The organism is Segatella copri (assembly GCF_003465495.1).
GTDB classification, from domain to species: Bacteria; Bacteroidota; Bacteroidia; order Bacteroidales; family Bacteroidaceae; genus Prevotella; species Prevotella copri_G.
This window is the reverse complement of the sequence record NZ_QSAV01000033.1, coordinates 1-42,448: the sequence shown is the minus strand read 5'-3', so window position 1 is coordinate 42,448 and position 42,448 is coordinate 1. Positions and strand designations below refer to the sequence as shown.

At 47.3% G+C, this 42,448-nt stretch carries 28 protein-coding genes, 1 tRNA gene and 1 pseudogene; 18 read left to right on the top strand and 12 right to left on the bottom strand.

Going from position 1 to position 42,448, the window contains the following annotated elements:
- Positions 1-141 precede the first annotated feature (141 nt).
- Positions 142-2,460 (bottom strand): polyribonucleotide nucleotidyltransferase, encoded by a 2,319-nt coding sequence (gene pnp, locus DWV53_RS10515; RefSeq protein ID WP_118153569.1) that lies wholly within the window; start codon positions 2,458-2,460, stop codon positions 142-144.
- Between the two features lie 196 nt (positions 2,461-2,656).
- Here pnp and DWV53_RS10510 point away from each other — a divergent pair, with 196 nt between their 5' ends.
- The 9 genes from DWV53_RS10510 (at position 2,657) to DWV53_RS10470 (ending at position 13,021) form a co-directional block, all read left to right on the top strand.
- Complete coding sequence (locus DWV53_RS10510; RefSeq protein WP_118153566.1) at positions 2,657-3,835, top strand: TlpA disulfide reductase family protein; 1,179 nt, start codon at positions 2,657-2,659, stop codon at positions 3,833-3,835.
- Positions 3,836-4,016: 181 nt separating this feature from the next.
- Positions 4,017-5,471, top strand: coding sequence for a sialate O-acetylesterase (locus tag DWV53_RS10505; protein ID WP_118153563.1), 1,455 nt, complete (start codon positions 4,017-4,019; stop codon positions 5,469-5,471).
- 118 nt (positions 5,472-5,589) lie between these two features.
- A complete protein-coding gene (locus tag DWV53_RS10500; protein ID WP_118153560.1) occupies positions 5,590-6,117 on the top strand; it encodes an NUDIX hydrolase in 528 nt (175 codons plus the stop codon).
- Between the two features lie 125 nt (positions 6,118-6,242).
- The gene (gene topA / locus DWV53_RS10495; protein ID WP_117695295.1) at positions 6,243-8,573 is read left to right on the top strand and encodes a type I DNA topoisomerase; all 2,331 of its coding nucleotides are present in this window, start codon (positions 6,243-6,245) and stop codon (positions 8,571-8,573) included.
- 31 nt (positions 8,574-8,604) lie between these two features.
- Entirely contained in the window at positions 8,605-9,132 is a 528-nt protein-coding gene (locus DWV53_RS10490) for a shikimate kinase (protein WP_006849199.1), read from the top strand.
- A 70-nt stretch (positions 9,133-9,202) separates the two neighbouring features.
- Positions 9,203-11,095, top strand: a complete 1,893-nt coding sequence (speA, locus tag DWV53_RS10485) for a biosynthetic arginine decarboxylase (RefSeq protein WP_118153557.1) — start codon at positions 9,203-9,205, stop codon at positions 11,093-11,095.
- Between the two features lie 81 nt (positions 11,096-11,176).
- Positions 11,177-11,950, top strand: a complete 774-nt coding sequence (gene argB / locus DWV53_RS10480; protein WP_118153554.1) for an acetylglutamate kinase — start codon at positions 11,177-11,179, stop codon at positions 11,948-11,950.
- Between the two features lie 65 nt (positions 11,951-12,015).
- Entirely contained in the window at positions 12,016-12,531 is a 516-nt protein-coding gene (locus DWV53_RS10475) for an RNA polymerase sigma factor (protein WP_118153551.1), read from the top strand.
- Complete coding sequence (locus DWV53_RS10470; protein ID WP_118153548.1) at positions 12,521-13,021, top strand: pyruvate ferredoxin oxidoreductase; 501 nt, start codon at positions 12,521-12,523, stop codon at positions 13,019-13,021. The genes DWV53_RS10475 and DWV53_RS10470 overlap by 11 nt, the downstream gene beginning before the upstream one ends.
- A 656-nt stretch (positions 13,022-13,677) precedes the next feature.
- Here DWV53_RS10470 and DWV53_RS10455 read toward each other — a convergent pair.
- The 4 genes from DWV53_RS10455 to DWV53_RS10440 all read right to left on the bottom strand — a co-directional run bounded on the left by DWV53_RS10455 (position 13,678) and on the right by DWV53_RS10440 (position 19,144).
- Complete coding sequence (locus DWV53_RS10455; protein WP_118153542.1) at positions 13,678-14,556, bottom strand: hypothetical protein; 879 nt, start codon at positions 14,554-14,556, stop codon at positions 13,678-13,680.
- 80 nt (positions 14,557-14,636) lie between these two features.
- A complete protein-coding gene (locus tag DWV53_RS10450) occupies positions 14,637-15,470 on the bottom strand; it encodes a CPBP family intramembrane glutamic endopeptidase (protein WP_118153539.1) in 834 nt (277 codons plus the stop codon).
- A gap of 50 nt (positions 15,471-15,520) precedes the next feature.
- The gene (locus tag DWV53_RS10445; protein ID WP_118153536.1) at positions 15,521-16,459 is read right to left on the bottom strand and encodes a bifunctional riboflavin kinase/FAD synthetase; all 939 of its coding nucleotides are present in this window, start codon (positions 16,457-16,459) and stop codon (positions 15,521-15,523) included.
- A gap of 45 nt (positions 16,460-16,504) precedes the next feature.
- A complete protein-coding gene (locus tag DWV53_RS10440) occupies positions 16,505-19,144 on the bottom strand; it encodes a calcium-translocating P-type ATPase, PMCA-type (RefSeq protein WP_118153533.1) in 2,640 nt (879 codons plus the stop codon).
- A 179-nt stretch (positions 19,145-19,323) separates the two neighbouring features.
- On the opposite strand from DWV53_RS10440, the gene DWV53_RS10435 reads away from it, so the two are divergent.
- The 3 genes from DWV53_RS10435 to pafA all read left to right on the top strand — a co-directional run bounded on the left by DWV53_RS10435 (position 19,324) and on the right by pafA (position 23,418).
- A tRNA-Ile gene (locus DWV53_RS10435) sits at positions 19,324-19,397 on the top strand.
- A 358-nt stretch (positions 19,398-19,755) separates the two neighbouring features.
- Positions 19,756-21,726, top strand: coding sequence for a heavy metal translocating P-type ATPase (locus DWV53_RS10430; RefSeq protein WP_118153530.1), 1,971 nt, complete (start codon positions 19,756-19,758; stop codon positions 21,724-21,726).
- Positions 21,727-21,807: 81 nt separating this feature from the next.
- Positions 21,808-23,418 carry an alkaline phosphatase PafA gene (gene pafA, locus DWV53_RS10425; RefSeq protein WP_117729427.1) on the top strand — a complete coding sequence of 537 codons (1,611 nt, stop codon included), beginning with the start codon at positions 21,808-21,810 and terminating at the stop codon, positions 23,416-23,418.
- A gap of 110 nt (positions 23,419-23,528) precedes the next feature.
- On the opposite strand, the gene aat is transcribed toward pafA, so the two are convergent.
- The 4 genes from aat to DWV53_RS10405 form a co-directional block, all read right to left on the bottom strand.
- Positions 23,529-24,194, bottom strand: a complete 666-nt coding sequence (gene aat / locus DWV53_RS10420) for a leucyl/phenylalanyl-tRNA--protein transferase (RefSeq protein WP_117694924.1) — start codon at positions 24,192-24,194, stop codon at positions 23,529-23,531.
- Positions 24,195-24,237: 43 nt separating this feature from the next.
- Positions 24,238-26,472, bottom strand: coding sequence for an AAA family ATPase (locus tag DWV53_RS10415; RefSeq protein ID WP_437181746.1), 2,235 nt, complete (start codon positions 26,470-26,472; stop codon positions 24,238-24,240).
- A gap of 110 nt (positions 26,473-26,582) precedes the next feature.
- Positions 26,583-26,885, bottom strand: coding sequence for an ATP-dependent Clp protease adaptor ClpS (locus DWV53_RS10410; protein WP_006849241.1), 303 nt, complete (start codon positions 26,883-26,885; stop codon positions 26,583-26,585).
- Positions 26,886-26,895: 10 nt separating this feature from the next.
- Positions 26,896-27,402: a flavin reductase family protein gene (locus DWV53_RS10405; protein ID WP_118153525.1), complete on the bottom strand. Its 507-nt coding sequence runs from the start codon at positions 27,400-27,402 to the stop codon at positions 26,896-26,898.
- A 381-nt stretch (positions 27,403-27,783) separates the two neighbouring features.
- On the opposite strand from DWV53_RS10405, the gene DWV53_RS10400 reads away from it, so the two are divergent.
- Positions 27,784-29,841, top strand: coding sequence for a TonB-dependent receptor plug domain-containing protein (locus DWV53_RS10400; protein ID WP_118153522.1), 2,058 nt, complete (start codon positions 27,784-27,786; stop codon positions 29,839-29,841).
- Positions 29,842-29,986: 145 nt separating this feature from the next.
- On the opposite strand, the gene DWV53_RS10395 is transcribed toward DWV53_RS10400, so the two are convergent.
- Positions 29,987-30,934, bottom strand: coding sequence for a cation diffusion facilitator family transporter (locus tag DWV53_RS10395; protein WP_118153572.1), 948 nt, complete (start codon positions 30,932-30,934; stop codon positions 29,987-29,989).
- A 390-nt stretch (positions 30,935-31,324) separates the two neighbouring features.
- Between DWV53_RS10395 and DWV53_RS10390 the strand changes: the two genes are divergently transcribed.
- The 5 genes and pseudogenes from DWV53_RS10390 to DWV53_RS10365 all read left to right on the top strand — a co-directional run bounded on the left by DWV53_RS10390 (position 31,325) and on the right by DWV53_RS10365 (position 38,178).
- A complete protein-coding gene (locus DWV53_RS10390; RefSeq protein WP_118153519.1) occupies positions 31,325-32,554 on the top strand; it encodes a nucleoside recognition domain-containing protein in 1,230 nt (409 codons plus the stop codon).
- A 16-nt stretch (positions 32,555-32,570) separates the two neighbouring features.
- Positions 32,571-34,034, top strand: a complete 1,464-nt coding sequence (locus DWV53_RS10385) for an oligosaccharide flippase family protein (RefSeq protein WP_118153516.1) — start codon at positions 32,571-32,573, stop codon at positions 34,032-34,034.
- A 717-nt stretch (positions 34,035-34,751) separates the two neighbouring features.
- Positions 34,752-35,291, top strand: a complete 540-nt coding sequence (locus DWV53_RS10380; protein WP_118153513.1) for a hypothetical protein — start codon at positions 34,752-34,754, stop codon at positions 35,289-35,291.
- 436 nt (positions 35,292-35,727) lie between these two features.
- Positions 35,728-35,895 (top strand): annotated as a pseudogene (locus tag DWV53_RS16395) (Fic family protein); the annotation flags it as partial.
- 141 nt (positions 35,896-36,036) lie between these two features.
- Positions 36,037-38,178 carry a S46 family peptidase gene (locus DWV53_RS10365; RefSeq protein WP_118153504.1) on the top strand — a complete coding sequence of 714 codons (2,142 nt, stop codon included), beginning with the start codon at positions 36,037-36,039 and terminating at the stop codon, positions 38,176-38,178.
- A 216-nt stretch (positions 38,179-38,394) separates the two neighbouring features.
- Here the strand turns inward: DWV53_RS10365 and DWV53_RS10360 are convergent, their stop codons facing one another.
- Both DWV53_RS10360 and DWV53_RS10355 read right to left on the bottom strand, forming a co-directional pair.
- The gene (locus DWV53_RS10360) at positions 38,395-41,121 is read right to left on the bottom strand and encodes a beta-glycosidase (protein WP_118153501.1); all 2,727 of its coding nucleotides are present in this window, start codon (positions 41,119-41,121) and stop codon (positions 38,395-38,397) included.
- Between the two features lie 14 nt (positions 41,122-41,135).
- On the bottom strand, positions 41,136-42,308 hold the full coding sequence (locus DWV53_RS10355; RefSeq protein ID WP_117728475.1) for an ATP-binding protein: 1,173 nt from the start codon (positions 42,306-42,308) through the stop codon (positions 41,136-41,138).
- Between the last annotated feature and the right edge of the window lie 140 nt (positions 42,309-42,448).

Below are 42,448 nucleotides of genomic sequence, written 5' to 3'. Positions count from 1 at the left end.
CATTGGCTAGGTAATTCCCGCTATTAGGGCTTACTAGGGACTTGCACCCATTAGACAATGCTCATGCCGAGCATACTATCAAAAAAGGCACATTCCGATCGGAAAGTGCCTTTATATATAATAATGTGTCTAATACGCAGATTATTCTACATCATTGTTGTGATCCAAAGAGTCGTTGAACCCCTTAGGAGCCTGCTCATCATTACGATGCTCGTAACGACGTGGCTGACGAGCTGGACGCTCACCGCGACCTTCATGACGCTCATCACGACGACCGCGACGCTCACCGCGCTCAGGACGTGGACGACGCTCACGCTCTACATAGCCCTCTGGCTTCTCCATCAATACACGATGAGAAAGTTTGTACTTGCCAGTCTTAGGATCAATCTCCATCAACTTCACCTTGATCTTGTCGCCTTCCTTGATGCCAGCCTCTTCAACTGTCTCAAGACGCTTCCAATCAATCTCAGAGATGTGGAGCAAACCATCCTTACCAGGGAGAATCTCTACGAAGCAACCGTAAGGCATGATAGAGCGAACAGTACCCTCGTAAACCTCACCAACCTCAGGAACAGCTACGATAGCCTTAATCTTAGCCAAAGCTGCATCGATAGAATCCTTGTTAGGAGCAGATACCTGGACGTGGCCCTTACCATCAGTCTCCTCGATAGTGATTGTCGCACCAGTATCCTCCTGCATCTGCTGGATAATCTTACCACCAGGGCCGATAACAGCACCGATGAACTCCTTAGGGATATCGAATGCTACGATACGTGGAACCTGTGGCTTCATCTCAGCACGTGGCTCAGAGATTGTCTCCATCATGCAGTTGAGGATATGCTCACGACCAGCCTTAGCCTGCATCAAAGCCTCCTCAAGAATCTCGAAGCTCAAACCATCACACTTGATATCCATCTGTGTAGCAGTCAAGCCATCACGGGTACCAGTGGTTTTGAAGTCCATATCACCCAAGTGGTCCTCATCACCGAGGATATCACTGAGGATAGCGTACTTGTCCTCACCTGGGTTCTTGATAAGACCCATAGCAATACCAGAAACTGGCTTCTTCATAGGAACACCTGCATCCATCAGGGCGAGAGTACCGGCACAAACAGTAGCCATAGAAGAAGAACCGTTAGACTCCAAGATCTGGCTTACCAAACGTACTGTGTAAGGGAAGTCTGTAGGAATCTGACCCTTCAAACCACGCCATGCCAAGTGACCGTGACCAATCTCACGACGGCCTACACCGCGCTGAGCCTTAGCCTCACCTGTTGAAAATGGAGGGAAGTTATAGTGAAGGAGGAAGCGCTGGTAGCTCTTCTCGAGCACACCGTCGATAAGCTTCTCGTCCATCTTAGTACCGAGCGTACATGTAGAGAGAGACATAGTCTCACCACGCTGGAAGATAGCGCTTCCATGAGGCATTGGGAGTGGAGATACCTCGCACCAGATAGGACGGATATCTGTAGTAGCACGACCATCAAGACGCAAGCCCTCATCGAGGATGCAACGGCGCATAGCATCGCGCATTACGTCATCATAGTAACGGGTAGCCTCAGCGTGCTTCTCCTCCAAGTCTTCCTCAGAAAGATCGGTATGAGCAGCGTCATACTTCTCGAGGAAATCAGCCAAGACCTTGTCGAAAGCATCCTGACGTGCATGCTTCTCCAAAGCCTGATGATTGATATCATAAGCTGGCTTGTAAAGCTCAGACTTGATCTGCTCACGGAGTTCCTCATCGTTGATCTCATGGTCGTACTCACGCTTCACGTCAGTACCCTTCTCCTTAGCCAACTCATACTGGAGTTCGCACATAGGCTTGATAGCCTCAGCAGCCACCTTGAGGGCACCAATGAGATCCTGCTCAGAAACTTCCTTCATCTCACCTTCTACCATCATGATATTGTCCTTGGTAGCACCAACCATGATATCCATGTCAGCCTCTTCCATCTGCTGGAATGTAGGATTTACAACATACTCACCATTGATACGAGCTACACGAACCTCAGAGATATAGTACTCGAAAGGAATATCTGAACAAGCCATGGCAGCTGAAGCAGCGAAACCTGCGAGGGCATCTGGCTGGTCAACACCATCGGCTGAGAGCAACATTACCTGTACGTAAACTTCTGCATGGTAGTTAGAAGGGAAAAGTGGACGCAAAGCACGGTCCACAAGACGAGAGGTAAGGATTTCCTCATCGCTGGCTTTGCCTTCGCGCTTGGTGAAACCACCAGGAAAACGACCTGCAGCACTGTACTGCTCACGATAATCTACTTGCAAAGGCATAAAATCTGTACCCGGAACTGCATCCTTTGCTGCACAAACAGTTGCGAGAAGCACTGTGTTACCCATGCGGAGAACCGCAGCACCATCAGCCTGTTTTGCAACTTTTCCGGTCTCAATTGTGATGGTTCTTCCATCAGGCAACTGAACACTTTTTGTAATTACGTTCATCTAAATTAAAAAACTTATTGTTTTGTCTAACATCTAAAATATCTAAAACGCTGCAAAGATACCTCTTTAATTATTAATAAACAAATAAATCAGCAATTATTTTCCACTTTTTTTAATAATTTATCTATAGAAGGTGCATTATTCGCAATTTTATTACTATCTTTGCACTCGATAATTTTGCAAAATAATAAAATTCATGAAGATAACTAGACTCTTTTCAGTGGCAGCGATTATGGTAGCTGCACTGGCTTTGACTTCTTGTAACAACAAGAAATTCCACATCAACGGCAATATCACAGAGGCTCAGGACTCTATGCTCTATCTGGAGAACATCAGCCTGAACGGTCCTGTGAAAATCGACTCTGTGAAACTGGGCGAGGATGGTGCCTTTGCCTTCGACGAGGCTGCCATGGACTCTGTTACCCCAGAGTTCTACCGCTTACGTATCGCCAACCAAACCATCAACCTTTCCATTGATTCTACAGAAACCGTCAAGGTAAAGGCGGCTTATCCGCAGATGAGCTTCAAATACGAAGTGGAAGGTTCTGAAAACTGCAACAAGATCAAGGAGTTGTCTCTTAAGCAGATGACTCTCCAGAGCAATATCAACGGGCTCGTGAAAGATCCTAACATCGGCAACGATTCTATCGAATCCATCGTAGGCCGCATGCTCCAGGCTTACAAACAGGACATCAAGACCAACTACATCTTCAAGGAGCCAATGAAGGCATACGCTTACTATGCGCTCTTCCAAACTGTACAGTTGGGCAATGTGAATACGCTTATCTTCAACCCTCGCAACAACAAAGACGACGTGAAGGTATTTGCTGCCGTAGCAACCAGTTGGGATACCTACTATCCTGGCGCTGAGCGTGGCAAGAACCTCCACAATATCGCCATTGAGGGAATGAAGGACATCCGCATCATCGAGAACCAGATGGCACAGCAGCAGATTGAGGCCAGCAAGGTGAGCGTAAACGGATGCATCGAACTTGCACTTCAGGACAACAAGGGACAGGTACGCCGCCTCTCCGACCTCAAGGGCAAGGTGGTACTGCTCGACTTCCATCTCTTCGCCAGCAAAGAGAGCACCAAGCGCATCATGATGTTGCGTGAACTCTACAACAAGTATCATGCAGCCGGACTAGAGATTTATCAGGTATCAGTAGACCCTGACGAGCACTTCTGGAAGACCTCTACCGCTGCCATCCCTTGGATTTGCGTACGCGATGAAGATGGCATTCAGGGCAAGAGTCTGACTCTCTACAATGTCCAGAGCATTCCTACCTTCTTCCTGATCGACCGCACCAACACCCTGCAGGCACGTGATGCACAGATTAAGGACATAGAGGCAGCCATCAAGAACCTTCTTTAAGATAACCAGGAGTTAGAAGTTTGGAGAGAACAGTTTCGGCTTTTCATCTTCCAGCTTCTAACTCTTATTCTTTAACGTCAGTTCTGTATCTGCTTTCATGATAACATAGATGGCAATATCAGAATACGAACTATACAAGGAACTTAAGAACAAAAAACGATAAACTTTTAAACCCTAAAAAATGAATAAGAAATTTTTAGCAATGGCAGCCTTGGGGCTTATCACAATAGGAGCGCAGGCTAAAGTAAAGTTGCCACACATCTTGGGTGACAACATGATTTTACAGCAAAACACAGAGGCTAGCCTCTGGGGATGGAACAAACCAGGAACCACCGTAGAGGTAACCACCTCATGGTCTGGGCAGAAATATTCTGCCAAGACCGGAAAGGATGGCAAATGGGCTATCAAAGTACAAACCCCGAAGGCGAGCTACACCCCACTCTCCATCACTTTCGATGATGGCGAAAAGACCACTCTCAACAATGTGCTGGCAGGAGAAGTATGGGTTTGTGCAGGTCAGAGCAACATGGAGATGCCTGTAAAAGGATTCGGCAACTGCCCTGTAGAAGGTTACAACAAGGCAGTGCTCGAAGCAAACCAGTACAAAGGCGTACATTACGTAAAGATTCCTAGCGTAATGAGCAGTAAGCCGTTAGATGATGCCAACTGCGAATGGAAGGAGGTTAACCCGGAAACCGTAGGCGATGCATCTGCTACAGGATACTTCTTTGCACAGGTAATAAACAAGACTCTTGATATTCCGGTAGGTCTGGTCATGGCAAACAAGGGTGGAAGCCGTGTAGAAAGCTGGCTCGACCGCGACTACCTGAAGAAGAACACCAAGGAAGATCTCGACTCTGTAAAGATGACCAAGAACCCTAAGTTTAAGTGGGATTTCCTCTACCCTCTTCTCTGGGGTAACGGAACTTTCCACCCTATCCTCAACTATAGCGTAAAGGGTATCCTCTTCTATCAGGGATGTTCTAACGTGGGCGACCCGGACGGCCAGTATACCAAACGTCTTGCCGACCTCGTTGCCCAGTGGCGCAGAGACTTCAAGCAGGGCGAACTGCCATTCTATTTCGTACAGATTGCACCTTATCATAATGGCGACGTAAATGGCGATTGGGGGCCTAAGCTCCGTGAACAGCAGTTCAATGCTGCCAAGGTGATTCCAAACAGCGGCATCGTCTGTACCGAAGACCTGGTTTACCCATACGAGGTTGAGCAGATTCATCCATGTCAGAAACAGCCTGTAGGCGAACGTCTTGCGCTCCAGGCACTCAGCAAGACCTATGGCATGAAGGGCCTCTTCAGCGAGAGCATGACCTTCAAGGAGATGAAGATTGTAGGTGATACTGTTAAGGTGCATTTCGACAATACCTACGGAGCCTACAACCGCTTTGAAGGTATCGAAGGTTTCGAAGTTGCAGGCGAAGATAAGGTATTCCATAAGGCTACAGCCAAGCACTTCTGGCAGGAAGGCAACGATCCTTGGAATGAGTGCGTCATCGTAACCAGTCCTGAGGTAAAGAAACCAGTAGCCCTTCGCTACTGTTTCCGCAACTTCCAGCTCGGCAATATGGCAAATGCAGGCAATCTGCCTCTCTTCCCATTCCGTACAGATAATTGGTAAATATCAGATAACCAGCGGCCGATCTTTGTTCAGCAGTCAAAGACCGGCCGCTTTTCAATTATAACATGAAGATAAATTCTTTTCCATTAAACATCAATCATTATACATTAATCATAATATGAGTCACGTATTAGATAAGTTTCAGTTTTGCCCGGTTTGCGGCTCTAATCATTTCGAAATCAACAACATCAAGAGCAAGAAGTGTAAGGACTGCGGATTTTCTTATTACCTCAATCCAAGCAGTGCTACGGTAGCTCTCATACTCAACAGTAAGGAAGAGCTCCTGGCAGTAAGGCGCAAGAAAGACCCAGCCAAGGGGGCACTCGATTTGCCAGGCGGTTTTGTTGACATGGATGAAACAGGTGAAGAAGGTATGGCAAGAGAGGTAAAAGAGGAAACCGGACTGGATGCAACTGAGGTTAAGTATCAGTTCAGCTACCCAAATCTCTACCTTTACTCAGGTTTCATGGTTCATACCCTCGATATGTTCTATGAAGTGAAGGTGAAAGACGACACTCATATAGAAGCAATGGACGATGCAGAAGAATCATTCTGGATATCATTGAGCAGACTCAATCCTGATGAGTTTGCATTCGATTCCATACGCAAGGGGCTCCATCGTTATTTGGAAACAAAATTGGGGTAAAAAGGGTTCAATACAGCCAAATATGGCTCCCAAACATTAAAAAAAACAAAAAAAACACCATATAATAAGGTATAAGCAAAAAGTTTACTTACTTTTGCCAACCGAAAAAAATTGTGTATAAGCTTATGCAAGAGAATTTAGTAATCGTCGAGAGCCCTGCGAAGGCTAAAAAGATTGAAGAGTTTTTAGGTAAGGACTATAAGGTTATGTCTTCTTACGGTCATATCCGTGACCTGAAGAAGAAGGAACTTAGTATAAACGAGAAAACCATGGAACCTGATTATGAGATTCCAGAGGAAAAGAAAAAACTCGTTACAGAATTGAAAACGAATGCGAAGAAAGCCAAGAAAATCTGGTTAGCATCCGATGAGGACCGCGAGGGAGAAGCCATCAGCTGGCACCTTTGCGAAGTACTGGGATTGGATGAGGAGAAGACAAACCGTATTGTCTTCCACGAGATTACCAAACAGGCTATTCTTGACGCAATCAAGAACCCACGCCATCTGGACATGAACCTGGTGAATGCCCAGCAGGCACGTCGTGTACTCGACCGACTGGTAGGTTTCAAGCTTTCTCCTATCTTGTGGAGAAAGGTTAAGCCAGCCCTTTCTGCAGGTCGTGTACAGAGTGTTGCTGTCCGTCTGATTGTTGAACGTGAGCGTGAAATCCAGAAGTTCCAGAGTGTTCCATACTATCGCGTTACCGCTATTTTCGCCCTGATCAGCGACAGCGGCAATGCAACAGAGGTAAAGGCAGAACTGGACCAGCGTTTCAATACCCACGAAGAGGTTGAAGCTTTCCTTGAGAAGTGTAAAGACGCTAAGTTTATGGTTGAATCTGTAACCAAAAAGCCTTTAAAGCGTTCTCCTGCACCACCTTTTACTACTTCTACTCTGCAACAGGAGGCAGCACGCAAGCTTGGTTTCACCGTTGTACAGACCATGATGATAGCCCAGAAACTTTACGAAAGCGGACGCATCACTTACATGCGAACCGATAGCGTAAACCTCTCTACGCTCTGTTCCAACGCCAGCAAAGATGAGATTATCAGAGAATATGGCAAGGAATACAGCCAGACTCGTGCCTACCACACCAGTTCAAAGGGTGCACAGGAAGCGCACGAGGCTATCCGTCCTACATATATGAATGAACCAACCATCGAAGGAACCGCTCAGGAGAAGCGCCTTTACGAACTCATCTGGAAGCGTACCATCGCATCTCAGATGGCTGACGCACAACTCGAAAAGACAACTATCAACATCAATATCGGCAACACAAGCGAAAAGTTTGTTGCTACCGGCGAGGTTGTTTCATTCGATGGTTTCCTCAAGGTTTATCTCGAGTCAACCGACGATGAAGAGCATGCTGAGGATTCTTCCCACATTCTTCCAGCCTTGAAAGAAGGCGATGAATTGCAGCGCAGAGAAATCCTTGCTACAGAGAAGTATTCTCTGGCTCCTGCAAGATACACCGAGGCCAGTCTGGTGAAGAAACTGGAAGATCTCGGCATCGGCCGTCCATCTACTTATGCTCCAACCATCAGTACCATCCAGCAGCGTCAATACGTGGTAAAGGGTGACAAGACGGGTGAAGAGCGCACATTTACCATAGATTCTCTGAAGGGCATCAAGATAACACAGAAGTTGAAGAAAGAGATGGCAGGCTCTGAAAAGGGCAAGCTTCTGCCTACTGATATTGGCATCGTAGTAAACGACTTCCTGATGGAGAACTTCCCGAACATCATGAACTACAACTTTACGGCAGACGTAGAGAAGAAGTTTGATGATATTGCAGAAGGAAAGACCGAATGGACCAACTGGATGAAGGATTTCGACAAGGGCTTTGAGCCTGAAGTGAAGGAAGTCCTGGAAGCACGCAACCAGCACAAAGCCGGCGAGCGCAATCTCGGAAATGATCCAAAGACCGGAAAGCCAGTATTCGTCAAGATTGGCCGTTTTGGACCAGTGGTACAGATTGGTTCTGCAGAAGACAAAGACAAGCCTCAGTTTGCCCAATTGCCATCAGACAAGAGCATCGAAACCATCACCCTGGAAGAGGCTTTGGAACTCTTCAAGCTACCAAGAGAACTCGGTGATTATGAAGGCATTACTGTAACAGTTGGCTCTGGCCGATACGGCCCTTACATCCTCCATAACCGCAAGTATGTTTCTATTCCAAAGGAGGATGATCCGCTGACCATCACACTGGATAGAGCCATCGAACTGATTAAGGAAAAGCGCGAAGCCGAAGAGAAGCGCCATCTCAAAGTTTTCGATGAGGACGATAAGATGGAAATTCTCAATGGCAAGTATGGTCCATACATTGCTTACGACGGCAAGAATTACCGCATTCCAAAGGCAAAACATGAGAGTGCAGAGGAGCTTACATACGAGGAGTGTATGGAAATTATCAAAGCTGCTCCAGAACCAAAGGCTAGAGGCAGAAAGAAATCATAAACATGCCTCATTGACATAGAAACAGAAGAAAATGAAGTCAATCATCATCATAGGATACATGGGCGCCGGCAAGACAACGGTCGGCAAAGCCCTCGCCAAAGACCTTGGCGTTATGTTCTACGATCTCGACTGGTATATCGAGAGCCGAATGCGCAAGACCGTTAAACAGATCTTCGACGAAGTTGGAGAAGAGGGATTTCGCAAGATAGAGCACAATATGCTACACGAAGTGGCAGAGTTTGAAAATGTAGTGGTAAGTTGCGGAGGAGGAACACCATGTTTCTTCGACAACATGGACTACATGAACCAACTTGGCGAAACGTTTTACCTGAAGGCATCTCCAGAAACCCTTCACGCTCATCTGAAGATGGGCAAAGGCGTACGCCCTCTGCTGCTCAACAAAACACCGGAAGAGGTAGACAAGTTTATCCATGAACAGTTGAAACTTCGCGAGCCTTACTACGAGAAGGCAAAACACATCATCGATATCAACGTGATGGACAATTATGATAAAATCAACGCTATTGTTCAGCAGATCAGAGACCTGCTGAACATATAGCCGTATCTAATAAAGTAATATATAATAAAGGTAACAAACAAAACTGATTTCCAGCAAGCAAGATTAGAAAATGAAGAAATGGACTATTGAAGACTCGAAGGAGCTCTACAACATCTGTGGTTGGGGTACTTCTTACTTTGGCATCAACGACAAGGGTGATGTCTATGTAACTCCATGCAAGGACAACACGCAGATAGACCTGCGCGACATCATGGACGAGTTGGCATTACGCGACATCAACGCTCCCGTACTGCTCCGTTTCCCAGACATCCTCGACAACCGCATCGAGAAGACAGCCAGCTGTTTTCAAAAGGCAAAGGAAGAGTATGGATACAAGGGAGAAAACTTTGTCATCTATCCTATTAAGGTGAACCAGATGCAGCCGGTCGTTGAGGAGATTATCTCTCACGGCAAGAAGTTCAACCTCGGACTGGAGGCTGGCTCTAAGCCTGAACTCCACGCCGTCATCGCCGTACAGGCACAGAGCGACTCGCTCATCATCTGTAACGGCTACAAGGACGAGAGCTACATCGAACTTGCCTTGCTGGCTCAGAAGATGGGCAAGCGCATCTTTATCGTAGTAGAAAAGCTCAATGAGCTGGATATCATCGAAAAGGTAGCCAAAAAGCTCAACGTAAAGCCAAACATCGGTATCCGCATCAAACTGGCTTCTTCAGGCTCAGGCAAATGGGCTGAAAGCGGCGGCGATGCATCTAAGTTCGGCTTGACCAGCGCAGAACTGCTCACAGCCCTCAAGAAGATAGACGAGATGGGATTCCACGACTGTCTGCGCCTTATCCACTTCCACATCGGAAGTCAGATTACCAAGATTCGCCGCATTCAGACTGCTCTCCGTGAGGCTGCCCAGTTCTATATTAGCCTCCACAAGATGGGCTACAATGTAGATTTCGTAGATTGCGGTGGCGGACTCGGTGTAGATTACGACGGCACCCGCTCTTCAAGCAGCGAGAGTTCCGTAAACTACTCTATCCAGGAGTATGTGAACGACTGTGTCTATACATTCGTAGATGCAGCCAACAAGAGCAATATCGAGCACCCTAACCTCATCACCGAGAGCGGCCGCTCGCTCTCTGCCCATCACTCAGTCTTGGTTATCGATGTCTTGGAGACAGCTTCCCTGCCAGAAATGCCAGAGGAGTTTGAGGCGAAGGAGACTGACCACCAGCTGGTGAAGGATCTTTATGAAATATGGGACAACCTGAATCCTCGCAACATGCTGGAAGACTGGCATGATGCCGAGCAGATTCGCGAAGAGGCATTGCAGCTTTTCTCTCACGGCATCGTAGATCTGAAGACCCGTGCAGAGATTGAGGCAATGTACTGGAGCGTGTGCCACGAGATCAACAATCTTGCCAAGCACATGAAGCATGTACCAGAAGAACTCAGAGGATTGGATAAGATTCTTGCCGACAAGTATTTCTGCAACTTCTCTCTGTTCCAGAGCCTGCCAGACAGTTGGGCTATCGACCAGCTCTTCCCTATCATGCCTATCCAGCGTCTGAACGAGCGTCCTACCCGCAACGCTACCTTGCAGGACATCACCTGCGACAGCGATGGAAAGATTGCCAACTTCGTTACCGACGGACATATCGGCAACGTTCTTCCTCTTCATCCATTGAAGAAGAACGAACCATATTATCTCGGTGTATTCCTCGTTGGTGCCTACCAGGAGATTCTAGGCGACATGCACAATCTCTTCGGCGACACCAATGCTGCCCACATCTCTGTAAAGGACGGCAAATATAGCATCGACCAGATATTCGACGGCGAGACCGTAGAGGAGGTATTGGATTACGTACAGTACAATCCGAAGAAGCTCGTCCGCCAGTTGGAGCAGTGGGTAACCAAGAGTGTGAAGGAAGGCAAGATTTCGCTCGATGAAGGAAAGGAATTCCTGGGCACCTATAGAAATGGTCTCTTCGGATACACATATCTTCAGTAAGAATTAACAGTTGATAGTTAATAGTTTACAGCAAGATTGCCCTATAAACTATTAACTATAAACTATAAACTAAACTTAAAGATGGAAAAAGTAACAGTAGTAAAGGTAGGCGGTGCCATCGTTGAAGACAGCGAGCAGCTGGCACAGCTCTTGAAGGATTTCGCAGCCATTCCTGGCAAGAAAGTATTGGTACATGGCGGTGGCCGCCGTGCCACTAAGGTAGCCGCAGCCCTCGGCATAGAGAGCAAGATGGTGAACGGACGCCGTATCACCGATGCAGACATGCTGGAAGTGGTAACAATGGTTTATGGCGGTCTGGTCAACAAGAACCTGGTTGCCAAGCTCCAGGCTAACGGCGTGAATGCTCTCGGTCTGACCGGTGCTGATATGGACGTAATCCACAGTCACAAGCGTCCGTTGAAGGACGGTATCGACTTCGGATTCGTGGGCGATGTAGAGCGTGCCAACGGCAAGATGCTCCAGACCCTTATTAATGAAGGCATTACTCCAGTGATGGCCCCATTGACCCATGACGGCAAGGGCAACATCCTCAACACCAATGCCGACACCATAGCCAGCGAGACTGCCAAGGCTCTGGCTCCTTACTACGATGTGACATTGATATATAGTTTTGAAAAGAAAGGCGTGCTCAGTAATCCTGAGGATGACGACAGCGTGATTCCAGTGATTACCCATGCCGATTTTGAGAGATATAAAGCAGATGGTACCGTGGCAGGCGGCATGATTCCTAAGTTGGAGAATGCGCTTGCAGCCATCGATGCTGGTGTGAAAGAGGTGATTATCACCCTTGCTACCGCCATCGACGGAAAGCACGGAACTGTTATTAAGAGTTAAAAATAGAAATAATTCATAGTTGCCTGTAACTTTATGGCAGGTGAGTCGTCATTAATTATAGAGGGATGAAAGAAATCAGTTTCCAAAACGATGTTTTGCCGCTGAAGAACAAACTCTTCAGGCTGGCCCTTCGCATTACTCTCAACCGGGAGGAAGCGGAAGACGTTGTGCAGGATACGCTGATTAAAGTCTGGAACGCCCGCGACAGATGGCAGGAGCTTGACTCCATCGAGGCATACAGCCTCACCATCGCTCGCAACCTCTCGCTCGACCGCATCAAGAAGATGGAAAATCAGAATGATTCGCTGGAAGAGCAGAATACAGAAAGGTTAGACGAAAACACTTCTACCCCCTCAGAAAGGATGATTCAGAAAGACAAACTGAACATCGTAAGGAATATTATCGACGAGTTGCCTGAAAAGCAGCGCAGCTGTCTGCAGCTTCGAGACATCGAAGGAAAGTCCTACAAGGAAATAGCAGACATCCTCTGCATCACGGAAGACCAAGTAAAGGTGAACATCTTCAGGGCTCGTCAAACAGTCAAACAAAGATTTCAACAATTCGACAGATATGGATTATAAGTACATCAACCAACTTTTGGATCGCTACTGGAAGGGCGAGACTTCTCTCGAAGAAGAGGAGATTCTCCGCGCATTCTTCAGCCAGGACGAGTTGCCTGCCGAGCTGAAGCCATACCAAGCGCTCTTCTCTTACGAGATGGGCGAGGCTAAGCAAGAGGCGCTGGGTGATGACTTCGACCAGAAGATGATGGCGATGATTGAAGATGAATATACCAAGAAGCCTAACAAGGCAAAGGTGATTTCTTTGACAGAGCGCCTGAAGCCTCTCTTCAAGGCTGCTGCCGTGGTAGCTATCATCCTGACATTGGGCAATGCTGCTCAGGTACCTTTCCAGAGCAATGACATTGATTCTGTTGAAAACGTAGGATACATCAAGAGTGGCAAGGGCGTGTCCGTAGCCATGGGAGATTCTGCTTCGGTTGATTCTATGCAACGCACAGGCATCGATCAGGTAAGCACTCCAACAACGTCTCCAACGTTATTAAAGTAGATTATTTCTATACTTTCTCTATAAAAAATCATGTTTAGTAAAACAATTCTGAAGCTGTGAAGTTTCAATTCTCTCAAATTTTTCATAACATACTAACGTAATAGGGCTGCCAGGATGTACTGGCAGCCCTTACTTATTTTATATATTTTGCACGCAAGCGTATGATAAAGGATACACAAGTGGCTCAATTTATTGCTACTGCGAAGCTTCATTTAAGTCTCCTTCCGGTCATCATTGATGACTCTTACTTACCTCAATATAAGACACTTAACCTGTTTAAGAAGGAGCGTTTGAGAGGTTATTTTTCCAGATGGGGGTTAACAGAGTTAACAGTTAACAGCCCAGAATGTATACTTCCCCCCACTCACATATAATAATAAGTATATATATTTATATATAATATAAGGTATGGGAGAGGGGGAGGATGCAAAAAACAGCTGTTAACTGTTAACCTGTTAACCCTTGCCCCTTTGTTAAACTTCCTAACTCATAGTTTTCTCCTCCAGAACTCACCGTTTCTCGGTGCAGAAGTCATCGTTTTCTTTTTGGGAATACATCGCTTGCCGGATAGAAATCCTTGCCATTACTTGTTATTTTTTTCTGGCGAAATCAGCCATTTTTGTTTATTGCCAATAAATAAATCTGCGGTTTTTTATTTACTGGCAATAAACAAATCGAATATAAGTTCTATCATCAAAGCTCTTATTGCCCTCTACGATGCCCTTGGTGGCGATAAAGGAATGGATGTTCTGAGGGTCGTTGGCAATCTGCTCTGCCAATGTCGCCTCGCTCGCTGCCAAGGTTGGCTTCAGGAACGGATAGCCATCACTCGCCAATACAATCTCGGAGGAAGAAGATGGAATTGTATCTGATGCAGAAGCGGAGTCAGAGCAAGGGACTGAATCTGATGCTGGAACAGAATCCTGAACAGAACTAGAATCTGAAACAGAGACAACCTTCACTCCCTCCCGATAGATAGGAAATCCATCGATAACCGTATAGGTCTGGTTCTGCCCCGAAAGCATCGCCTTGATAAGCAATGGCTCTATCTGCTTTCTAGCCTCAGCAGGCGAAAGGCCCTGCTCTATCAGTTCTACCCTCTTTCTGGCAATCTCCTGCTCATAAGGCTTGCCGTTCTCATAAAGCTTGCCATCGATGATTGCCTGGCAATCGCCCACCATCCATACTTCATTCCTTGTTCGGCTATAAAGGATAGCCGAGGCGGTAAGCCGCTCTTCCGGATGCTCCTTCAACCGCTCTTCCACCCCAAGCTTTTCATACACCTTATTATATATATACGTCGTTACGCCCTGACAGAAATCATCTACCGAGGCATCCGCCTTCAGTTCCTCCCGGATATACTCCGAGATAAGCATCATGGCATATCTTCCGTTCTTCATATCAGGATTGAGATGCTTCGGCGTCTTGCTCGTACTGCCATCAATCACAGCGATGAAATCATCGGTAACTACCATTCCATCCTCACAAGCCTCAGGGCTCTTCTTTCCTATGATACAACTTTCTATAATCTTCATAAAATCTACTTATCTATCAGGTTATATATCTGAAAAAAGGTTACCCATCCAGGTAACCTTTTTACTCGTTTATTTATCTCTTAAGCCTTCACCTTCTTTAATCTGATAATCAGCTGTATGAAACTTGGAATCATGATGCAGAGAGAGAAGCCTACGGCATAATACATGATTTTCTCATCGCCATGGAAGAGGTCGATGAGCTTGCCATCGCTCTGAGGCATGATATTGGACAGGACATACGCCATCGTATTATTCACCCAGTGGAGCAGGATGCCCGGAACAAGACTCTTGGTGCGATAATACATCCAACCCAGGAGTAAGCCCAGCAGGAGGGCATTGACAAACTGCGCTACGTTGGCGTGAGCCAGACCGAAGATGGCAGCCGAAATCATAATGGCTACCCAATGGTTCTTCTTGCTCATAAGACCCAGCAGGGTGCGGAGAACGGCTCCACGGAACACAACCTCCTCAGCAAAAGGCGCCAAAACGCCGATAGCCACATAGCCCCAAGGTTCCTTCATGAGCGATGCGAATTTCTGCTCGGTATTCTCGTCCATCTCGATGCCTATCTGCTCATATATGAACTCCAGAGGAATGATGGTTCCCAGGGCGAACAATGCCACCCAGAGAAGCGTTGCCCAAGGCTTGGAAAGCAGATAATCGCGGGTCAGCGGTGTCCACTTCGTCTTCAGGAAGATGACGAGGGTGATAACGTTGCTGAACGCTGAGGTAAGCGCCATCAGGATAGGATTGCTGCCCGAACTGACAGCCAGGAGCGTTGCCTGGTAACCTTCGCCCTTAATGCCCGCCCAGATTCCTGCGCCAGCATACATCACGATAATCTGTACTACTATAAATATAATCAGGTAGAGGACGATATCCGTCAAACCTCTCTTTAAATTAATCTTTGCCATTGCTTTTACTGTTTATAATTAATCGTTTATAGTTAATAGCATTCTCGCTATCATTCCGCTTCTTTTTCAAAGAGATCCAGCACGGTCTGCTCATCCTCTTTCAGCTGCGCCGCCAACTCCTCGGGACTGTCAAACTTCTGTTCGCCCCTTATTCGCTTCACGAAGCTTACGAGCAAGAGCTGGTCATAAATATCCCCGTCGAAATTGAAGATGTGCGTCTCTAGCGTCAGTTGTCTGCCATTGAAGGTTGGGCGATTGCCCACATTCATCATTCCCCGTTTCCATACCACCGTATTCTCCAGTCTTACCCTTACGGCATAGACACCAGGGGCAGGAATCAGCTGTCCGAAGTGAGAGATGTCGAGATTGGCAGTAGGGAAACCGAGCTTTCTGCCTTCATGGAATCCATTCACCACCTTTCCGATGAGGGTGTAAGGGAAACCGAGGCACTGGGCAGCCATCTCCACTTCTCCCTCTTTCAGGAAAGAGCGGATTACGGAAGAAGAGATGTTGATGCCGTCTATCTGGAAGGCTTCGTTCCTGATTACCTCGATGCCCATCTCCTTGCCGTAGCGCACGTAATCTTCGAAAGTCTCCTCGCGATTGTGACCGAAGCGATGGTCGTAGCCGATGAAGAGTTTCCTTACATTGAGATGGTCGTGGAGCACCTGCTGCATAAACTCCCTTGCCGACATCGCAGCCATCGCCTTGTCGAAATGCAGCACCACAGCATTATCCACTTCCGTCTTCGAAAGCAGCAGCAGCTTGGAATCAAGCGTACTCAGCATCTCCGGCTGATAATCTGCCTGCAATACCTTGCGGGGATGCGCATCAAAGGTGATGACGGTGGATTGCAAGCCATCCTTTCGTGCCGTCTCTACGAGATGATGAATCAGGAACTGATGTCCCCGATGCACCCCGTCGAAGAAACCGATGGTTGCCACACAAGGCGGCAACTGCACGATATCGTTATAATGTATTGTATTCATAAGGACTGTCTTTAACATTCATATCAGAAGAAGAACTCCGATGGATTATCTTCTCTTTGCTATCATTCTCTTAAAAGTTCTCCACAGCTCGCCCGCCCAAAGTACAACGGAGGTTGAGCCGATGATGAGCAGCCACTCGTGGAGCGACAATGGTGTGGTACGGAACATTTCGCCACCAAAGGTTACGATAATCCACTGACCCACCAATACCAGTACAAGCACCAGAATCATTCCTTTATCCTTCAGGAAATGGCGGAAGGCGGTGTGATGACTCATCAGCGCCTTGGCATTGAAGAGGTTCCAGAACTGTATCATCACGAAGGTGGTGAAGAACATGGTCAGTTCATGCACATCTACTCCACCCTTGCCTCTGCGCTCGCAGTAAACCAGCAGGGCAAACATCACGAGGAAGAAGACGATGCCGCAGAACAGAATGCCGAAACCGATGCTCTTGTTGATGATGAAATCGGATGCCTTGCGTGGTTTATCCTTCATCACCTCGTGAGATGGAGGCAATGAGGCAAGTGCCAAGGCTGCGAAGGTATCCATGATAAGGTTCACCCAGAGAATCTGAGTAACCGTCAGAGGCATCTCAGTTCCGATAACTGAGCCGCCAAGCACCAGCAGGAGGGCTGCCACGTTTACTACCAACTGGAAGAAGAGGAAGCGCTGCAGGTTGCGATAGAGCGAGCGTCCCCACATCACGGCGTTGGCGATAGACTTGAAGGAATCATCGAGCAGGGTCATATCCGAAGCCTCCTTAGCTACGGAAGTTCCCGAACCCAGCGACAAACCCACGTGAGCATAGTGAAGCGCCGGAGCATCGTTGGTACCGTCGCCTGTTACTGCAACCACCTCGCCACGCTTCTGGAGCATGGCCACCAGTCGCTGCTTATCGGTAGGACGGGCACGGCTCATCACACGGATATCCTTTGCCCGTTCGTAAGCCTCTTCATCAGAAAGAGCCTCCCACTGTTCACCCGTAATCATCTGCTGGTCGAGCGAGGTCAGAGAGCCATCTGCTCCGATATTCTCAGGTTCATCTTCGAAGACACCTATCTGCTTGCCTATCTCCAAGGCGGTGGCAGCCGTATCACCCGTAACCACCTTCACCTCGATACCCGCATGGCGGCACTCCTGCACGGCAGCAGGAACATCCGGACGGATAGGATCGGCAATGGCTGCAATGGCCTGCAACTGAAGGTCGTTGGCATCGAGAAGTGCTACCACTTCGGCAGTAGAGGTTCTGGAAGTTCTCATGATAGAAGCTTCTATCTTCTTATAGGCGAACGCCAGGGTTCTCATAGCCTTATGCTGCCACTCATCGAGTTCTTCGACTGACTGTCTCTGCATTCTATCTTCGATGATGCATTTCTTCATCACGATTTCAGGCGCACCCTTCACGAAGAGATAGGTCTCGCCATCAACTTCTGCCAAGGTTGCCATCATCTTTCTCTCGGTAGAAAAAGGCAACTGCTTGAGCACATTCACCTGCTTGCGGAGTTCTTCATAATCCTTGCCCTGGGCATCGAGCCAGAGCAGAAGAGCCGACTCGGTAGGGTTTCCGATAGGTTTGCCGTCATTCAACTCGGCTGTAGAGTTGAGGGCAATGGCAGTATCGAGCAGCGCCTCATCGCCCTGCTTGAGTTCCAGGGCACTCACCTGCATCTTGTTTTGGGTAAGCGTACCGGTTTTATCGGTACAGATCATGGTAACGGCACCCATGGTTTCGCAGGCATGGAGCTTGCGCACCAGATTGTTCGACTTCAGCATTCTTCGCATGTTGAGCGCCAGAGAAAGGGTAATCGCCATCGGCAATCCCTCCGGCACCGCCATCACAATCAGGGTAACAGCCATCATGAAGTATTTCAGCACGATTTCTGCCATATAGAAATAATCCTTGCCGCCCCATGCCGGGTTGGTGAGGATATCGTGAATCAAGAAGATGAAGAAGGCTGCCACAGATACCACGGAGCCCACCTTGGAAATCATCTTCGCCAACTTATCGAGCTGCATGTGAAGCGGTGTCTCCACCGAAGTCTGCTCAGTAGATTTCTTCGCCACCTTACCAATCTCGGTAGCATCGCCCACGGCAGTAACCACGAACTCGCCCCTGCCATTCATCACCATGGTAGAACGGAGGATGACGTCGCGAGGATAGGCTCCATCGCCACCGCCTTCCAGAGATTTCTCGGTAACGGGTTCGCCCGTAAGGGTAGATTCATTAATCTGCAGGTCGTTGCAGACGATGAGTTCTCCATCGGCAGGCACCTCGTCGCCCACTTCCACGAGCACAACATCTCCCACCACCACATCGTGGCGTGGAATCTCCATCACCTTACCATTGCGGCGCACCTTAACCGGCTGCTCTTCGCTGAGCGCCGTGAGCAGATTAAACTTCTTGGCTGCATCGCGCTCAAAGTAGAAGCCCACGGTAGTAGCAAGGAAAACTGCCACGAAGATACCGATGGTCTCCATGAAATTCTTTTCGATAAAAGCAAGGATGAGGGATACGAAAGCCGCCACAAGAAGTATCTGGATAATCGGGTCGCGATATTTATCCAAATACAGTTTCCATAATGAAGTACGTTGAGGAGGGGTGAGCACGTTCTTGCCATGCTGTTCCCTACTCTGTTTAACTTGTTCATCGGTAAGACCGATTCTTTTATTTTTGTCTATGTCCATTTCTGAATAGAAATACTTTTTCTTTTTTGTACGATTAATAAGTACATACGCACGTGTGCGCACATAAATTTGGTGCAAAGATACGGTATTTTTCTGATTCTAAGAAAATTTTTAAGATTTTATTTGGTTATTTGCCCAAAATCTAGTATCTTTGCACTCGAATTTGATAAAAATTCAACGGACTTGTAGCTCAGTTGGTTAGAGCAACAGACTCATAATCTGGAGGTCCTAGGTTCAAGCCCTAGCTGGTCCACGCTTCTATTACAGCGACTTACGAGCAATCGTGGGCCGCTGTTTTTCTTTTTTCACAAAACGTATCCGACAGAAAAAAAGAGGGCAACTGGAGCTTTTGCAACCAAGTTGCAGAAACCTTTTCGTAATTTTGCAACCGAAATAGAAAAAGGAACTGAATGTTCCTGGTTATATAGAACTAAAAGTATTGCAAAATTATGGAAGAAATGAAACATTCTCACGAACATCATCATGAATGCCATTGTGAAAATTCTCACGAACATCATCATGAGCACAATCATGACTGCTCATGCAGCACAGAAGGACATGAGCACCAGGGGTGCGGTTGCCACCACCATCATCACCATAAAGAAGGCGGTTTGAAATCCAAACTCTTTCTGATAGGAGCAACCATCATCCTCCTGATTATCGCTGTTTTCATCGAAAAGGAATACAGTCTGGCTACCTGGCAGTTACTCCTCGTCTATCTCATTCCTTATTTATTAATAGGACATGAGACGCTGGGCGAAGCTGCAGAAGGTATTGCCAAGGGCGATATGTTTAACGAAAACTTTCTGATGGCTATTGCAACCATCGGAGCACTTTGCATCGGATTCTTCCCTGGATCAGATACAGAATTCCCGGAGGCAGTCTTTGTGATGCTCTTCTTTCAGGTGGGCGAACTCTTCGAAGGATATGCGGAAGGAAAGAGCCGCGACAGTATTTCGCATCTGATGAATATCCGACCGGATGTAGCGAATGTTGAAAGAAACGGAAAAGTAGAGGCAGTTTCGCCGGAAGACGTCAAGATAGGAGAAACTATCGTAATCCGTCCGGGAGAGAAAGTGCCTCTGGATGGCATTGTAGTTGAGGGAAGCTCAGCCTTGAATACCATTGCCCTGACAGGTGAGAGTATGCCACGGGATTTGAATGAAGGCGATACTATCATGTCCGGTTGCATCAACCTTTCAGGAGTAGTTCGTGTACGCACCACCAAGAGTTTTGGCGAAAGTACCGTATCCAAGATTATCTCTCTGGTAGAGAGTGCAGACAAGAACAAGTCGAAGAGCGAGGCTTTCATCACCCGTTTCGCCCGAGTCTATACTCCTATCGTTGTTTTCGCAGCCATTGCCCTGGCGGTTATTCCTCCATTCCTGGCAGCAACGGGAATCGTTGGCGAAGGAACCTTTGGCGAGAACTTCCCATTATGGCTTAACCGCGCCTTGATATTCCTGGTAGTTTCCTGTCCTTGCGCCCTGGTCATCAGCGTGCCCCTCACCTTCTTTGGCGGCATCGGTGGAGCATCCCGGAACGGTATTCTCATCAAGGGCAGCAACTATATGGATGCTTTAGCCAAGGTGGGAACCGTTGTGTTCGACAAAACCGGAACTCTGACCCACGGAGAGTTTGCCGTGGCAGCTGTTCATGCAGATGCTTCCTGCCCAGACCATTCATCCCACGATGCAGATAATGTACATATTGGCGAATATTCTGACAAGGAGAAGATTCTGCTGCATTTGGCGGCTCATGCAGAACATTTCACTACCCACCCTATCGGCGCAGCCCTGCGTACTGCCTTCCCGCAAGAAGCAACGGATGGCTGCGAGGTGACCGATGTAGAGGAGATTGCAGGACAGGGTATCCGTGCCAAAGTGAACGGCAAGGTGGTTTGCGTAGGCAACAAGAAGATGATGGAAAGCATCGGTGCCCAATGGCACGACTGCAACCAGGTGGGAACCATCATCCACGTCGCCATTGATGGCAAGTACGCAGGACATATTGTGATCAACGACACCCTTAAGGGAGGAAGCGCCCATGCCATCAGAGAGCTGAAAGAACTTGGAGTAGAGAAAACGGTAATGCTGACGGGTGACCGCAGAGAAGTAGGAGAAGATGTTGCCCACAAACTGGGACTGGACGAGTGCCGCGCAGAACTGCTGCCAACCGACAAAGTTTCGCATGTAGAACAACTGCTGAAGACAAAACCAGCAGGCAAGACGCTCGCTTATGTAGGCGACGGCATCAACGATGCCCCAGTATTGAAGCGTGCCGATGTGGGCATTGCCATGGGTGGACTGGGTAGCGATGCAGCCATCGAAGCTGCCGATGTAGTACTGATGGATGATGACCCTAGAAAGATAGCCCTTGCCGTAAAGATAGCCAGAAGAACAATTCATATCGCTCACGAGAACGTGATATTTGCCATCGGAGTGAAGGTTGCCGTACTGATTCTCGCCACCATCGGTCTCGGTACCATGTGGATGGCAGTCTTTGCCGATGTAGGTGTTACGGTACTGGCTGTATTGAACGCCATGAGAAGTTTGGGTAAAAATCGTCTTTTTTATCGTTAAATACCAAAATAAGTTGTATCTTTGCAACCGAATTGCAATATACAATACTGAATGGTTATGTATAAAAAAGACATTTTGACTATGAATAAGATTATCAAACTCATCTTCGTGCTCTGCTGCTTCTGCGGCATTGCACAGGCTCAGCCTCAACGCCCTAAGCTCGTTGTAGGCATCGTTATCGACCAGATGCGATGGGATTATCTCTATCGCTACTACGCCCGCTACGGCGAAGGCGGATTCAAGAGAATGCTCGGAGAAGGATTCAGCGTAGAAAACTGCAAGATTCCTTACATCCCTTCGGTTACAGCCATCGGCCACTCTTCTATCTGGACCGGTTCCGTTCCTTCCATCCACGGAATTGCAGGAAATAACTTCGTGAAGGATGGAAAGGTAGTGAATTGTACTGCCGACGATACCGTCAACCCGGTAGGTTCTGACAGCAAGGCTGGCAAGATGTCGCCTCGCAATCTGTGGGTAACCACCATCGGCGATGAACTCCGTCTAGCTACCAACAACCGCTCTAAGGTGATTGGTGTAGCCTTGAAAGACAGAGCATCCATCCTCCCTGCAGGCCATCACGCCAATGGCGCTTTCTGGTTTGATGACAAGTCGGGCAAGTTCATCACCAGTACTTTCTATATGGATAAGTTGCCTGAGTGGGTGAACAAGTTCAACAAGCAGAAACTCCCGAACAAGTATCTATCCAAGAAATGGGAGACGCTCTACCCTATCGATTCCTACAAGGAGAGCACCAGCGATGACAACAACTACGAGAATGGAATTGTTGAAGGAGAAAAGGCAGTATTGCCACTCGATCTGCCTACCTTATATAAAAAGCATGGTTATAAGATTCTCCGCAACACCCCATTCGGCTGCAACCTGACTTTCGATATTGCCAAGGCTGCCATTGAGGGAGAAAATCTGGGTAGAAACACAGATACTGATTTGCTGACCATCAGCTGCTCCAGCACCGACTACATCGGACATCAGGTGGGCGTGAACGCCATCGAAACAGAAGATTGCTATCTCAGATTAGATAAGGCATTGGCAGATTTCTTCGCTTATCTCGACCAGACCGTGGGCAAGGGAAATTATCTCACCTTTCTCACCGCCGACCATGGAGGCGTAAACAACGCCACCTTCCTACAAGACCAGCGAATCCCTGCCGGCATTTGGAACAAGAAGGGACTGGTAGATGAATTGAACAAGAGTCTGAAGACAAAGTTCAACACCGACAAGGACCTAGTAAAGACCATTATGAACTATCAGGTATTCTTCAATACAGACATCATCGAAGAACTCGGTTTGGATTATACAGCCATCAAGCAGGTGGTAGTAGACAGACTGAAGAAAGACAAGGACGTGCACTATGCCTTCGACATGGAGAAGACCTCTATCGAGAGCATCCCTGAAGAGCTGAAGTTCCGCGCCATTAACGGTTATAACCGCGAGCGCAGCGGAGGTGTTCAGATTGTACTGAAACCAGGTCACTACGATTATTACAGCAGCAAGGGAACTACCCACGGAGCATGGAATCCATACGATATCCATATTCCTTGCCTGTTTATGGGTTGGGGCATCCAGCACGGCGAGAGTGCCCAGCCTCACTATATGACAGATATTGCCGCTACCGTTTGTGCGATGCTGCATATTCAGGCACCTAACGGCTGCATCGGCACACCGATATTCTAATAAAAAGCAAAAAGACAGATAATAACAAAGGCTAGGTTCACGATTCCGGGAACCTAGCCTTTATTTTTTATTCAAAAGAAGATGTTCTTCTATTCCGAGAAGAACATCTCTTATTCTTCGTTCATAATCTTCATATATTCCTCGTAAGAAATATATCTGCCACCCATCGATTTGAGATGAGGAGTCTCCAACTGACAATCTATCATCTTGCCACCGTGCTCCTGCAAGTATCTGGCAAGGAAGATGAGGGCAATCTTAGAAGCTGACGGAACCCTGGAGAACATGCTTTCTCCTATAAAAACCTTGCCGATGGTGACACCATAAAGTCCCCCTACCAGTTCATCAGTTTCATTATCCCATACCTCTACGCTCGCCGCAAAGCCCTGCTTATGGAGGGCAGTAAATGCCTGGATGATGTTCTCGCCCAGCCATGCGCCATCTTCCCAATACCGTCCGTTGGTCTTACTGCATCCCCGTATCACGCCATCGAAATCTTCGTTGATCCCTACGCTGTATCGGTTCTTTCTCATCAGGGTACGCATGGAATGACTGATGTGGATTTCATCAGGGAAGATGACGAAACGCTTCATCGGACAGAACCAGAGTATTTCAGGCTGGTCACGGAAACTATACCAGGGAAAGATGCCATTGCTATAAGCCAGCAACAGGCGGTCGATACTCAAATCGCCACCAATCGCAAAGCATCCATCCTCATCGCCATAATGCGGATCGGGAAAGTAAATCTCGTCCGCAGTATCATCTATCTGTAATATCATACGCTTATCTTTTATCAAGAATATTCTTGACTAGACTTTCATTCTAATAATTAATCACCAGTTCCTTTCCGTCAAAGTCGACATGCGCCTTGCCACTCTTCTTGAGTTTGCCGAAGAGCAGCGCCTTCATCAGGATCGGTTTCAGGCGGTTACCGATGACACGGTCCATCTCGCGGGCACCATATTCCTTGGTAAAGCCCCATTTCAGCAACTGTTCGCGCGCAGCTTCGGTTAACGTTACGGTAACTCCCTTTGCTGCCAGTTTTGCATCGAGTTGACGAAGTTTCTTGGCAAGAATCAACTCTGCCATGTGCTTATCCATATCATTGAACACCACCATGTCGGAAAGTCGGTTGATAAACTCAGGCTTGAAAGTCTTCTTCACCTGTGCCAGCATCGCTTCGCCACGACTTACGTTTCCATTGAAACCTACGCTAGCCCGTGAAGCATATTGTGCTCCGGCATTTGAGGTCATGATGAGAATCACGTTACGGAAATCAGCCTTCTGGCCCTTGTTATCAGTCAGACGGGCATAGTCCATTACCTGGAGCAGGATGTTGTAGATATCGCTATGCGCCTTCTCTATCTCATCGAGCAGGAGTACACAGTTTGGCGTCTTGCGGATGGCATCGGTCAGGAGACCGCCATCTTCATAACCCACATATCCGGCTGGAGAACCGATAAGTTTTGCCACGGTATGCTTCTCGGTATATTCACTCATATCGAAGCGTACCAGTTCGATGCCGAGTTCCTTGGCCAACTGCCGTGCCACCTCGGTTTTTCCTACTCCGGTAGGTCCCACGAAGAGAAGCGAAGCCAATGGTTTGTCATCATCTGTCAATCCCGCCTTTGCCATCATCACAGCCTCAACCACCTTGTCTACAGCCTTGTCCTGACCGTAAATCTTGTCGAGTATGCGCTGGCGGAGCGTAGCCAGAGCATCGTTATTCTCATCTTTCATCGCGGCCGCATCAATCTTGCAGACTTTAATCAGAATCTGCTGGATGATTGACTTGGTAACGTAAGAGCGCTGGCGAGATTCTACCGGATGCACCTCCAGATAAGCACCCGCCTCATCCATCAGGTCGATGGCCTTGTCTGGCAGACAGCGGTTGCTGATATATTTGGCGCTGGCACGGACGGCATATTCCAGGGCGTCCTTGCGATAGGTTACATTGTGGAACTTGTTGTATTTATACTGCAAGCCCTCCAATATCTTGATAGCCTCCTCCTCGGTAGGTTCCTTGATGTCAATCTGCTGGAACCGGCGCACGATGCCCTTGCTCTGAGCCATGTAACGGTTATATTCCTCGTAGGTGGTAGAACCGATGAAACGGATATCACCTGCCTCCAGATATTGCTTCAGCATATTGGATGCATCAGGTCCGCCATCTGAGCCACGACCGGCACCTATCATATTATGAATCTCATCGATGTAAATAATGGTATTGCCTTCCTTCACGGCTCCCTCCATCACCATCTTGATGCGTTTCTCAAAGTCGCCGCGATATTGGGCACCGGCAAGCATCTGTCCCATATCCATGCCGTAGATGCGAGCCCCCTTGAGGCGTTCAGGAACCAGGTTTTCGTTGATGAGTTTGGCAAGACCATAGACCAGAGCAGTCTTGCCGACTCCGGCTTCTCCGATGTGGAGCGGATTGTTCTTCTCGGCACGGCAGAGCACCTGGATGGTTCTGTCCAGTTCCTGTTCTCTTCCGATGAGCGGATTGTGCTCTTCTACCTTGTCAGAAATACAGGTAACCAGCTGATGCCAATCCTGTACAACCTGTCTTCTGCCTTCTTCCTCGTCGTCGTCATACTCGTTGGCATAATCGTCATCATCAAAGTCTGCTCCCATGCCCATGCCAGCCTCTCCAGTATCATCTCCAATAGGATAATAACTGTCAACGCTCGCCAGGAACTCGCCCTGCCGGTCGCCCACATTCTTGCACAGCAGGAAGGCGGCTTCTGAATTCTGCAAGCCAAACATCGCCTGCACAAAATGGGGTACATTCACTAGCTGTCTGTCGGCAGCAGCAGCCAGGGCGCACGCCGTTCCAAACATGGTTTTGAAGAGCGATGACGGCTCTGGCAGATACTTGATGGTTTCAGGCACACGCTCCTGCTTGGCGAGCCATTCCACCAAGTCTTCGTGCATTTTGAGGCTGTCTACGCCTTCTTCCTGCAGCGCCTGACAGAATGCATACTGCCTGAGCAACGCCAGCAGCATGTGCTCGGGCATCACGAACTCGTGGTCGAAGAACCGGGCTTGCTTCATGGCATCGTCCATCAGAACACTCATATATCGGGTCAATCCCATACTGTCCATTCTATTTTTTCCTTTCTTTTTCTTAGCATATATTGGGGATATTTCCCCGAAATCAACGCCTATTCCGGCATATAAGTGAGTTTAAGCGGAAACTTCTGCGTACGGGCTTTCTCCATCGCTTTCTCCACTTTACTCTTGGCGATGTCGTAGCTGTAGGTGCCCACCACGGCTTTCTCTTCGTGATGAACCTTGAGCATGATTGCTTCAGCCTCAGCCTGCGACTTGAAGAAGATGGATTCGAGGATTTCTACCACGAAGTCCATCGGCGTGAAGTCGTCGTTGAACATCATTACCACGTAACGCCCCGGCTCCTTGAGCCTGGTTTTCTGGCGTTCACGAATTGCTGTTTGTTCTTGAGCCATATTTTAATTCTTACTTTTTATAAGCATTGGTAATCTCCACAACATAAACATCGTGGAATCCACCCTTGGCACCATACCACTGGAGCAGGTCCTTGTCGAGGAACTTCTCGGCGGTCATACTGTCCTTATAAAGTTTGCGGCATTCCAGGGTGAGTCGTGACTGCTCGAAGCCAATGCAGCCGTTATCGGTTTCCACAGGAGTCAATCCTGTTTCCTTCGCCTTATCCAAATCGCGTCCGCTCTTAGAGCCGCAGAAGCTATAAATCTTTCGAGCCTCCTCGCTGTTGCCGAGGAAAGAGAGGGTCATGAATTCATTCTCCTCGATGATGCCGTGGGTGAAACGCTCCGGACGGATAAAGACCACAGCCACCGGCTTGTTCCAAAGCCATCCCAAACAGCCCCAAGAGGCGGTCATCATATTGAAATGATCCTTGTTGCCGGCACATACCAGCATCCACTCCTTACCAATAGTCTCGAAGACGTTGTCATTCAGTTCTTTTACGTTGATCTTTTCCATCTTATCTGTTCCTTTCTTTTTAATTTCTAATTACCATAAAATTGCGACAGCAGTATTCTGATTGCTGAATGCTGCCCATATCAACTGCAAAGATACAAGAATAATCTGAAAAAGCGAATGTTTCTTTAAGAAAATCGCATCACCCTATTGAGGATTATGCCTAATTAATACTTTTTTATGCCACAAGAAGGCTGAATTGAATACGATTTGTGAGGTAGGAAACCGACCTTGATTTACATTAACTTTGCATCGGCAGTTGAAAAAATAATTCACATTTTATTTTGTCAGTTGCCCAAAAGGCAGTACCTTTGCACCCCGAATGCCGAAAGCCGGGAAGGCGGAAGGCTTCGATTTATTATTCATTTATAAACATTTAATTTAATGTACAAAACAATTTTCAACAAGCGCAACAGCTTGAAGTTCAACCGATTCTCTAACAAGAATTACTCACTCTTCGCAGTTTTGGGAAGAGAGGTACTTGTTGGCGCACTCAGCGTTGCTACCCTGAGCCATGCTAAGGCAGCAGGCGTAAGCACAGAGGGAGCCAAGGTTGATTCTACCCTCTACAAGGGCGGAAAGGCTTACGAGCTGGATGCGGTGAGCGTTACCGGATCTCGTGCGCCGATGACTGTAGAGCAGTCACCTAAGATTGTGTCTGTCATTACCCGCGACGATATTCATCGTGCGGCTGCGCAGACTATCAACGATGTATTGAAATTAGCTACCGGCGTGGATGTCCGTCAGCGTGGTGGCTTTGGTGTTCAGACGGATATCTCCATCAATGGTGGAACCTTCGACCAGATTACCATTCTCTTGAATGGCGTCAACATTTCCAATCCTCAGACTGGTCACAATGCTTCTGATTTTCCTGTAGCTCTTGCTGACATCGACCACATCGAAGTGCTCGAGGGGGCGGCATCGCGCTTATTCGGAACTTCAGCCTTCAATGGTGCCATCAACATCGTAACCAAGAAGGCTAAGAGTGAGGGGGTATCTGCAAGTGTAGAAGGCGGAAGCTTTGGAAGCTTCGGAGCACAGGGACGCATTCAAACAGCTTTTGAAACGGGCAAGTGGGCCCAGGCTTATTCCGTAAGCGGAGGCTACAAGCGCTCGGATGGTGGCACAGACAACAGCGACTTCGAGAAGGGACAGGGCTACGGCAATCTCTCGCTCTCTTACGACCAGCGTTTCGACATCAACGCCCAGTTGGGTATTGCTAGCCAGAGCTATGGTGCCAATACTTTCTACAGCGCCAAATACAACAACCAATATGAGAAGACAGACCACGGTATGGCTTCGCTCAACCTGAGTCTGCACAACCAGGAGAAGACCTGGGAGATTGCGCCTCAATTCTATTATAACAAATTCAAGGATCACTATCAGCTGATTCGTGGAAAGGCTGGAGCTGCAGCGGGCGAGAACTATCACGACCTCGATGTTTATGGTGGTGGACTGAATGCCAACGTGGCTTGGGCTTTGGGTAAGACCGCTGTGGGTTTCGACATCAGCAAGGAGTGCATCTACTCTACTGCATTGGGCGAGGAACTCGCAGAAAAAAACTATAAGGATATCTCGGGTTCTGACCGTCAATATACCCGAAAGGGCAAGCGCACCAATACCAACATCATGCTGGAGCACAACTTCATCTTCGGCGGTTTCACCTTGTCGGCTGGTGTCTTGGCTAACAAGAATACAGGTCTTGACAACGACTTCCGTTTCTATCCTGGTGTGGATATGAGTTATCGTCCTAACGACAACTGGAAGTTCTACGCTTCCTGGAACAAGGCATTGAGAATGCCTACCTACACCGACTTATACATAAGTAATGCGGTGCAGCAGGGCGACATCAACCTAAACCCGGAGAAGAACTCAACCTTCAAGGTGGGAACTCAATATCGCCAGACTGGTTTTGCAGCAACCGTTAGCGGATTCTACGCACACGGCACCAACATGATTGACTGGGTTCAGACATCCGTGACCGAGCAGAACGACAGCAAGTATCACGTGATGAATATCGGAAAACTCAACAACATGGGCTACAACGTAGATGCTACTATCTACATGAGAGAATTGGTACCAAACAGTTTCATCACCCGCATCAAGTTGGGTTATGCTTACATTTATCAGGATCATAAGACCGAGACAAACATTCTGAAATCACTCTATGCATTGGAGTATCTCAAGCACAAGGCAGTATTCGGTCTGGATCATCAGATCTGGAGCAAGCTTTCAGCTTCGTGGAGCGTAAGATGGCAGCAGAGAATGAATGGCTATCATCCATATACCAAGGTAGACTGCAAACTGATGTGGGACGAGAAGAAATACAATATCTTCGTGAAAGCCGACAACATCACTTGCCACCGCTACTACGACCTCACAGCTGTTAAGCAGCCAGGTTTGTGGATTATGGCAGGAGCCAGCGTAAATCTCGGCCGATAATATAATCAGATAATAATCATCCCAAAAGATGATAAATATCCGAAACACGATTCGGATATCAAATAAAAAAACGAGCCTTGATGGAGGATTCTTCCTTCCGTCAAGGCTCGTTTCCTTTTATTCCGGCTATTTCCTTTTATTTCAGTTATTCCGGTTTCTGATATTTTCCGTTCACTTTTATCGGTTCGAGATGGATTCCCACATGGGTATCTGCGCCGAAGTGCTGCTTCAGTTTCGTTTCTATGTGAGTAGCATGCTCATGCGCCTCATAAAGCGAAAGAGAACCCGGCATGCGGACATGCATTTCTATCGCAATCTTGTTTCCGATGCGACGGGTACGCAGGTTATGAATCTCTCCCACTCCCTCTTCTTCATTTGCAATCTTCAGTATTTCATCTTCCTCAGTTTCCGGAAGACTGGCATCCGTCAGTTCTTTCACAGATTGCATCACCAGTCCCCAGGCAGCCTTGATGATGAAGGCACTCACGATGATGGCTGCAAGCGGATCGAGCACCGCCCACTTTTCTCCCAGGATGATGGCGCCGCCAATACCGAACATCGTTCCGATACTCGATAAAGCATCGCTGCGATGATGCCAGGCATTCGCCACTACAGCCTCGGAATGATATTTCTTTCCGGCTTTTACCGTAAACTGATAAGCCCACTCCTTCATCACGATACTTACGATGGCAGCAATCAAGGCTACAACGCCCGGCTGCTGCAATGTCTCGCCGCAGATGGCATGATAGGTCTTGGTAACGCCAGAATAACAGATCATCACACCCACCACGAAGAGCGAAATACCGATGATGGCTGTGGCAAGCGTCTCGTATTTGCCATGCCCATAATCATGGTCTTTATCCTTCGGCTTATTGCCTAGTTTTACGAATACCAGTACCACCACATCGGTGGCGAAATCGGTAAGCGAATGGATGGCATCCGCTATCATGGCTGCAGAATGTCCGAGAATACCTGCAGCAAACTTCAGTACGAGCAGCACCACATTGATGATGCTTCCCGCTATCGTCACCTTATATACTTCCTTTACTCTATCCGCATCTGCGGAATGATTCTTTTTCGTTTCTGCGGGCATCTCTTGCTCGTTATTTATTCTCTCATTCTTGTCCATACTATAAAATATAACAGAAGTCCTTTGCTTCCTTAATAATGTTTTTGTATAACCAAATTCCTGTCTTTCATGAATTGAGCGGCAAAAGTACATCTTTTTTCTGAAATCGGATAAAAAGAGAGATTAAAAAAGTATAACGAATAGGGAATAATGTGATAGCGAAGAGAGAAAAGCATGGAATTTTGTGATAAAACGCCTTAAAACAATAGGAATTTTGTGATTTTCAGTCCGAATTTCTTTGGAATTTTGTGATAAAGTTGTACTTTTGCACCCGATTATCAGGTATTATATTATTCTGTGACAAGAACATTATCACAATAAAAGCGGTTGAAAAAACCGCAAGATGAAACAATTATGGTTTTAAATTACATTTGGATAGCATTTTTCGTGATTGCGTTCATCTTCGCACTCATCGGATTGGCAATGGGAGATACGACTATCTTCCAGAAGATTGTAGATTCCACCTTCGACTCATCCAAGAATGCCTTCGAGATTTCTCTCGGACTGACGGGCGTGCTCGCCCTCTGGCTTGGCATCATGAAGATTGGAGAGAAGGCGGGAGTTGTGAATGTGTTGGCAAGAGCACTCAGCCCGGTTTTCACCCGTCTCTTCCCTGATATTCCGAAGAACCATCCGGTGATGGGAAGCATCTTCATGAATATCGCTTCGAATATGCTGGGACTCGATAATGCGGCGACGCCTACAGGATTGAAAGCGATGCAGCAGATGCAGGAACTCAACACGAAGAAGGATACGGCGACGAACCCGATGATCATGTTCCTGGTTCTGAACACCTCAGGACTCACCATCATCCCTACCACCATCCTCGCCTTCCGTGCCTCCTATGGAGCAGCCCAGCCTACGGATGTCTTCATCCCTATCCTGATGGCTACGCTCGTGGCTACGCTTGCCGGAATCATCATCACTTCGCTCTGGCAGCGCATCAACATCCTGCAGCCGGTATTGCTCGCTACTCTGTTGGGAATGTGCGCCTTCGTAGGCATCATCATCTGGGGATTCGGACAGATGGACAAGGATACGATGAACACGGTTACCACCTTGGCTTCTAACATGATTCTCCTGGGCATCATCCTCTGCTTCATCCTGGCTGGTTTCTGGAAGAAAGTGAATGTTTATGATGCATTTATCGAGGGAGCAAAGGAAGGTTTTACTACTGCGGTGAAGATTATCCCTTATCTCGTAGCTATCCTTGTGGGCATCGGCGTGTTCCGTGCTTCGGGAGCGATGGATATGGTGATTCAAGGCATTTCGTGGTCGGTAGAACAATGCGGCTTGAATGCCGATTTCGTAGGTGCCCTACCTACCGCCATCATAAAACCGCTGTCGGGAAGTGGTGCACGAGGCATGATGCTGGAGGCGATGAAGAACTATGGTCCTGATTCGTTTGTAGGCAGATTGAGCTGCATCTTCCAGGGTTCCACCGATACCACCTTCTATATATTGGCAGTATATTTCGGAAGCGTAAGCATCAGGAATACCCGTCACGCCGTGGCTTGCGGCTTGCTTGCCGATTTGGCTGGAGTCATCGCAGCAATCACTATAGCATATTTATTCTTCGGATAATAAAAAACAAATTAATATGGCAAACCTCAAAAGTTTAGCAAAGGATACCGCCATCTATGGTTTGAGCAGTATCATCGGCAGATTCCTCAACTATCTGCTTGTACCACTCTATACGGCTAAGATCAGCGCCGCAAGTGGTGGTTATGGTGTCATCACCAACATGTACGCCTATACGGCGTTACTCCTCGTTATCCTGACCTACGGAATGGAGACCACCTTCTTCCGTTTTGTCAACAAGGAGGGAGAAAACTCAGAAAAGGTTTATCACACGGTATTGAGCATGGTGGGCTTCACTTCCCTACTCTTCATCGCCCTGGTATTCCTCTTCATCACGCCTTTGAGCGATGCGATGGGCTACGCCGACCATCCGGCTTATGTATGGACCATGTTCGTAACCGTGGCTATTGATGCCTTCCAGTGCATTCCGTTCGCTTACCTCAGATACAAGAAGCGCCCACTGAAGTTTGCTGCCTTCAAGTTGCTCTTCATCGGTCTGAACATTGCGCTCAACCTGGTTTACTACGTCATCATGGATGGTCACGATGTGGGTTATGCTTTCTACATCAACCTGGTTTGTACCGCCTCCATCACCTTCTGTTTCTACAAGGAACTGAAGGAAGGATTAATGGGCGAGAAATGCTCCTGGAGCGAATGTAAGGTGCTCGTCAGGAAGATGATGGGCTACAGCTGGCCAATCCTCGTGCTCGGTATTGCCGGTATTCTGAACCAGACAGCCGACAAGATTCTCTTCCCTTACATCTATGAGAAGGGCGATGCGCATGCACAGCTCGGAATCTACGGAGCAGCCAGCAAGATTGCGATGATCATGGCGATGATTACCCAGGCATTCCGCTATGCTTACGAGCCGTTCGTTTTCGGCAAGGCGAAGGATAAGGACAACCGCCAGACTTACGCTTCGGCGATGAAGTATTTCGTCATCTTCACCCTCTTGGCTTTCCTGGTGGTGGTAGGCTATCTGGATGTATTGCGCCACATCATAGGTCGCGACTACTGGGATGGTTTGAAGGTAGTGCCTATCGTAATGGCTGCCGAAATCATGATGGGAGTATATTTCAACCTCAGTTTCTGGTACAAGCTCATCGACAAGACCATCTGGGGTGCTTACTTCTCAGGCATCGGCTGTCTGGTATTGATAGCCATCAACGTTATCTTCGTACCAGTCTATGGTTACATCGCCTGTGCTTGGGCTGGATTTGCAGGATATGGAACGGCGATGCTTCTCTCCTACTTCGTGGGTCAGAAGAAGTATCCTATCAACTATCCGGTGAAGGAGATTATGATTTATGTGGTTCTCGCCCTCATCCTCTTCGCCGGAATGACCGAGGCTAACAAATACTTCTCCAGTGGAATCGCCTGCCTCATCAATACGGTGCTCATCCTCATCTTCGCCGCTTATCTCGTGAAGAAGGATTTCCCATTGAAGAGTTTGCCAGTGGTGGGTAAGTTCTTTAGAAAGTAAGAGATTCCAATCATTGAGATTATATTCCAAGAAGTCCGTGGACAATGTGTAAGTCCACGGACTTCTTTTGTTTATATTATACAGAACCTTCGCATGCGGTTCAAGAATAGACAAAAGGACCCAATGTTCCTGGTCCCGAGCAATACCCAGGATATAATAGCAGCCAGCAAGGCGCCCTGTAAGAGCTAAAGCAAACGGCTGAGTAAACGAAACGAGACGACTGAGTATTTTGAAGGATATGACTATGCAAGCTGAAGGATACGGCTCCGTAAGCTGAAGAATATGACTGCGCAAGTGAAAGAAGGCGTCTGATCAGGTTCAAAGAGATAGAATATGGAGTTCAAGGAGACTGCTTCTGGAAAGTTGCCACTAGGCTCAGCAGCTCTGCTGAGCCTAGTCAGCAGGTCTGCTCACTGCAGTCAGCAGGTCTGCCGAGCCTAGTGACAACACCTTTTAATCGTACAACAATACCCCCTTTAGTTGTACGACTGTACACCTTTTAGTTGTACAACTACACTCCCTTCAGTTGTACAACTATAAACCTTTAGACGTACAACTATGAATCCATCGATTGTTCAACTTGACTTTTTCTCCCATTCTATACCTCAAAAACAAGAAATAGTCCGAGAATTCTCAAAAAAAGTAATCTTCCTTTTCGTTATTCCCTCATAAAAGTATATCTTTGCAACGATTATTCCCTCATAAAAAATAAAGAGCATGAGAAAGATACTACAAGACAAAATCTGTATGAACGATATCAACAAGATATGCATCATGACACAAGGAAAGGAGAACGACCACCGGAAGGAAGAACTTTACCAGCTCACCTTTGATGAAAACGACCGCGTATCGTTCAATGCACTTTGGGCTTTAACCCATTTCGATGAAGCTAACAACCTATGGCTCTTTCAGAAGCACGATGACTTGATAAATAGGGTTCTCGTAGAGAAGAATGAGACCAAGCGCCGCCTGATGCTCCATCTTCTTCTCCGTCAGCCTTTCGAGGAAGAATCACTCCGTTCCGATTTCATCGATTTCTGCATCGCCAAGATTACTGCCTGTTCCCAACCCTACGCCATCCGCTGCTACTGCATGAAGCTCGCCTACGAGCAGATGAAGTACTATCCCGAACTCCTCGAAGAGTTAAGAATGGCTCTGGATATGCTGGAACAGGAGGTTCTATCACCAGGAATGTTATCGGCAAAAAGGCAAATTATAAAGAAAATCAAGCGAAGCCTTGGAAAATTCGGGAAATAGTAGTAACTTTGCAAACGTAATATTCTAACAATATAATACATAAATGGATGGAGATACAACTGAACGATTATCACAAGAAAGTCAATGCCCAAATGCAAAAAAGCATGGCTTATTGGCGAGAGCATCCGCTTTCGCTGGAGGAGTGCTTAGCTCAATTCAAGCGCTTGCGGGAACAACGAAATGTTTGCCAAACACTCCTGGTATTTCCGCAATGCCCTGGTTCGTGCCAACTATCGCAACATTCAGAAAGGCATAGATTACTCTCCTATCTACCTGGTTCGTTTCTTCAGGAACTTACTTCTAAAAGATGGTTGGGTTCTCAAGAACAGATATTTACATATCCGGCCGACTGATGATTGGAAAGAGCAGCCGAACTTAAATTCTCAAACAGGAAGTGGACAGAAAAACAACTTCATAAATAAAGAAGGAGAAGAAAATGTCCCAAGCTTGTCCCAAGTTCGTCCCAAGTTCGTCCCAAGTAGAAGAACTCATAATACGTATAAATAAAGATTATCTATCCATCGGCGATATAATGAACCTGTTTGGATTAAAGAACAGAACCAGATTTAGAAAGGAATACATTACCCCAGCCCTAGCCGAAGGAGCCTTGGAGATGAAATATCCAAACACCCCAAGACATCCACGCCAGCAATATCGGATGACAGAGCTGGCAAAGACTTGGAAAGAATGGTATGAGAAAAAGAATAAATAACATCATAATAAAAATAGAAAACAAAAACAAGTAATGAAGAAAAAAGCAACGGTCCTTATCGCCTCTATCATGGCGTTCTGCGGAATCAACACCGCTCACGCTGACGAGGGAATGTGGACAATTTACAACTTGCCTAAAGCTGTGTATGAGATGATGCAGCGCGAAGGCTTCAGTATGACTTACGACCAGCTCTACAACGGCGAGAACGCCTTGAAGAATGCTGTGGTTAACTTCTCGGGCTATTGCTCAGGCGTAGTCGTTTCTCCAGACGGTTTGGTATTTACCAACCACCATTGCGGTTTCGAGGCTATCAGAAGCCACTCTACCGTGGAGCACGACTATATGCTCAATGGTTTCTTTGCTAAATCTTACGCAGAGGAATTGCCTAACGAGAATATGTTCGTCAGCTTTATGGTTGAACAGAAGGATGTAACCGATAAGGTGATGAGCCTCGGATACGAGAAACTCGACAACAAGAAGCGCGATGAACTCATCGATTCTCTGGAGAACGAGATGACTAAAGAGGCGAAGAAGAACGATTCTACCCTCCATATCACCGTTCAGCCTTTCTACGAGGGCAACAAGTGGTATGCTACTACTTACCGCGACTTCACCGACCTACGCCTGGTTTTCACCGTACCAAAGTCTATGGGTAAATTTGGTGGCGATACAGACAACTGGATGTGGCCTCGCCAGACCTGCGACTTCTCTGTATTCCGCATCTATGCCGACCCTAAGACCAATGGTCCTGCTGCCTACAGTAAGGATAATGTGCCTTACAAGCCAAAGCGTTGGGCACAGGTTTCTCTCCAGGGTTATAAGGATGGCGACTATGCGATGACCATGGGTTACCCAGGCAGCACAGAGCGCTATCTTTCAAGCTACGGAATCCAGACCATGCGCGATGCTGAGAATGCTCCTCGTGCCCAGGTTCGTGGCGTAAAGCAGGAGGTGATGCAGAAGCACATGCGTGCCGACGAGGCTGTCCGCATCAAGTACGACAGCAAGTACGCCAGCTCTTCCAACTACTGGAAGAATGCCATCGGTATGAACAAGTGTATCGACTCTATCGGCATCGTGAATCTGAAGCGTGAGTACGAAACCCGTCTCCGTGCTTGGCAGGATACAGCCAAGGCTGCCAACGACCTCGCCCACAAGGTAGATTTCGACAAGCTCGCCAAGCTCTACAAGGAGAGCGCAGACGTGAAATACGCCTGGACCAACTTCGCTGAATCTTTCACAAGAAGAAGCAACATCGAGTTCTCTACCCGTGCCATCAAGCTCCAGACTGACATGGAGGTGAAGGGTCCTGAGAAGAACAAGAAGAAACAGTATCATGAGTTTGAAGATAACTCTGCAGAATGGGATATGGCGCTCGATAAGGAAGTGCTCGCTACCCTTCTGAAGAACTACAAGGAGCACGTAGATGCCAAGTGGTTGCCTAAGTTCTACAAGACCATCGACGCTGAGTTTGGCGGCAACTACGCCAAGTATGTGGATTATCTCTGGGAGAAGTCGCTCATCATGAAGAAGGGCGCCAAGCTCTATTTCAACAAGAAGGGATATGAGAAGGATCCAGGCGTAAGCTTCGGTATGGATCTGAACGATGTATTTGCAGATTTCGCTGCTCAGATGGGCAGCATCAACGACAGCATCGCTGAGCAGGAGAAGTATCTCTGTGCTGCCAAGCTCCGTATGGAGGAAGACATGCCTCACTACAGCGACGCCAACTTCACCATGCGATTGAGCTACGGTCAGGTAGGCGGTTTCGACCTCGGTGGCAAGCCATCAGGCTATTATACCACAGCCGAGAGCCTCGTTGAGAAGATGAAGCTGGGCGATAAGGTAATCGATTACTACGCTGAGCCTATCATGCACGAGCTTCTCTCTGAGAAGGATTTCGGCAAGTATCAGGATAAGACGACTGGCAAGATGCAGCTCTGCTTCCTCACCAACAACGATATTACCGGTGGTAACTCTGGTAGCCCTATGTTCAACGGTAAGGGTGAGTTGATTGGTCTTGCCTTCGATGGCAACTGGGACAGCCTCAGCTCTGACATCAACTTCGACAAGCGCCTGGCTCGCTGCATCGGTGTAGATATTCGCTATGTGCTCTACCTGATGGATAAGTGGGGACACGCAGACCGCCTCTTGAAGGAAATCAATGCGAAGTAAATCCTATCTCAGAATCAACAGAGATGATATAAAGGTTTATCCTGGAATAAAGATTAGTCTCAGGATGATATAAAAAGAGCGGAAAATCAGCTGTTAACTGTTAACCTGTTAACTCCTGGCTTTCCGCTCTTGTTTTATTTAGTCTTTCTATTCTTGTTATCTTGCTGATTTTCAGTTTATTTTTATCTTACAGATTCGCAACCTACAGAATTCCAATTAATACTGCGAGATATTATTCAGCTCCTTCAATGAAACCTGACGAGGCTTCTCGGCAAGTTTCTTCTTCAATTCATCCACCATTATTTCAGAAGATGGATTGAAAGAAGCAGAGCGCATGTAATCAATTATACTCTGATAGAAAGCCTTGCCTTCCGGATATTTCGAAGCCTTTTCCAAATCGCTCATGCAGACGAGAAGCTTTCCGGCTCCCACCTTCCATTCCATCACCAAACCCAACTTATGATTCCGCTCGATATTATCTATCACCTGAACAATCGGGCGATAATCCTTGTCGAAGTTGTCAAGCACCAGCGGATGCGATTCCTTGATAACTGGGAACCATTGCCAGTTGGTGTGCATCTCCGTAGGGAATCCCTTGAATATCGGATGTTCCGGATTCGTCAGAATGCCCAAGGTTCCTGGAGAAACTTTCTTCTTGTTGTTCTCGCAGATGGTCTTGAACATGCGATAATTCCAGTAATCGGTCTGGAAGAGTCCGCCAACAGTATAAGGAGTAGCATTATCTGCCTGCGAAAGCGTATCATCGGCAGCCACAAAATGGCTGGAAGCCGTAGGCATCCAAAGCACCTTTCCGCCATGTTCCAAGACTTTCACCACTTCATCATTCAAATCCTTGGCTATGATAACGCCCTTCTTTTCCAAAGCCTTCTTCGGATAAATCCAAAGTTCGTAGGAGTTTCTCGCCTCTGTTCCTTCAATGTTTAATGTAAGAAGCAGCTTGGTAGGTTTCTGTACGTGGAAAACACCATTCAGTTCACCCACATCCACCAAACCTTCATCGTATGAAAAGATGTTCAATACTCCCTCATCCTCAGCCATCAAGTCGCTCACATTCTTTCTCACTTCACCATCCTTGGTGCTGTAAGTTCCATCATCCATACAGAACAATCCGTTCTCGGCAGCCAGATGCCATTTCAGTTTCTTGCCCTTCAGCGAAGAACCGCCATAATTGGCAACCTTAACCTTAGCCTGAATCTTCTCACCATTCTCGAAGCAGAACTTCTTCATTTCCAGCAGAGGAACCACAGGCGAGCACCACTGGCGCCATTCCTCGGGCGTAGTGATTCCCTTACTCTCCATAAACGCATCGAGGATGCCTACGAAAGCACTTCCCTGACCGGGATAATCCTGAATATCGAGCAGTTGGAAGCCCGCCATATTCCGGGTTCTCAAATCCATCTCTATATCGGCTTTATAGAGTTTCACGCTCCATAAGCCCGAAGCCTTGTGGAAATAATCTGCCTGCGAGAGCATTCCGGCAGCAGCCAGCCTGCGGCGGAACACCTCGAAGTTATAAGGATGAAGCACTCCGGTGTATTTCTTTATTTCCCGATAGTCAGGATAGGTCTGAAACTGACCTGTTTCGTGAGAGATGATAGGGATTCCTGCCTTATCGCAAGCCTCATCAAAGTTCATCGTAGAATTAGGATGGAAATGATTGATCATTCCTCCATCGTAGGCATCGGCAAACGAGAAGGAACCACGGGTATGGGTATTGTATTTGCCCCATCCCTCGCCTCCGATGCGGCAAGTGGTGAAGTAATCTATTCCTTCTTTTATTCCCTGATAACCGAGATAGTAATTGCTTCCGAAGGTATAGTATTTATCGGGCGCAATCTTGCGGAAATCATCCACAAACTCCTTCATCTTGTCGATGTCGCCCCAGAGTTCATTACCCAACGCCATCATTCTGAAAGATGGATGATGACCATATTCTCTGAGGATGTTCTCGCCTTCCTGATGCAGGAACGCCATCAGCCTTTCATCCTTCTTATCAAAAGAACCCCAGAAAGGAAGTTCCGGCTGGAGATAGATTCCCAGGTTGTCCGCTGCCACGAAAGCTGCCTCCGGTGGGCACCAGGAATGAAAGCGCACATGGTTGATTCCATACTCCTTGCAGGTTCCGAGATACTTCATCCAGCCTTCCACGCCCATTTCCACATGTCCCGTCAGCGGCCATACAGCCGCATCGTGCTTGCCACGGAGGAATATCCTATGACCATTGGCGTAGAAATGGGCGTCCTTGATATGAAAATCCTTGGCGAAATCAGGCATCTGAAGGGCGGAAGGAGAAGCTACAGAACGGCTAGGGATTGCTCCTGTTAGAGTTTCTGCAGATTTGCTCTCTACAGAGCTGGGTAGCTGGAGTTCAATCCTTCCGATAATTCCATTCCAGTTGGTCTGCGTATCTTCCGTATAAGCATGGCTGGAACCGTAAACCTGATCAGGCACACCTCTTCCATTATCCACCACGATTTCCAGAAGATGCTTGCCCGGCTTCACCTTCTTTGGCAGAAGATAGCGCTGGGGAGTAGAGATGAAGTTGCAGGAATCCACCAGTTCTCCATCCACATACACCCATGTCGGTCGGGTACGCTCCAGGAAGAGTTCTACAGGCTTCTTCTTCCAATCCTTCGGAATATTGATGGTTCTGGAATATCTTGCAGCTCCTTTATAGGCATAGAGTCTCGTAAGATGCGTTGTTTCCATCGTATCTTTCGGAGCGAATCCCAGATGGTTCGTATCGATGGTACCGGGAAGAATGGCACGCTTCATCTCACCCTGCGAGGCACGCTTACTCTTGGCAAAAGCACTACCGCTCTTTCCCAACTCCACATTCCATTCACCAGCGAGCGAAATGCTCTGTGCTTGCAAGCCCAGACTTACCAGTCCCAGACAAGCGATAAGAATAGATTTCTTCATTTACTTATAATTGTCTAATAGTTCATACCAAAAGCCCAGAGAGGAATAACATTGCCCATGCCTGTCTCTATATCATCCTTCACAACATATCCTTCTTTAGCCTCAGAAATCTGCTTCTGACCTTTCTTTTTACCACCAATTTCAAATGTCTTGTCTTCTATCAGAAAATCAGAAATTGGAGAATTGAAGACAGCATGATTCACACGCATCTGATTAAAAAAGAAAGTCTCTCGCTGATTGCCAATATCAGGCACCGAAGAAGAGAGAGCAAAGGAGAGGTTGGTATTATCAAGATACACCTTTTCTACCTTACCCAAACCACGCACACCTCCTGTGGACTCGTGAAGTTGGGCTATCAAACCTGCACGCTCCATAAGTTCGAAGTAATCGGGCAGGTTATTGCGATCTACCTTGATAGTTGTAGCAATGGTACTCATGTTTGGCTTGAAAGGCACACTATCAGCTATTACCTGCATCAGTTCCTTCAATTTTCTAGACACCATCACCGTATAATTGGCATATTGTGGTATATCCGTCTCCAAAGTCATACTCACCACTTGATTCAGTCGCATCCTATAGCCCTCATCCTTAGAAAAAGGATAGTAGCCCTTGCGCAAATATTCATTAAACAATGCCAACGGATGCTCAATCTCCTCAGGCAACACAACTTCATTGTTTACGATTTGTTTCAATGTAGAAACAGGAATATCTAGGCCCTTTTCCATACCGATGTATTCGCGAAAAGACAAACCTTGCATCGTAAAGACCAGTACTCGTCGACTTAAATCTGCTGTACCTTTATAAATATCAAGCACAGAAGAACCGGTAAATACCACTTGCAAGGTTGGCAGATTATCGTATATCATTTTAAGTTCTGTAGCCCATCCCTTATATTTATGTATTTCATCGATAAAAAGATGCTTGCCTCCAAGTTGGCTAAACTTCATTGCTGTTTCAAAGAGAGTATGATTAGCGAAATAGATGGATTCCGCACTCACGTAGAGTGTGTCTTTCATCTGAAGATTCAATTTGATATACTGCAAAAGAAGTGTTGTCTTGCCGACTCCACGAGGTCCAACAAGAGCCGTCATCCGATTCGACCAAGGAATCTGATGATACATATATCGTAGGTATCGAGTATCGGTACGCTTGATAAGATTGTCTGAAAGTTGCTTCAAAAATTCCATATTTCTTTCCTTATTTGATGTTTACGGCTGCAAATATACAAAAATTGCGGTAAAAACACCGCAATTTACCAAAGAAATTGCTATATTTTTACCGCAAAATGTCTTATACGTGAAAAAGTTGTCACCTTTAGGATGGTTAA

Bases quoted from the DNA above. Each gene is read 5' to 3' on its own strand.
- pnp (WP_118153569.1), bottom strand. From the start codon at position 2,460: ATGAACGTAATTACAAAAAGTGTTCAGTTGCCTGATGGAAGAACCATC.
- DWV53_RS10505 (WP_118153563.1), top strand. From the start codon at position 4,017: ATGAATAAGAAATTTTTAGCAATGGCAGCCTTGGGGCTTATCACAATA.
- topA (WP_117695295.1), top strand. From the start codon at position 6,243: ATGCAAGAGAATTTAGTAATCGTCGAGAGCCCTGCGAAGGCTAAAAAG.
- DWV53_RS10355 (WP_117728475.1), bottom strand. From the start codon at position 42,308: ATGGAATTTTTGAAGCAACTTTCAGACAATCTTATCAAGCGTACCGAT.
- DWV53_RS10440 (WP_118153533.1), bottom strand. From the start codon at position 19,144: ATGGACATAGACAAAAATAAAAGAATCGGTCTTACCGATGAACAAGTT.
- DWV53_RS10450 (WP_118153539.1), bottom strand. From the start codon at position 15,470: ATGGCAAAGATTAATTTAAAGAGAGGTTTGACGGATATCGTCCTCTAC.
- DWV53_RS10360 (WP_118153501.1), bottom strand. From the start codon at position 41,121: ATGAAGAAATCTATTCTTATCGCTTGTCTGGGACTGGTAAGTCTGGGC.
- DWV53_RS10470 (WP_118153548.1), top strand. From the start codon at position 12,521: ATGGATTATAAGTACATCAACCAACTTTTGGATCGCTACTGGAAGGGC.
- DWV53_RS10405 (WP_118153525.1), bottom strand. From the start codon at position 27,402: ATGGAAAAGATCAACGTAAAAGAACTGAATGACAACGTCTTCGAGACT.
- argB (WP_118153554.1), top strand. From the start codon at position 11,177: ATGGAAAAAGTAACAGTAGTAAAGGTAGGCGGTGCCATCGTTGAAGAC.
- DWV53_RS10410 (WP_006849241.1), bottom strand. From the start codon at position 26,885: ATGGCTCAAGAACAAACAGCAATTCGTGAACGCCAGAAAACCAGGCTC.
- speA (WP_118153557.1), top strand. From the start codon at position 9,203: ATGAAGAAATGGACTATTGAAGACTCGAAGGAGCTCTACAACATCTGT.
- DWV53_RS10455 (WP_118153542.1), bottom strand. From the start codon at position 14,556: ATGAAGATTATAGAAAGTTGTATCATAGGAAAGAAGAGCCCTGAGGCT.
- DWV53_RS10445 (WP_118153536.1), bottom strand. From the start codon at position 16,459: ATGAATACAATACATTATAACGATATCGTGCAGTTGCCGCCTTGTGTG.
- DWV53_RS10395 (WP_118153572.1), bottom strand. From the start codon at position 30,934: ATGCCCGCAGAAACGAAAAAGAATCATTCCGCAGATGCGGATAGAGTA.
- DWV53_RS10400 (WP_118153522.1), top strand. From the start codon at position 27,784: ATGTACAAAACAATTTTCAACAAGCGCAACAGCTTGAAGTTCAACCGA.
- DWV53_RS10500 (WP_118153560.1), top strand. From the start codon at position 5,590: ATGAGTCACGTATTAGATAAGTTTCAGTTTTGCCCGGTTTGCGGCTCT.
- DWV53_RS10390 (WP_118153519.1), top strand. From the start codon at position 31,325: ATGGTTTTAAATTACATTTGGATAGCATTTTTCGTGATTGCGTTCATC.
- DWV53_RS10365 (WP_118153504.1), top strand. From the start codon at position 36,037: ATGAAGAAAAAAGCAACGGTCCTTATCGCCTCTATCATGGCGTTCTGC.
- DWV53_RS10385 (WP_118153516.1), top strand. From the start codon at position 32,571: ATGGCAAACCTCAAAAGTTTAGCAAAGGATACCGCCATCTATGGTTTG.
- DWV53_RS10510 (WP_118153566.1), top strand. From the start codon at position 2,657: ATGAAGATAACTAGACTCTTTTCAGTGGCAGCGATTATGGTAGCTGCA.
- DWV53_RS10380 (WP_118153513.1), top strand. From the start codon at position 34,752: ATGAGAAAGATACTACAAGACAAAATCTGTATGAACGATATCAACAAG.
- DWV53_RS10475 (WP_118153551.1), top strand. From the start codon at position 12,016: ATGAAAGAAATCAGTTTCCAAAACGATGTTTTGCCGCTGAAGAACAAA.
- aat (WP_117694924.1), bottom strand. From the start codon at position 24,194: ATGATATTACAGATAGATGATACTGCGGACGAGATTTACTTTCCCGAT.
- pafA (WP_117729427.1), top strand. From the start codon at position 21,808: ATGAATAAGATTATCAAACTCATCTTCGTGCTCTGCTGCTTCTGCGGC.
- DWV53_RS10415 (WP_437181746.1), bottom strand. From the start codon at position 26,472: ATGAAGCAAGCCCGGTTCTTCGACCACGAGTTCGTGATGCCCGAGCAC.
- DWV53_RS10490 (WP_006849199.1), top strand. From the start codon at position 8,605: ATGAAGTCAATCATCATCATAGGATACATGGGCGCCGGCAAGACAACG.